Source organism: Klebsiella sp. BIGb0149 (assembly GCF_004362605.1).
Lineage (GTDB): Bacteria > Pseudomonadota > Gammaproteobacteria > Enterobacterales > Enterobacteriaceae > Klebsiella > Klebsiella terrigena.
Genome location: NZ_SNYG01000007.1, coordinates 170728 through 227518, shown reverse-complemented (window position 1 = coordinate 227518; position 56791 = coordinate 170728). Strand labels below are relative to the sequence as shown.

54 protein-coding genes, 1 tRNA gene, 1 pseudogene and 1 riboswitch (2 of these 57 running past the window's edge) are annotated in these 56791 nt (G+C 60.2%); of the genes and pseudogenes, 26 read left to right on the top strand and 30 right to left on the bottom strand.

Features of this window, described 5'->3' with window-relative positions; translation table 11 throughout:
• On the bottom strand, positions 1-704 hold the 5' end (the start) of the coding sequence (gene parC, locus EDF75_RS22370; protein WP_133600911.1) for a DNA topoisomerase IV subunit A. The gene continues 1555 nt to the left of window position 1, outside the view; the window shows 704 of its 2259 coding nt (coding positions 1-704); it begins with the start codon at positions 702-704; the stop codon falls past the left edge of the window.
• A gap of 147 nt (positions 705-851) precedes the next feature.
• Positions 852-1259, bottom strand: a complete 408-nt coding sequence (locus EDF75_RS22365; protein WP_041147267.1) for a YgiW/YdeI family stress tolerance OB fold protein — start codon at positions 1257-1259, stop codon at positions 852-854.
• A 151-nt stretch (positions 1260-1410) separates the two neighbouring features.
• Between EDF75_RS22365 and qseB the strand changes: the two genes are divergently transcribed.
• From qseB to EDF75_RS22345, 4 genes are all read left to right on the top strand, one after another.
• Positions 1411-2070, top strand: a complete 660-nt coding sequence (gene qseB / locus EDF75_RS22360) for a quorum sensing response regulator transcription factor QseB (RefSeq protein ID WP_133600910.1) — start codon at positions 1411-1413, stop codon at positions 2068-2070.
• Positions 2067-3416 (top strand): quorum sensing histidine kinase QseC, encoded by a 1350-nt coding sequence (qseC, locus tag EDF75_RS22355; protein ID WP_133600909.1) that lies wholly within the window; start codon positions 2067-2069, stop codon positions 3414-3416. The genes qseB and qseC overlap by 4 nt, the downstream gene beginning before the upstream one ends.
• A gap of 106 nt (positions 3417-3522) precedes the next feature.
• The gene (locus tag EDF75_RS22350; protein WP_133600908.1) at positions 3523-4104 is read left to right on the top strand and encodes an NAD(P)H-dependent oxidoreductase; all 582 of its coding nucleotides are present in this window, start codon (positions 3523-3525) and stop codon (positions 4102-4104) included.
• A 35-nt stretch (positions 4105-4139) separates the two neighbouring features.
• The gene (locus EDF75_RS22345) at positions 4140-4454 is read left to right on the top strand and encodes a putative quinol monooxygenase (protein ID WP_045856859.1); all 315 of its coding nucleotides are present in this window, start codon (positions 4140-4142) and stop codon (positions 4452-4454) included.
• Between the two features lie 101 nt (positions 4455-4555).
• On the opposite strand, the gene parE is transcribed toward EDF75_RS22345, so the two are convergent.
• The 5 genes from parE to nudF are packed head-to-tail and all read right to left on the bottom strand — an operon-like array spanning position 4556 to position 8960.
• On the bottom strand, positions 4556-6451 hold the full coding sequence (parE, locus tag EDF75_RS22340) for a DNA topoisomerase IV subunit B (protein ID WP_041147272.1): 1896 nt from the start codon (positions 6449-6451) through the stop codon (positions 4556-4558).
• 30 nt (positions 6452-6481) lie between these two features.
• Positions 6482-7057, bottom strand: a complete 576-nt coding sequence (yqiA, locus tag EDF75_RS22335) for an esterase YqiA (protein WP_045856855.1) — start codon at positions 7055-7057, stop codon at positions 6482-6484.
• Positions 7057-7884 carry a 3',5'-cyclic-AMP phosphodiesterase gene (gene cpdA, locus EDF75_RS22330; RefSeq protein ID WP_133600907.1) on the bottom strand — a complete coding sequence of 276 codons (828 nt, stop codon included), beginning with the start codon at positions 7882-7884 and terminating at the stop codon, positions 7057-7059. The genes yqiA and cpdA overlap by 1 nt, the downstream gene beginning before the upstream one ends.
• A gap of 24 nt (positions 7885-7908) precedes the next feature.
• Positions 7909-8331: a DUF1249 family protein gene (locus EDF75_RS22325; RefSeq protein WP_041147275.1), complete on the bottom strand. Its 423-nt coding sequence runs from the start codon at positions 8329-8331 to the stop codon at positions 7909-7911.
• Positions 8328-8960, bottom strand: a complete 633-nt coding sequence (gene nudF, locus EDF75_RS22320) for an ADP-ribose diphosphatase (RefSeq protein WP_045856852.1) — start codon at positions 8958-8960, stop codon at positions 8328-8330. Before nudF ends, EDF75_RS22325 begins: the two co-directional genes overlap by 4 nt.
• A gap of 195 nt (positions 8961-9155) precedes the next feature.
• On the opposite strand from nudF, the gene tolC reads away from it, so the two are divergent.
• From tolC to EDF75_RS22305, 3 genes are all read left to right on the top strand, one after another.
• The gene (gene tolC / locus EDF75_RS22315) at positions 9156-10616 is read left to right on the top strand and encodes an outer membrane channel protein TolC (RefSeq protein ID WP_133600906.1); all 1461 of its coding nucleotides are present in this window, start codon (positions 9156-9158) and stop codon (positions 10614-10616) included.
• 181 nt (positions 10617-10797) lie between these two features.
• Positions 10798-11469, top strand: coding sequence for a DUF1190 family protein (locus EDF75_RS22310; protein WP_133600905.1), 672 nt, complete (start codon positions 10798-10800; stop codon positions 11467-11469).
• Positions 11470-11474: 5 nt separating this feature from the next.
• Positions 11475-12635 carry a glutathionylspermidine synthase family protein gene (locus EDF75_RS22305; RefSeq protein ID WP_095099561.1) on the top strand — a complete coding sequence of 387 codons (1161 nt, stop codon included), beginning with the start codon at positions 11475-11477 and terminating at the stop codon, positions 12633-12635.
• Between the two features lie 49 nt (positions 12636-12684).
• Here EDF75_RS22305 and ygiD read toward each other — a convergent pair whose 3' ends face one another.
• Positions 12685-13476, bottom strand: a complete 792-nt coding sequence (ygiD, locus tag EDF75_RS22300; protein ID WP_133600904.1) for a 4,5-DOPA-extradiol-dioxygenase — start codon at positions 13474-13476, stop codon at positions 12685-12687.
• Between the two features lie 193 nt (positions 13477-13669).
• Between ygiD and zupT the strand changes: the two genes are divergently transcribed.
• Complete coding sequence (gene zupT / locus EDF75_RS22295) at positions 13670-14440, top strand: zinc transporter ZupT (protein ID WP_041147281.1); 771 nt, start codon at positions 13670-13672, stop codon at positions 14438-14440.
• 56 nt (positions 14441-14496) lie between these two features.
• On the opposite strand, the gene ribB is transcribed toward zupT, so the two are convergent.
• Positions 14497-15150, bottom strand: a complete 654-nt coding sequence (ribB, locus tag EDF75_RS22290; protein ID WP_045856843.1) for a 3,4-dihydroxy-2-butanone-4-phosphate synthase — start codon at positions 15148-15150, stop codon at positions 14497-14499.
• 107 nt (positions 15151-15257) lie between these two features.
• Positions 15258-15409: riboswitch (FMN riboswitch) on the bottom strand.
• Between the two features lie 120 nt (positions 15410-15529).
• On the opposite strand from ribB, the gene ubiK reads away from it, so the two are divergent.
• The gene (gene ubiK / locus EDF75_RS22285) at positions 15530-15799 is read left to right on the top strand and encodes a ubiquinone biosynthesis accessory factor UbiK (RefSeq protein WP_041147283.1); all 270 of its coding nucleotides are present in this window, start codon (positions 15530-15532) and stop codon (positions 15797-15799) included.
• Positions 15800-15828: 29 nt separating this feature from the next.
• On the opposite strand, the gene glgS is transcribed toward ubiK, so the two are convergent.
• The 4 genes from glgS to EDF75_RS22265 form a co-directional block, all read right to left on the bottom strand.
• Positions 15829-16038, bottom strand: coding sequence for a cell surface composition regulator GlgS (gene glgS, locus EDF75_RS22280; protein WP_115191857.1), 210 nt, complete (start codon positions 16036-16038; stop codon positions 15829-15831).
• A 263-nt stretch (positions 16039-16301) separates the two neighbouring features.
• Complete coding sequence (gene hldE, locus EDF75_RS22275) at positions 16302-17735, bottom strand: bifunctional D-glycero-beta-D-manno-heptose-7-phosphate kinase/D-glycero-beta-D-manno-heptose 1-phosphate adenylyltransferase HldE (protein WP_133600903.1); 1434 nt, start codon at positions 17733-17735, stop codon at positions 16302-16304.
• 58 nt (positions 17736-17793) lie between these two features.
• Positions 17794-20631, bottom strand: coding sequence for a bifunctional [glutamate--ammonia ligase]-adenylyl-L-tyrosine phosphorylase/[glutamate--ammonia-ligase] adenylyltransferase (gene glnE, locus EDF75_RS22270; RefSeq protein ID WP_166646230.1), 2838 nt, complete (start codon positions 20629-20631; stop codon positions 17794-17796).
• 21 nt (positions 20632-20652) lie between these two features.
• A complete protein-coding gene (locus tag EDF75_RS22265) occupies positions 20653-21951 on the bottom strand; it encodes a CYTH domain-containing protein (RefSeq protein ID WP_133600901.1) in 1299 nt (432 codons plus the stop codon).
• Between the two features lie 214 nt (positions 21952-22165).
• Between EDF75_RS22265 and EDF75_RS22260 the strand changes: the two genes are divergently transcribed.
• Together EDF75_RS22260 and EDF75_RS22255 are read left to right on the top strand one after the other, a co-directional pair.
• Positions 22166-22786, top strand: a complete 621-nt coding sequence (locus tag EDF75_RS22260; RefSeq protein WP_041147288.1) for a TIGR04211 family SH3 domain-containing protein — start codon at positions 22166-22168, stop codon at positions 22784-22786.
• A gap of 61 nt (positions 22787-22847) precedes the next feature.
• Positions 22848-24089: a multifunctional CCA addition/repair protein gene (locus EDF75_RS22255; protein ID WP_133600900.1), complete on the top strand. Its 1242-nt coding sequence runs from the start codon at positions 22848-22850 to the stop codon at positions 24087-24089.
• A gap of 11 nt (positions 24090-24100) precedes the next feature.
• Here EDF75_RS22255 and bacA read toward each other — a convergent pair whose 3' ends face one another.
• Complete coding sequence (bacA, locus tag EDF75_RS22250) at positions 24101-24922, bottom strand: undecaprenyl-diphosphate phosphatase (RefSeq protein WP_045856829.1); 822 nt, start codon at positions 24920-24922, stop codon at positions 24101-24103.
• 224 nt (positions 24923-25146) lie between these two features.
• Positions 25147-25515: a bifunctional dihydroneopterin aldolase/7,8-dihydroneopterin epimerase gene (gene folB, locus EDF75_RS22245; RefSeq protein ID WP_095099587.1), complete on the bottom strand. Its 369-nt coding sequence runs from the start codon at positions 25513-25515 to the stop codon at positions 25147-25149.
• Positions 25516-25745: 230 nt separating this feature from the next.
• Here folB and plsY point away from each other — a divergent pair, with 230 nt between their 5' ends.
• Entirely contained in the window at positions 25746-26366 is a 621-nt protein-coding gene (plsY, locus tag EDF75_RS22240) for a glycerol-3-phosphate 1-O-acyltransferase PlsY (protein ID WP_041147754.1), read from the top strand.
• A gap of 210 nt (positions 26367-26576) precedes the next feature.
• Positions 26577-28046, top strand: coding sequence for an MFS transporter (locus EDF75_RS22235; protein WP_133600899.1), 1470 nt, complete (start codon positions 26577-26579; stop codon positions 28044-28046).
• 151 nt (positions 28047-28197) lie between these two features.
• On the opposite strand, the pseudogene EDF75_RS27405 reads toward EDF75_RS22235, so the two are convergent.
• Positions 28198-28281: pseudogene (locus EDF75_RS27405) on the bottom strand (short-chain dehydrogenase); the annotation flags it as partial.
• On the opposite strand from EDF75_RS27405, the gene EDF75_RS22230 reads away from it, so the two are divergent.
• The 8 genes from EDF75_RS22230 (at position 28271) to EDF75_RS22195 (ending at position 34997) form a co-directional block, all read left to right on the top strand.
• Entirely contained in the window at positions 28271-29095 is an 825-nt protein-coding gene (locus EDF75_RS22230; RefSeq protein WP_045856824.1) for an urease accessory protein UreD, read from the top strand. The pseudogene EDF75_RS27405 and the gene EDF75_RS22230 overlap by 11 nt on opposite strands.
• Positions 29096-29104: 9 nt before the next feature.
• Positions 29105-29407: an urease subunit gamma gene (locus tag EDF75_RS22225; protein WP_041147294.1), complete on the top strand. Its 303-nt coding sequence runs from the start codon at positions 29105-29107 to the stop codon at positions 29405-29407.
• Positions 29408-29416: 9 nt separating this feature from the next.
• On the top strand, positions 29417-29737 hold the full coding sequence (locus EDF75_RS22220; RefSeq protein ID WP_133600898.1) for an urease subunit beta: 321 nt from the start codon (positions 29417-29419) through the stop codon (positions 29735-29737).
• Positions 29730-31433 carry an urease subunit alpha gene (gene ureC / locus EDF75_RS22215; RefSeq protein WP_133600897.1) on the top strand — a complete coding sequence of 568 codons (1704 nt, stop codon included), beginning with the start codon at positions 29730-29732 and terminating at the stop codon, positions 31431-31433. Before EDF75_RS22220 ends, ureC begins: the two co-directional genes overlap by 8 nt.
• Positions 31434-31442: 9 nt before the next feature.
• Entirely contained in the window at positions 31443-31937 is a 495-nt protein-coding gene (ureE, locus tag EDF75_RS22210) for an urease accessory protein UreE (RefSeq protein ID WP_133600896.1), read from the top strand.
• A complete protein-coding gene (locus EDF75_RS22205; RefSeq protein ID WP_133600895.1) occupies positions 31938-32612 on the top strand; it encodes an urease accessory protein UreF in 675 nt (224 codons plus the stop codon). It begins immediately after the preceding gene.
• Positions 32613-32620: 8 nt separating this feature from the next.
• On the top strand, positions 32621-33238 hold the full coding sequence (gene ureG / locus EDF75_RS22200; protein ID WP_041147299.1) for an urease accessory protein UreG: 618 nt from the start codon (positions 32621-32623) through the stop codon (positions 33236-33238).
• Between the two features lie 151 nt (positions 33239-33389).
• Positions 33390-34997, top strand: a complete 1608-nt coding sequence (locus EDF75_RS22195; RefSeq protein WP_133600894.1) for a purine-cytosine permease family protein — start codon at positions 33390-33392, stop codon at positions 34995-34997.
• A gap of 42 nt (positions 34998-35039) precedes the next feature.
• Here EDF75_RS22195 and tsaD read toward each other — a convergent pair whose 3' ends face one another.
• On the bottom strand, positions 35040-36053 hold the full coding sequence (gene tsaD, locus EDF75_RS22190; protein WP_133600893.1) for a tRNA (adenosine(37)-N6)-threonylcarbamoyltransferase complex transferase subunit TsaD: 1014 nt from the start codon (positions 36051-36053) through the stop codon (positions 35040-35042).
• A 349-nt stretch (positions 36054-36402) separates the two neighbouring features.
• Between tsaD and rpsU the strand changes: the two genes are divergently transcribed.
• From rpsU to rpoD, 3 genes are all read left to right on the top strand, one after another.
• The gene (gene rpsU, locus EDF75_RS22185; RefSeq protein WP_001144069.1) at positions 36403-36618 is read left to right on the top strand and encodes a 30S ribosomal protein S21; all 216 of its coding nucleotides are present in this window, start codon (positions 36403-36405) and stop codon (positions 36616-36618) included.
• A 228-nt stretch (positions 36619-36846) separates the two neighbouring features.
• The gene (gene dnaG, locus EDF75_RS22180; protein ID WP_041147302.1) at positions 36847-38592 is read left to right on the top strand and encodes a DNA primase; all 1746 of its coding nucleotides are present in this window, start codon (positions 36847-36849) and stop codon (positions 38590-38592) included.
• A 150-nt stretch (positions 38593-38742) separates the two neighbouring features.
• Positions 38743-40590: an RNA polymerase sigma factor RpoD gene (gene rpoD, locus EDF75_RS22175; RefSeq protein ID WP_133600892.1), complete on the top strand. Its 1848-nt coding sequence runs from the start codon at positions 38743-38745 to the stop codon at positions 40588-40590.
• 74 nt (positions 40591-40664) lie between these two features.
• Here the strand turns inward: rpoD and mug are convergent, their stop codons facing one another.
• Positions 40665-41171, bottom strand: coding sequence for a G/U mismatch-specific DNA glycosylase (gene mug / locus EDF75_RS22170; RefSeq protein WP_041147304.1), 507 nt, complete (start codon positions 41169-41171; stop codon positions 40665-40667).
• A 124-nt stretch (positions 41172-41295) separates the two neighbouring features.
• Here mug and EDF75_RS22165 point away from each other — a divergent pair.
• Positions 41296-41371 (top strand) — tRNA-Ile (locus EDF75_RS22165).
• A gap of 89 nt (positions 41372-41460) precedes the next feature.
• Here EDF75_RS22165 and EDF75_RS22160 read toward each other — a convergent pair.
• The 11 genes from EDF75_RS22160 to EDF75_RS22110 all read right to left on the bottom strand — a co-directional run bounded on the left by EDF75_RS22160 (position 41461) and on the right by EDF75_RS22110 (position 55237).
• Complete coding sequence (locus tag EDF75_RS22160) at positions 41461-42789, bottom strand: HlyD family type I secretion periplasmic adaptor subunit (protein WP_133600983.1); 1329 nt, start codon at positions 42787-42789, stop codon at positions 41461-41463.
• A complete protein-coding gene (locus EDF75_RS22155; RefSeq protein ID WP_133600891.1) occupies positions 42789-44588 on the bottom strand; it encodes a type I secretion system permease/ATPase in 1800 nt (599 codons plus the stop codon). Before EDF75_RS22155 ends, EDF75_RS22160 begins: the two co-directional genes overlap by 1 nt.
• 50 nt (positions 44589-44638) lie before the next feature.
• On the bottom strand, positions 44639-45202 hold the full coding sequence (locus EDF75_RS22150; RefSeq protein ID WP_045856780.1) for a heme acquisition protein HasA: 564 nt from the start codon (positions 45200-45202) through the stop codon (positions 44639-44641).
• 78 nt (positions 45203-45280) lie between these two features.
• A complete protein-coding gene (locus EDF75_RS22145; RefSeq protein ID WP_133600890.1) occupies positions 45281-47950 on the bottom strand; it encodes a TonB-dependent receptor in 2670 nt (889 codons plus the stop codon).
• 135 nt (positions 47951-48085) lie between these two features.
• Complete coding sequence (locus EDF75_RS22140) at positions 48086-49060, bottom strand: FecR family protein (RefSeq protein WP_133600889.1); 975 nt, start codon at positions 49058-49060, stop codon at positions 48086-48088.
• 73 nt (positions 49061-49133) lie between these two features.
• Positions 49134-49631 (bottom strand): RNA polymerase sigma factor, encoded by a 498-nt coding sequence (locus tag EDF75_RS22135; protein ID WP_045856774.1) that lies wholly within the window; start codon positions 49629-49631, stop codon positions 49134-49136.
• A gap of 293 nt (positions 49632-49924) precedes the next feature.
• Positions 49925-50482: a histidine phosphatase family protein gene (locus EDF75_RS22130; protein WP_133600888.1), complete on the bottom strand. Its 558-nt coding sequence runs from the start codon at positions 50480-50482 to the stop codon at positions 49925-49927.
• Positions 50473-51531, bottom strand: coding sequence for an MBL fold metallo-hydrolase (locus tag EDF75_RS22125; RefSeq protein ID WP_133600887.1), 1059 nt, complete (start codon positions 51529-51531; stop codon positions 50473-50475). Before EDF75_RS22125 ends, EDF75_RS22130 begins: the two co-directional genes overlap by 10 nt.
• Positions 51528-52556, bottom strand: coding sequence for an ABC transporter ATP-binding protein (locus tag EDF75_RS22120; RefSeq protein WP_133600886.1), 1029 nt, complete (start codon positions 52554-52556; stop codon positions 51528-51530). Before EDF75_RS22120 ends, EDF75_RS22125 begins: the two co-directional genes overlap by 4 nt.
• A complete protein-coding gene (locus EDF75_RS22115) occupies positions 52544-54247 on the bottom strand; it encodes an ABC transporter permease (protein WP_133600885.1) in 1704 nt (567 codons plus the stop codon). Before EDF75_RS22115 ends, EDF75_RS22120 begins: the two co-directional genes overlap by 13 nt.
• A 12-nt stretch (positions 54248-54259) precedes the next feature.
• A complete protein-coding gene (locus EDF75_RS22110) occupies positions 54260-55237 on the bottom strand; it encodes an ABC transporter substrate-binding protein (RefSeq protein WP_133600884.1) in 978 nt (325 codons plus the stop codon).
• Between the two features lie 134 nt (positions 55238-55371).
• Here EDF75_RS22110 and EDF75_RS22105 point away from each other — a divergent pair, with 134 nt between their 5' ends.
• On the top strand, positions 55372-56142 hold the full coding sequence (locus tag EDF75_RS22105; protein WP_133600883.1) for a DeoR/GlpR family DNA-binding transcription regulator: 771 nt from the start codon (positions 55372-55374) through the stop codon (positions 56140-56142).
• 4 nt (positions 56143-56146) lie between these two features.
• Here the strand turns inward: EDF75_RS22105 and dhaR are convergent, their stop codons facing one another.
• On the bottom strand, positions 56147-56791 hold the end of the coding sequence (dhaR, locus tag EDF75_RS22100) for a dihydroxyacetone kinase operon transcriptional regulator DhaR (RefSeq protein WP_133600882.1). The gene runs 1269 nt beyond the window's last position; the window shows 645 of its 1914 coding nt (coding positions 1270-1914); its start codon lies beyond the right edge, outside the window — the gene reads right to left on this strand; it ends in the stop codon at positions 56147-56149.

The window sequence follows — 56791 nt, the reverse complement described above, 5'->3', positions numbered from 1 at the left end:
CCGTTCTGATAGATTTTGCGGATCTCGGCGCGCGGGGTAATGATTTCAGCTTCGGTGGGGTAGTCCGGCCCGTGAACGATATCCAGCAGTTCGTCGAGCGAGGTCTGCGGCTTTTCAATCAGGGTGATGGCCGCTTTGGCCACTTCGCGCAGGTTGTGCGGCGGAATATCTGTGGCCATCCCCACGGCGATACCGGTGGTGCCGTTGAGCAGAATATTCGGCAAACGCGCAGGCAGCATTTTCGGCTCCTGCATCGTACCGTCAAAGTTAGGCACCCAGTCAACGGTTCCCTGACCCAGCTCGCCCAGCAGCAGCTCCGCATACTTTGACAGGCGGGATTCGGTATAACGCATCGCGGCGAAGGATTTGGGATCGTCCGGGGCGCCCCAGTTGCCCTGACCGTCCACCAGCGGGTAGCGGTAAGAGAACGGCTGCGCCATCAGCACCATCGCCTCATAGCAGGCGCTATCGCCGTGCGGGTGATATTTACCCAGCACGTCGCCGACGGTGCGCGCGGATTTTTTGAATTTAGCGGTGGCGTTCAGACCCAGTTCGGACATCGCATAAACGATGCGCCGCTGGACCGGTTTCAGGCCATCGCCAATGAACGGCAACGCCCTGTCCATGATGACGTACATGGAATAGTTCAGGTAGGCGTTTTCCGTAAATTCATGCAGCGCAAGGCGCTCTGCCATATCGCTCATTAATCGTGAATCCTCAATCTGGGTACCGACCGTTCGGACGGCAAAACTACCCGCGATAATACCCTATCTAACGCCCTGAGTCACAGGGCGTTAGACCGGTTGAGGATTCTGCTACGCGGAGCGGCGGCGGCGGCCCGCTCAGAGGCTTTACGGGGCGACTTTGCTTATCTGCTTCACGTCGATTTCCACCGAGTTCCAGTCCTTATCGACCTCACCCTGAATTTCCACCGTATCCTTCGGGGTCACGGTGACGCCATTCCAGCGCTTGTGGTCAATATCGACATTCACCGTCCCGGAGGCATCCTGGAATTTATAAAGATCGTCGGAGATGCGCTCAACAATTTTACCGCGCAGGGTCACCCAGGTGTCGTCACGCAGGGATTTGGCATTCTCCACCGTCGTCACGCTGCCGTTCGGGCCCACAAAGCCGCCTTTTTGCGCGGTTGTCTGGCTGGTTTGCGCGGCGCCAGGGCCGGAAAAACCACCCTGCTCGGCGGCCAGCACCGGCATAGAAACTAAAGCAACGATTGCGGTAATTGCGGCGATTTTCTTCATGATGTGTTCTCCCTTTGTGTTGATATCGTCACCATTAGGCCTGGCAAAACTTAACAACTTCTTAAGCGGAAAAAAGAAATTTTATTGCTGTACAGAGGGCGCCGCAACGCGTTTTACTGCGCGTACATCCGCGAGCCACAGGAGCAGGCCAATGCGTATTTTACTGGTGGAAGACGACAAACTCATCGGCGACGGCATCAAGGCCGGGCTGAGCAAAATGGGCTTCAGCATCGACTGGTTTACGCGTGGCGAAGAGGGAAAAGCCGCGCTCTACGCCGCTCCCTATGACGCGGTCATCCTCGATCTGACGCTGCCCGGCATCGACGGTCTCGATATCCTGCGCGAATGGCGCGATAAAGGTCACCACCAGCCGGTGCTGATCCTCACCGCGCGCGATGCGCTCAGCCAGCGGGTTGAGGGGCTTCGGCTCGGCGCCGATGACTATCTGTGTAAGCCTTTCGCCCTTATCGAAGTCGCCGCCCGTCTCGAAGCGCTTATCCGTCGCGCCCACGGCCAGAGCAGCAGCGAGCTGCGCCACGGAAACGTCACCCTCGACCCCGGCCGCCTGACGGCCACCCTGGCGGGGGAGCCGCTGGCGCTGAAGCCCAAAGAGTTCGCCCTGCTCGAACTGCTGATGCGTAACGCCGGGCGCGTGCTGCCGCGCAAGCTCATTGAGGAAAAGCTCTATAGCTGGGACGACGATGTCTCCAGCAACGCCGTGGAGGTCCACGTACACCATCTGCGCCGCAAGCTCGGCAGCGAGTTTATCCGCACCGTCCACGGCATTGGCTACACCCTGGGGGACGCATGAAGCGGCTGGGTCGGCTAAGCCTGCGCGTTCGCCTGACGCTGCTTTTCTTCCTGCTCACCAGCCTGGCATGGGGAATAGCCTCGCTTATTGCCTGGCAGCAGACCGCCCACAAGCTGGATAAGCTGTTTGATACCCAGCAGCTGCTGTTTGCCCGCCGTCTGAGCGCGATGAATTTCGCTGAGCTGCATACCTCTCCCCCGCAGGTGCGGGCGAAAAAGAAGGTCAGGCATGGCCACCTTGACGACGACGCGCTGGCATTCGCCATTTTCACCACCGACGGCAACATGGTGCTGCACGATAGCGAAAACGGGCAGGATATTCCGTGGGATAACCGACGAGAAGGCTTCAGCGACGGCTACCTGCGTAACGATGATGATGAGTGGCGCTTTCTTCAGCTCACCACCGCCGACGGCCGCTACCGCATTGTCGTCGGCCAGGAGTGGGACTATCGCCGGGAGATGGCGCTGGATATCGTCACCTCGCAGCTCACCCCCTGGCTGGTGGCGCTGCCGCTGATGTTCCTGCTGCTGATCGTCCTGCTCAGCCGGGAGCTGGCGCCGCTGAAGCGGCTCGCCCGCACCCTGCGCCTGCGCGCGCCGGATTCGGCGGAATCGCTTAACGTCGACAGCATCCCCAGCGAAGTCCGTCCGCTGGTCGATGCGCTGAATCAGCTGTTTGCCCGAACTCACGACGCCATGATCCGCGAGCGCCGCTTTACCTCCGACGCCGCCCACGAGCTGCGTAGCCCGCTGGCGGCGCTGAGGGTGCAAACCGAGGTCGCCCAGCTGTCGATGGACGACCCTCAGGGGCGTGAAAAGGCGCTGGCGCAGCTGCACGTCGGGATCGATCGCGCTACCCGGCTGGTCGATCAGCTCCTGACGCTGTCGCGCCTCGACTCCCTGGCCGCGCTCGAGGACGTGGATAGCGTCGCCATCGACGAGCTGCTGCAGTCGGCGGTGATGGAGATGTACCATCCGGCACAGCAGGCGGGCATCGAGCTGCGTCTGCATCCGCACGCCGCACGGGTGACGCGCGTGGGTCAGCCGCTGCTGCTTAGCCTGCTGGTGCGTAACCTGCTGGATAACGCCGTGCGCTATAGCCCGCGCGGAAGCCGGGTGGATATCATCCTCGACGCCCGCGGATTTCGCGTTTGCGATAACGGCCCAGGTATCAGCCCCGAAGCGCTGGCACGTCTCGGCGAGCGCTTTTATCGCCCTCCCGGCCAGGATGAGCCGGGCAGCGGGCTGGGGCTGTCTATCGTCCGGCGTATTGCCGCCCTGCACGGCATGACCGTCACCTTCGGTAATGCTGCCGACGGCGGCTTTGAAGCGCGGGTCGGCTGGTAGCGGGATTATTGCGAAAAAAGCAAAAGACTTTGCACATTTTGCTCATTTTACCGTCTCGCCCTGCGGGGTAAAATAATCGACAAAATTGAAACGCCAGGGATAAAAAATGAGCAACATTCTGATTATCAACGGAGCGAAGAAATTCGCTCACTCTAACGGCCAGCTGAACGACACCCTGACCGAGGTCGCGGATGGTTATCTGCGCGACGCCGGGCATGATGTTAAAATCGTCCGCGCCGAAAGCGAATACGACGTTAAAGCAGAAGTACAAAATTTCCTCTGGGCCGACGTCATCATCTGGCAAATGCCGGGCTGGTGGATGGGCGCGCCCTGGACCGTGAAAAAGTATATCGATGATGTCTTCACCGAAGGCCACGGCTCGCTATACGCCAGCGACGGCCGCACCCGCTCCGATGCCGGCAAAAAATATGGCTCAGGCGGTTTAATTCAGGGCAAGCGCTACATGCTCTCCCTGACCTGGAACGCCCCGATGGACGCCTTTACCGATGAAGAGCAGTTCTTCCACGGCGTCGGCGTTGACGGCGTTTACCTGCCGTTCCACAAAGCCAACCAGTTCCTCGGCATGACCGCCCTGCCGACGTTTATCGCCAACGACGTGATTAAAATGCCTGATGTTCCGCATTACATCGCAGAATATCGCAAGCATCTGGCGCAGATTTTTGGTTAACTAAAGATCTATAAACAGAAGGAGTTGAGTACATCATGTTGACAGTGATTGCAGAAATTCGCACCCGCCCGGGCCAGCACCATCGCCAGGCGGTGCTCGATCAGTTCGCCAAAACGATTCCGCTGGTTTTACAGGAAGAGGGCTGCCACGGCTATACGCCGATGATCGACCACGCCGCAGGCGTTAGCTTTCAGAGCACCTCGCCCGATTCCATCGTGATGGTGGAGCTGTGGGAAAGCGTGGCGCATCTCGAAGCGCACCTGCAAACCCCGCATATGAAAGCCCACGGCGAAGCGGTGAAGGGCGACGTGCTGGAAGTCAGCATTCGCATCCTGCAGCCGGGCGTTTAAGTCAATAAGTAAAACCGCTGGCCTGCGCTATGACGGCCAGCAAAAAGGGAGCCGCTGGCTCCCTTTTTTGTATGATTACCGCTGCCGGCCGGCCAGCCGAATCAGGCTTCAATATCCGCCATATCGCCTTTTTCCTGCAGCCAGTTGCGACGATCTTCCGAGCGCTTCTTGGCTAACAGCATATCCATCATCGCGTTGGTCTGCTGCTCGTCCTCATCGCTGATAATCAGCTGAACCAGACGGCGGGTATTGGGATCAAGCGTGGTTTCACGCAGCTGCATCGGGTTCATTTCGCCCAGCCCTTTAAAGCGCTGAACGTTCGGCTTACCCTTCTTGCGCTTGAGCTGCTCAAGTACCCCGGCTTTCTCTTCTTCCGTCAGCGCGTAGTAAACCTCTTTGCCGAGGTCGATACGGTACAGCGGCGGCAGCGCCACGTGGACGTGTCCGTGCTTGACCAGCGTGCGGAAGTGCTTAACGAACAGCGCGCAGAGCAGCGTGGCGATGTGCAGGCCGTCGGAGTCCGCATCCGCGAGGATACAGATCTTGCCGTAGCGCAGCTGGCTCAAATCATCGCTATCCGGATCGATACCGATCGCCACCGAAATATCGTGCACCTCCTGCGAGGCCAGCACTTCATCCGAAGAGACTTCCCAGGTATTGAGGATCTTGCCCTTCAGCGGCATGATCGCCTGATACTCGCGGTCGCGCGCCTGCTTGGCAGACCCGCCCGCAGAGTCCCCTTCCACGAGGAACAGCTCGGTACGGTTGAGGTCCTGAGCGGTACAGTCCGCCAGCTTGCCCGGCAGCGCAGGGCCGCTGGTCAGCTTCTTACGCACCACCTTCTTGGCCGCGCGCATCCGGCGCTGGGCGCTGGAAATCGCCATTTCGGCCAGCAGCTCCGCGGCCTGGACGTTCTGGTTCAGCCACAGGCTGAAGGCGTCTTTTACCACGCCGGAAACAAAGGCTGCGCACTGGCGCGAGGAGAGGCGCTCTTTGGTCTGGCCGGCGAACTGCGGATCCTGCATTTTTACCGACAGCACGTAGGCGCAGCGATCCCAGATATCCTCCGCCGAGAGCTTGACGCCGCGCGGCAGAATATTGCGATATTCGCAGAACTCGCGCATCGCCTCCAGCAGGCCCTGGCGCAGGCCGTTAACGTGCGTCCCGCCCTGCATGGTCGGGATCAGGTTGACGTAGCTTTCGGTTAACAGCTCGCCGCCTTCCGGCAGCCACAGCAGCGCCCAGTCGACCGCTTCGGTTTCACCGGAGAAGTTGCCGACGAACGGCTGTTCCGGCAGCAGCGGCAGGCCGTTCACCGCTTCGCGCAGATAGTCCGTCAGGCCATCTTCATAGCACCAGCGCTGCTCGCTGTTGTTCACCAGGTCACGGAAGACGATCTCCACGCCGGGGCACAGTACGGCTTTGGCTTTGAGCAAATGGGTCAGGCGCGATACGGAGAAGCGCGGGCTATCGAAGAAGCTTTCATCCGGCCAGAAGTGGACGCTGGTACCGGTATTACGTTTGCCGCAGGTGCCGGTGACGTGCAGCTCTTCAACCTTATCGCCGTTCTCAAACGCAATGCTGTAGACCTGGCCATCGCGGCGTACGTTAACCTCAACGCGCTTCGACAGGGCGTTGACCACCGAAATACCCACCCCGTGCAGGCCGCCGGAGAACTGGTAGTTCTTACCGGAAAATTTGCCGCCGGCGTGCAGCCGACACATGATCAGCTCAACCGCCGGAACCCCTTCTTCAGGATGGATATCGACCGGCATTCCTCGCCCGTCGTCGATAACTTCCAGCGATTGATCGGCATGAAGAATGACTTCCACGCGTTTGGCGTGGCCGCCCAGTGCTTCATCCACACTGTTATCAATAACTTCCTGACCAAGATGGTTAGGACGTGTCGTGTCGGTGTACATTCCCGGGCGGCGGCGAACCGGCTCTAGCCCGGTGAGTACCTCAATGGCATCAGCGTTGTATGAAGATTGCGTCATGGTGTGTATTCGTAGGTAGTCCAGGAATGCTTAGCGCAGGCCCAGAAAATCGATAATCTGAGTGAAATGATCTTCAAAGCCGACAAATGCATGATTGCCGCCCTCCTCTACCGTCTGCCGACATGAGGCGTAATAGCCAACGGCCTGGCGATAATCCAGCACTTCATCGCCCGTTTGCTGTAACAGCCAGAGTAAATCAGGCGATTCCAGCGGGTCGATTTGCATGACTTTGAGATCGTAAATATGGCGAGACTCTAGCACATATTGCTGCCCCGTGTACGGATTCTCATTGAGGCCGAGGAAATTGTTCAGCAGCTCAAACGGGCGTACGGCCGGGTTTACAACCACCGTTGGCAGCATAAAACACTGCGATAGCCAGGTTGCGTAGTAGCCTCCCAGCGAAGAGCCGACAACGCCCAGCGGTTCCCCGCCGTGCTCGAGTACGATCGCTTCCAGCAGCTCCGCCGCTTCAGCGGGGTAAACCGGCAGCTCCGGCACCACCATGTTAATTTCAGGATAATTTTGCGCCAGCCACGCCTTCAGCGCCGTCGCTTTAGCCGAGCGCGGCGAGCTGTTAAATCCGTGCAGATAGAGGAGCGTAGCCATCAGTATCCTTCTGAAGCGATATCCGGGTGAAATTTCACGCCGCTAAGGCGGCAAACTTCGGTCGTCAGGGTGCCGTCGGGATGCAGATCCAGCCAGCGCCAGCCGGGAGAAACGGTATCCAGCGTGAAGTTGTCGCAGTGCGGCTTAAACTGCACGCAGGTTGACGGCGTGGCCATCATGCGTCGCCCGCCCCAGTTGAGATCCAGCTCCTGATGAATATGACCGCACAGCAGATGCCTGACGCGAGGAAAGGCGGCCAGAGCGCGATCGAGCGCCGCGGCGTTGCGCAGGCTATGCTGATCCAGCCAGCTGCAGCCCGAGGCGAGAGGATGATGATGCAGCAGCAGCAGCGTATAGCGTTCCGGCTCTGCCGCGAGCTTGTGCTCAAGCCACTCCAGCTGAAAATCGCTTAATTCACCGTGGGGAACGCCGAATACCTGGCTGTCCAGCAGCAGTACTTGCCAGCGTTCGCCGAGCAGAACGCGCTTGGCGGAGGAAATGCCTGATTCCTGCAGCGTGCTGTACATTGCCGGCTGAAAGTCATGATTGCCCGGCAGCCAGACGCAGGGCGCAGCAAAACTCGCGATACCCTCAGCGAAGTGCTGATAGGCCGCGGCCGAGTGGTCCTGTGCCAGATCGCCTGTCGCGACAATCAGATCGCACTGGCGCTGTGAGGCGTGGATGGCATCCAGCACGGCCTGATAGCTTTCCCAGGTATTGATGCCTAACAGCGTTTCATGTTTTTCAGCAAACAGGTGAGTATCAGTAATTTGTAATATCCTGACTCTGGCCTCACCAGCCAAAGGAAGGTTTAACAGGCTTTCCAAATGGTGTCCTTAGGTTTCACGACGCTAACAAACCGGAATCGCCATCGCTCCATGTGCTAAACAGTATCTCAGCCAGTCGGCTAAGAACTGGTTAATTTGATGCTTTTCGTCGCGTTGATGCAACTTTTTATTAGGATAATCATACCGCGCTTTGAAGCGAAAAATCTGCTGACTCGAACACACTTCGGCCACCATCGCGTCATGATACAGTCGTACCGTCATGGACGGTAAACTCCAGTAGCTCACCGCCGGCGCCGTTTGCTCAATCGACACCAGTGTAGTGTAGCGGGTCGACTCAACGATCGTTAGCCGGTACTGCGCACTGCCCACCTGGTAGCCCGCCATATCGCCCACTGCGTCGGTTCGAGGCAGCAGGCGGCGCAACTGGGCAAAATTGGTTTCACACAGGCGCATCATTTCAGGGAAGTCAGGCGTATAACGCTTCATTTTGACCACTCATTACGTAAATTGTGATAGTGCAGCTGCAGCCATTGCAGCGCGATGACAGAAGCTGCGTTGTCGATCTTCCCTTCTTCTACCCACTGATAGGCCTGCTCCCTGCTGACCACATGAACCCGAATATCCTCATTTTCATCCGCCAGGCCGTGGATGCCTTTTGCCGTCGTCGCATCGACTTCCCCCACCAGAATCGACAGCCTCTCGCTGGTGCCGCCGGGGCTGGCCAGATAGCTCAGCATCGGCTTTATCCGTCCAACGTCAAGGCCCGCCTCTTCCACCGCTTCACGCCGGGCGACCTCCTCAGGCGTTTCGCCCTCTTCAATCATGCCGGCCACCATTTCGAGCAGCCACGGGCTCTCGCTGGTGTCATAGGCGGCAATGCGAATCTGCTCGACCAGCACAACTTCATCACGTATCGGGTCAAAGGGTAGCAAGACGGCGGCATGCCCGCGCTCAAAAATTTCGCGCGTCACTTCGCCGCTCATCCCGCCGTTGAACAGGCGGTGGCGAAAGCGGTATAAATCCAGCGAAAAAAAACCACGATAAAGCGTTTCGCGTGCAATAATTTCTACATCGTTTTTAGCGAAGGTAATTCCCTGCTTGTTGGGCTTGCTCATTGTCGGTGTCCTGCGAATTCGAAAGTAGGGATTTATAAGCCGTTTGGCTACCGTTTTACAGTCCGTATGTTAGATTGGTGCAAATTACCGCCGGATGGCACGTAACGCCAACTTTTTACGGCGGCAGACTCTATACAATCAGCAGATATATTTAGCTTTTGGGCAGCGCTTTATGCTTCACAACAAGGAATGCAAATGAAGAAATTTTTCCCCATCCTTATCGGCCTGGGCCTGACTGGCTTCAGCGCCATAAGCCAGGCAGAAAACCTGATGCAGGTTTATCAGCAGGCGCGCATCAGCAACCCTGACCTGCGTAAATCAGCAGCCGATCGTGATGCTGCATTCGAAAAGATCAACGAAGCACGTAGCCCGTTACTGCCTCAGCTCGGTCTGGGTGCAGATTATACTTATACCAACGGCTATCGCGACACCAATGGCCAGGACTCCAACGTCACCAGCGGCTCGCTGCAGCTTACGCAAACGCTGTTCGATATGTCAAAATGGCGCGCCCTGACGCTGCAGGAAAAAGCGGCCGGTATTCAGGACGTCACCTATCAGACCGATCAGCAGACGCTGATTCTGAACACCGCCACGGCCTACTTTAACGTGCTGAGCGCCATCGATACGCTCTCCTATACCGAAGCGCAGAAACAGGCGATCTATCGTCAGTTGGATCAGACCACCCAGCGTTTTAACGTCGGCCTGGTTGCCATTACCGACGTGCAGAACGCCCGTTCCCAGTACGACTCCGTGCTGGCCAACGAAGTCACCGCGCGTAACAACCTCGACAATGCGGTAGAAGCGCTGCGTCAGGTGACCGGCAACTACTATCCGCAGCTGTCGTCGCTGAACGTTGACGGCTTCAAAACCAACAAGCCGGAAACGGTGAACGCGCTGCTGAAGGAAGCGGAAAACCGCAACCTGTCGCTGCTGCAGGCTCGCCTGAACCAGGACCTGGCGCGCGAACAGATTCGCCAGGCGCAGGATGGCCATCTGCCGACGCTGGATTTAAATGCCTCTACCGGCGTATCCAACTCCAGATATAGCGGTTCCAATAATTCGACGCCAGACAACGATGCCGGGCAGAACAAAATCGGCCTGAGCTTCTCACTGCCGCTGTATCAGGGCGGGATGGTTAACTCGCAGGTGAAACAGGCGCAGTACAACTTCGTCGGTGCCAGCGAGCAGCTGGAAAGCTCGCACCGTACCGTGGTGCAGACCGTTCGCTCTTCCTTTAATAACATCAACGCCTCAATCAGCAGCATCAACGCCTACAAACAGGCCGTGGTCTCTGCCCAGAGCTCCCTTGACGCGATGGAAGCCGGCTATTCCGTTGGTACGCGTACCATCGTTGACGTGCTGGATGCGACAACTACGCTGTATAACGCCAAGCAGCAGCTCTCAAGCGCACGTTATAACTACCTGATTAACCAGCTGAACATCAAGTCCGCGCTCGGTACGCTGAACGAGCAGGATCTGGTTGCGTTGAACAATACGCTGGGCAAAGCTGTCGCGACCTCACCGGATAGCGTTGCGCCGGAAACCCCGCAGCAGGACGCCAGCGCCGACGGCTACGCCAGCAGCGCGGCGCCAGCGGCTAAACCGGCAGCCGTTCATACCACGAAAACCAGCGGCGCGAATCCTTTCCGCCAATAACCTTCGTTGCGTCACCGCGCCCCGCTTAGCAGATTCCGCTAAGCGGGGCGTTAAACGTAAGGCAACGTAAAGATCTCCTCCTTTCCGCTCCTTTCCGCCCCTGGTCGCTTCATTTTCCACCACTCATCCTCTATCCTGAGCGTTAACAAACCGCCATACCACTGGGTCCAGGAAGACAAACATGAAACGGACAAAAAATATTAATCATGCCTCGTTCCGCAAAAGCTGGAGCGCTCGCCATCTGACGCCGGTCGCGCTCGCCGTGACGGCCGTCTTTATGCTCGCCGGCTGCGAAAAAAGCGACGAGACGGTTTCTCTGTATCAAAATGCCGACGACTGCTCTGCGGCCAACCCTGGCAAAGGCGCAGAATGCACCACCGCCTTTAATAACGCGACCAAAGAAGCTGAACGTACCGCGCCAAAATACGCCACCCGTGAAGATTGCGTGGCGGAGTTCGGTGAAGGCCAGTGCCAGCAAACGCCGGCTCAGGCAGGCGTCGCGCCGGAAAACCAGGCTCAGGCACAAAGCAGCGGCAGCTTCTGGATGCCGCTGATGGCCGGCTACATGATGGGCCGCATGATGGGCGGCGGCATGGGCGCGCAGCAGCCGCTGTTCAGCTCGAAAAACCCGGCCAGCCCGGCCTATGGTCAGTACACCGATGCCGGCGGCAAGAGCTACGGCGCCGCGCAGCCGGGTCGTTCTATGAACGTACCTAAGACGGCCATGGCGCCGAAACCTGCGACCACCAGCACCGTGACCCGCGGCGGCTTCGGCGAGTCGGTGGCGAAACAGTCCGCCATGCAGCGTAGCGCCGCAGGGACCACCTCATCCAAACGCTCAATGGGCGGCTAACACTCATGGAAAGAATCAGCATCACGGAGCGCCCGGACTGGCGCGAAAAGGCGAATGAATATGGCTTTAGCTTTCATACCATGTACGGCGAGCCGTACTGGAGCGAAGAGGCCTATTACAAGCTGACCCTGGCGCAGGTTGAGAAACTGGAAGACGTTACCGCCGAACTGCATCAGATGTGCCTGCAGGCGGTAGAAACCGTGATCGGCAGCGATGAGCTGATGGCCAAATTCCGCATCCCCAAACACACCTGGGGCTTCGTGCGCCAGTCGTGGAAAACCAACCAGCCGTCGCTCTATTCGCGCCTCGACCTGGCGTGGGACGGCGTTGGCGAGCCCAAGCTGCTGGAGAACAACGCCGATACGCCAACCTCGCTGTATGAGGCGGCGTTCTTTCAGTGGATTTGGCTGGAAGATCAGCTCAACGCTGGCCAGCTGCCGGCAGGCAGCGACCAGTTCAACAGCCTGCAGGAAAAGCTGATTGAGCGCTTTACCGAGCTCCGGGAACAGTTTGGCTTCCAGCTGCTGCATATGGCGTGCTGCCGCGATACCGAAGAGGATCGCGGTACCGTACAGTATCTGCAGGACTGCGCGGCCGAAGCCGGTGTCGCCACCGAATTCCTCTATATCGAAGATATCGGCCTCGGCGAAAAGGGGCAGTTTACCGACGTTCAGGATCAGGTCATCGGCAATCTGTTCAAGCTTTATCCGTGGGAGTATATGCTGCGCGAGGTTTTCTCTACCAAGCTGGAAGACGCCGGCGTACGCTGGCTTGAGCCGGCATGGAAGAGCATTATCTCCAACAAAGCGCTGCTGCCGCTGCTGTGGAAGATGTTCCCGAACCACCCTAACCTGCTGGCATCCTGGTTCAGCGAAGACGCGCATCCCGAAATGGAGAAGTACGTCATCAAGCCGATTTTCTCCCGCGAAGGCGCAAACGTGTCGATCGTTGAAAACGGCAAGGTGGTGGAAGCGGTTGAAGGCCCGTACGGTGAAGAAGGTACCATCGTCCAGGAGTTCTATCCGCTGCCGAAGTTTGGCGATAGCTATACGCTGATCGGCAGCTGGCTGATCAACGATAAGCCAGCCGGGATCGGCGTTCGCGAAGATCGGGCGCTGATCACCCAGGATCTTTCACGCTTCTATCCGCACATTTTTGTCGAGTAGTCTCCTGCCCCGGCGGCATTACGCCTGCCGGGGCATCTCCATTTCCCCGCTACGCGCCGACCAGCACTGACAGCATGCTTAACGACCCCATTTCCATTCCTTCTACCGGCACGGAAATCGGCTCTTCACCGTCCCAGGCACCCAGCACGTACAGCAGCGGCAGGAAGTGTTCCGCCGTCGGGTTTGAGAGCGATCCGCCCTCGTGCGTCAGATAGTTCACCAGAGGATGCTGCTCCGTCGGCCCTTTCCAGGTCAGGTTCGTTTTCACATACTCGTTGAACGATTCCGCCCAGGGATACGGCGTGCTTTCGCCATGCCAGCGCGCCGTGCGCAGGTTATGCACCACGTTACCGCTCGCAATCAGCATAATGCCCTCATCGCGCAGCGCCGCCAGCCGGCGCCCCATCTCCAGATGCCAGGCCGCCGGCTTGCTGCTGTCGATGCTCAGCTGCACCATCGGAATATCGGCATCCGGATACATTTTGATGAGCACACCCCACGAGCCGTGGTCGAAGCCCCAGGCTTCTTTATCCAGCGTCACCGGCACGGGTGCCAGCAGCTCAACCAGGCGCTGCGCCAGCTCAGGAGAGCCCGGAGCCGGATAGTGCGTATCGTACAGCGCCTGCGGGAAGCCGCCAAAATCGTGGATCGTTTTCGGAGCTTCCATCGCCGTGACGCCGGTACCGCGCGTAAACCAGTGTGCGGAGACCACCACAATCGCCCGCGGACGCGGTAGCGTTTCGCCCAGATGCCGCCAGGCGCGAGTATAGATGTTATCTTCCAGCACGTTCATCGGGCTGCCGTGGCCTAAAAACAACGCTGGCATTCGGGTAAGGGACATGATGATATCCTTGAGTAGAGGAGATTTGATGCCTTCACATTACGCGTTTTTGCATCAGGATAAACTCAGATAAGCATGATGATCATCATCAGAAAATTTGAATGTAAGCCGCGGTAAAGACGTCATTTCCCTCTCGCTGCCATCGGGTAAGATGGATATTATAAATGATAATCATTATCAAAGGAGCTGAGTGATGTCATCCCCCCTCATATTGACCCTGCTGGCCGGTAGCGCGACCTTTATCGGCGCGATTTTCGGCGTACTGGGCCAAAAACCGTCCAACCGTCTGCTGGGTTTTTCTCTCGGTTTCGCCGCCGGGATCATGCTGCTTATTTCGCTGATGGAGATGCTGCCCGCCGCGCTGAACGCCGAGGGGATGTCGGCGCTGCTCGGTTACGGCATGTTTGTTATCGGCCTGCTGGGCTACTTTGCGCTGGACCGTATGCTGCCGCACGCTCATCCGCAGGATCTGATGTCGCCCGGCGTCCCGCGCCCGCGCAATCTGCGCCGCGCCGCCATTCTGCTAACCCTCGGTATTAGCCTGCACAACTTCCCGGAGGGCATCGCCACCTTTGTGACGGCCAGCAATAACCTGGAGCTGGGTATGGGCGTCGCGCTGGCGGTCGCACTGCATAACATTCCGGAAGGGCTGGCGGTTGCCGGCCCGGTGTATGCTGCAACGGGCTCGCGCCGCAAGGCGGTTTTCTGGGCTGGACTCTCCGGAATGGCCGAGATCCTCGGCGGCCTGCTGGCCTGGCTGATCCTCGGCAGTCTGGTGTCGCCGGTGGTGATGGGCGCCATTATGGCCGCCGTCGCCGGGATTATGGTGGCGCTGTCGGTTGATGAGCTCATGCCGCTGGCAAAAGAGATCGATCCGCAAAGCAACCCAAGCTATGGCGTGCTGTGCGGTATGTCGGTGATGGGATTTAGCCTCGTGGCCCTGCAGGCGATGGGCATTGGCTAGCGCCAAAAACAACAAAGCCCACGGTTAAGTGGGCTTTAGAGTACAGCGAAGCCGGATTAGCTGGCTTTACGCTCGTGCTCGCGGCGATAGGCCACCAGATCTTCAATGGTGACCACGGCCATATTGTGCTGCTGAGCAAATTCGATGCACTGCGGCGCGCGGGCCATCGAGCCATCGTCGTTAGTCAGCTCACACAGAACCCCCGCCGGCTTGAAGCCTGCGAGAGTTACCAGATCGATAGTGGCTTCGGTGTGGCCGCCGCGGGTCAACACGCCGCCCGCCTGCGCGCGCAGCGGGAATACGTGGCCTGGACGATTCAGGTCAGAAGGTTTTGCGCCATCGGCAATCGCGGCGCGCACGGTGGTGACGCGGTCGGCAGCTGATACGCCGGTCGTGACGCCTTCTGCGGCTTCGATGGTCACGGTGAAGCCGGTACCGTAGGCGCTGGTGTTATTTTCCACCATCATCGGCAGGTCGAGCTGCTTGCGGCGTTCATCGGTCAGGCACAGGCAAACAATACCGCTGCCGTGGCGAATGGTCAGCGCCATCTGCTCAACGGTCATGGTTTCGGCGGCGAAAATCATATCGCCTTCATTTTCACGGTCTTCATCGTCAAGTACCATCACACCGCGGCCTTCGCGCAGTGCATTTAGCGCGTGTTCTACACGTTCAAAAGCGGTACCAAAAGAGGAAAGGAGCGTCTGATTCATGGTAAAAAAACCTCATTAAAATTATGGTTACCAGAATCAGGGCAGTCTTAGGAGTGCCGGTTAAGCGGCAAAAAAGTCAACGCAAGCGGATCGCAATCCGACTGAGCCGTTACTCTCTCCCATCCGGACTCTAACCGTCGGCCCCGGAATTACACCGGATCTGCTGACCTTTTTGCTTTCGCAAAAAGCGCTCGCGGGCTTTCAACGCTATGGTTGATTTACCGCCGGTGGGGAATTTCGCCCCGCCCTGAGAATAAGCGAGATAACTATAACGCTATTGATTATCCTCGGCAATGCATAAGCTTCAAACATTTCTGGTTTATAGGCGGCGCCGATCGCACTACAATGGACGGTAAATCGACCAGAGCAGGAAACCACCATGATTGACCCGAAAAAAATTGAACAAATCGCCCGCCAGGTCCATGAATCGATGCCGAAAGGCCTTCGTGACCTTGGGGAAGACGTGGAGAAAAAAATCCGTCAGGTGCTCCAGTCGCAGCTGACCCGCCTCGATCTGGTCAGCCGTGAAGAGTTTGACGTGCAGACTCAGGTGCTGCTGCGCACGCGCGAAAAGCTGGCGTTACTCGAACAGCGCATCAGCGATCTGGAAAGCCGAACGGCCGCGCCGAGCGTCGAAGAGAAGCAGTAAAAAAACGGGCCATCAGGCCCGTTGTTGTATCAGTGTTCCAGCTCTGTCGCCGGCGTCTCTGGCTGGCTAACCTGACGACAGTAGAGCGCATACCGCTGGCAAAACCATTCACGATGATCCTCATCCATATTGCCGACAATGGCCTCGAGATCGACAACGTGGCCCTGCGCGTGCATCCTGGCAAAGCTCAGCGCCAGAAAGTCAAAATTCTTCATTGAATACAGTTCGTTATGGTTCATCCGCATACTCCTTCAGCCGTGGGTGTTCTGAGTGGTCATATGCTTTACTGACTTCAGTATTTATCCTTACGTTAACTTTTTTTGCGCGAAAAATGCGCAAAACAAGAACAATTATTGCGCTGAATCATTTACGCCATCAATTAAATAAAAAAGGCCCGCGATCGGACGATCGCAGGCCTCTTTAAGTACGGCTTTCTCACTACCCTCCCGGCCGCACGATGCTTACCGGGACGATGGTCGAGCCGCCGCTCGGCGGGGAAATATTACTTCCCGCTATCTTTCTGGATCTTTTTGATAATGTTGGTGGTCGAACAGCCATCTTCAAAATTCAGCACCAGCACCTCGCCGCCGTTTGCCCAGACCTCTTCGCTCCCGGCAATCTGCTCTGGCTTATAGTCACCGCCTTTCACCAGCAGATCCGGCAGGATCCCGGCGATCAGGCGCTGCGGCGTGTCCTCTTCGAAAGAGACCACCCAGTCAACGGCCTCCAGCGCGCCCAGGACGATCATCCGCTGCTCCAGCGGGTTCACCGGACGGGACTCCCCTTTCAGACGTTTTGTCGACGCATCGCTGTTGACCGCCACAATCAGGCGATCGCCCAGCTTGCGCGCGTTTGCCAGATACGAAACGTGGCCCGCGTGCAGGATGTCAAACACGCCGTTGGTCATCACCACTTTCTCGCCGCGCTTGCGCGCCGCGGCCACCGCCTGCCTGAGCTCTTCTTCATTCATCACGCCAAAACCGGTCTCAGCGCGCCCGCGTACCGCGTTTTCCAGCTCGATCGGTGAAACGGTTGAGGTGCCCAGCTTGCCGACGACCACGCCGGCCGCCGCGTTGGCGAAATAGCACGCCTCTTCCAGCGTATTGCCTGAGGCGAGGGTCGCCGCCAGTACGCCAATCACCGTATCGCCGGCGCCGGTGACGTCATACACTTCCTGCGCCTGGGTTGGCATATGCAGCGGCGGTTTGCCCGGCTGCAGCAGCGTCATGCCCTGCTCGGAGCGGGTCACCAGCAGCGCGGAGAGTTCAAAATCAGCAATAATCTTCAGGCCGCGCTCAACGATTTCCGCTTCGTCCTTACATTTCCCCGCCACCGCTTCAAACTCAGAGAGGTTCGGGGTCAGCAGGGTGGCGCCGCGATAGCGCTCGAATTCGGTGCCTTTCGGATCGATCAGCACCGGGACGCCCGCATCCCGCGCCAGCTTAATCATCGTCTGCACGCTGGCCAGAGCGCCTTTTGCATAGTCAGAGAGGACCAGCGCCCCGATAGAACCCAGCGCCTGCTGAATACGTTCGTGCATGGGCTGCGGATCGACGCCGGAGAAGCCCTCTTCAAAATCGAGGCGGATCAGCTGCTGGTTGCGCGACAGCACGCGCAGCTTGGTGATGGTCGGGTGGGTCGGCACCGAAACGAAGTCGCACTTCACGTTGACGTCGGCCAGCGCTTTACTCAGCGCGCGGGCGGCATCGTCAATCCCGGTCAGGCCCACCAGCCGCGAGGTCGCACCGAGCGACGCGATATTCATCGCGACGTTTGCCGCGCCGCCGGGACGCTCTTCGATATTTTCCACTTTCACCACCGGCACCGGGGCTTCAGGGGAAATACGGCTGGTGGGACCATACCAGTAGCGGTCCAGCATCACATCGCCAACCACCAACACTCCTGCTCGTTCAAACTCCGGCAGCGTTACTTTCATTACTCACTCCTGCGAGATGCAAACTTTGCGCGCGATAATAGCACACCCGGTTTTTTAGTTAAGCTATCAACCACTTCTGCCAGCTGGCGCTAACCTGCTCACGTTCATGAGCAAAAGCCTCCGGCGCGACGTTGCCCGGCTGCTCCTGCAGCGCCAGATGGTGCAGCGCATCGCGCAGCGTGGTGTAGGCATGGGTCAACGCCCGAGCCTCTTCTTCATCCATAATGTCGTTCTGCGCCAGTAGCTCCAGAATGCGCACATTATCGGACCAGCGCGTCAGCTTCGGCTTGTCGTGGGCATAGCGTAAGACCAGATACTGGGTGATAAATTCAATATCGGTGATCCCGCCGGCATCAGCTTTGATATCAAAGCGATCGCGCTGCTTATTGCCAAGATGGGCGCGCATTTTTTCACGCATTTCCCGTACCTCGGTCTGCAGCGTCGCCCCCTCGCGCTGGCGGGTGAGGATAGCGCGACGAATCTCATCAAAGCGGATCTGCAGCTCGGGATCGCCGTAAACCACCCGCGCGCGGACCAGCGCCTGATGTTCCCAGGTCCAGGCTTCATTTTGCTGATAGTCGGCGAAGGAATCGGTGGTGGTGACCAGCATGCCCGCGGCGCCTGACGGACGCAGGCGGGCATCCACTTCATAGAGGATCCCTGAAGAGGTGCGGGTGCTGAAGAGATGCATAATGCGCTGCGCCAGCCGCAGATAGAACTGGCGGCCGTCAATCTCGCGTTCGCCGTCGGTCATGGCCTCCGGCGGGCAGTCGTGGAGGAATACCAGATCCAAATCGGAGCTGTAGCCCAGCTCCCAGCCGCCCAGCTTGCCGTAGCCGACGACGGCAAAGCCGCGCCCCTGACGGTCGCGCAGGTGCGTCGGCTGGCCATAGCGCGCCACCATCTGCATCCACGCCTGCTGGACAACCGCATCGATCATCGCCTCGGCCAGCCAGGTTAAGTGATCGCTCACTCTCATCACCGGCAGCGTACCGGCGATATCCGCAGCGGCAATGTGCAGCAGCTGCGCCTGCTTAAATTGACGCAGTGCCTCCAGCTGCTGCTCTTCGTCCTCTTCCGGTACGCGCAGTAAATACTGGCGCAGCTCATCGCGATAGGCGTCGGTCGCCGTCGGCTGATAGAGCGTATTCGGGTCCAGCAGCTCGTCCAGCAGCAGCGGGTGGCGCGCCAGCTGGCTGGCGACCATCGGCGAGGCGGCGCACAGGGAGATCAGGTGCTTGAGCGCACCGGGGTACTCGCTGAGCAGCTCAAGATAGGTCGTGCGGGTCACGATACCGGTCAGCAGCGGCGTAATGCGCGCCAGCGGCACCGGCGCGTCCGCTCGCGAGCACACTTCGCTGAGCAGATGCGGCATCAGCTGATCCAGCACCTGCCGTCCGCGCGGGCCAATGGTGCGCCTGTCGAGCTCTTTGCGGAAATCGGCGATCAGCGCCAGCACGCTGCGCCGGTCGGTATCATCGAGGTGCGCCAGCGCCGGGCTGGTGTCATCCTCCTCCAGCGCGTCCTGCCACAGCTCGCGCCAGTACTCGGCAAGCTGTTCATCAGGCGACTGCGCTTCGTCATCGCCAATCAGATCGTTGAATACCCGCCTGACGCTGGCCATTTTCTCTTCCAGCTGCGCGCTGAGCGTCGCCCAGTCGGCAACGTGCATTCCCCACGCCAGGCGAGCGCGGTTGAGCTCATCCTGCGGCAGGGTTTGCGTCTGCTCATCGTTGATGCTTTGCAGCAGGTTTTCGAGACGACGTAAAAACAGGTAGGCCTCGCGCAGCCGGGAAGCATCGCCTTCCGGCAGCAGATGCAGCTCCTCAATAGCCGCCAGGGTTGGCAGCAGCGCCCGCAGCTGCAGCGCGGGCTCGCGGCCGCCGCGGATCAGCTGAAAGACCTGGACGATAAATTCAATTTCGCGGATCCCGCCGGCGCCGAGCTTGATATTGTCCTTCAGCCCGCGGCGGCGAACCTCGCGGGCAATCATCCCTTTCATATTACGCAGCGACTGGATCACGCTGAAGTCAATATAGCGGCGGAATACGAACGGCCGCAGCATGGCGCGCAGCTCGCTGGCATAGATGCCTTCGTTATCGCCCATGATCCGCGCCTTAACCATCGCATAGCGCTCCCAGTCTCGCCCCTGCTCCTGGTAGTAATCCTCCAGCGCGGCGAAGCTCAGCACCAGCGGGCCGCTGTCGCCAAACGGGCGCAGGCGCATATCCACGCGGTAGACAAAGCCGTCCTGGGTGGCCTGATCGAGGGCCTTAATTAAACGCTGGCCGAGGCGGGTAAAGAACTGGGCGTTATCCAGCTCGCGACGCCCGCCGCGGGTTGCGCCGTGCTCCGGCCAGGCAAAAATCAGGTCGATATCGGAGGAAAAGTTAAGCTCTCCTCCGCCAAGTTTACCCATCCCGAGGATCAGCAGCGGCTGCGGCTTACCTTCGGCGCTGCAGGGCGTGCCCCACTCCCGGCAGCAGGCGGCGTATAGCCAGTCCCTGGCGGCGACAATCAGCGTCTCCGCCAGCGCGCTAAGCTGCTGCAAACTACTCTCTTCGCTGACCAGCGACAGCGCCTGCGCCCAGGCGATGCGCACCATAATCCGGCGGCGGAACAGGCGCAGCTCGCGCATCAGCGCCGCTTCGTCATTCACCTCCGCCAGCGCCGCCTGCAGCCAGTCGGCATAGTGACGCCACTCATCCGCTTCCGGCGGCGAGCTCTCCAGCTCAGCCAGCCACTGCGGCTGGGCGATCAGGCTCTGCTCGACGAAATCGCTGAACGCCATAACCGACTGCGCCTGCGGACTTAACGTGGATAATGGAAAATCCGCTGGTAGTCGGTCTACAACCGTCTGCCAGTGCTGCTGTAACTGCGAAGAAAGCGGCATTATAGGGGTCTCCCTGGCCTGAAATTATCGTTTTCCACTATGCAGCCAGAACGGTTCCGCGGCCAGCGCCTGGCGACGGAAATATTCAATGACGCTGCTGTCCCGGTGCTCAACGGCCCGGCGAAGCTCTTTCCAGTTTTCCAGCCACGGCGATGCGGCGTCGGCGTAAGCGCCGGCTAACAGCTGAACAGTGTCGATCTCGCGCGCCAGCCGCGGAAGCTGACCTTCATACTCGTCGCCCAGCGACTGCAGGAAGGCATTCTTTAATTCTGCCGCCGCACGCGAAAGCTGAATATCGGCAAAGCGTTTAAAAGATCCGGCAATTTTCTTCTGCCCATTTTCGTTGAGGAACTCGCGCCAGCCGCGGTTTACCAGCCATTCCGTCAGCGTCAGCCTGGCGCTGACTGCGGCGATGCTGAACAGCGCCGCCTGCGCATTTTCGGCCTCAGACAGCGCCGCTTCCGCTGCGCTCAGCTGCTCGCGCAGCGCCGCGCTGGCTTTACGCGGCACGATACCGCCAAACAGCGCCAGCGTATGGCGCAGGCGGGCAATCGCGCGCAGAATTTCGCCTTTTGCCGCCGGGTTGCCGCGGCTCAAGACTTCATCATGATAGAGCCAGTGGGCCAGGGCATTTTCCAGCGCCGCCTCCATTCCCTGCTCGACGCTGGCCTTCGCGACTGTCGGCAGGATATCCAGCGCGATCGGCGACCGTTCGCCGTTGCCCTGGGCCAGATGGTAGCCTCGCGCCGCCTTGCTCAGGCTTCCCTGACGCAGCGCGCCGGTATCCAGCAGACGACGGGCGAGGGTCAGGACATCGGCGGTATTGCCGGACAAAAGCTCCAGCTCCAGTTCACAAATCGCTTCCTGATGCTCACCGGCCTTTACCTCGCCGCGATCGAGGGCGATCTCAATCTGGCTATCGCCTTCGCTGACGACCCATTTTTCACGTTCAAAATCAGTGCTGAAGAGCGGCTGTACGCTGTTCTCCAGCTCGGCAGGCAGTTCGCCCTGCGGCCAGACTTCCGCCGGCAGCAGGCTCAGGGCCAGCTCCGGTTTCTCCAGCGGGATGTTGTACTCCGGGCGCTGATGCAGCCCACCCACCACTCGTCCGGCAATTTTCAGGGTCATTTCGTAGCGACCGCGATCGCCGCGAATACGCAGACCCATATCGTGACGGCGCAGCCAGTTATCCGCCGTTTCATAGTAAATATTGAGCAGCTTTCCTGCGGGCGTATGCTGCGCATTGAGCGTATTAAGGTGCTGACGCAGTGTTTCCACACCGCTGTCGGAGACGATAAATTTTAATTCGATTTCTTGCGCCATAACTGAATTCTTCCGCTTCTGTGCTCTGCAGGGAAAATACGGCGAACTAACGCCGATATTTCTTGTCAGTAGATAATATTTTGCGGCGAATCGCCATGCAATGCGCAATTTGCCGGGCCACCTCCTGGATGTTTCCGATTGTGGCGGAAAACTTTGCGTCGCTATGGTGATGCCACTACTATCGTTCAACTTTTTATGACCAAACGATGACCTGATGCCTAAATTACGCCTGATTACGATAACTTTGCTGGCGCTTAGCGCCGCTACGGCGGTTCATGCAGAAGAAAAACGCTATGTTTCTGATGAACTGAACACCTGGGTCCGCACCGGTCCTGGCGATAATTATCGCCTCCAGGGAACCATTAATGCCGGGGAGCAGGTCTCTCTGCTGCAAACCAACGACAGCACCAATTATGCCCAGATCCGCGACGGCAACGGCCGCACCGCCTGGATCCCGCTGAAAGAGCTGAGCAACGAGCCCAGCCTGCGCACCCGCGTACCGGATCTCGAAAATCAGGTTAAGACCCTGACCGACAAGCTAAATAACATCGACACCACCTGGAACCAGCGCACGGCGGACATGCAGAAAAAGGTCGCCGGGAGCGATAACGCCATTAACGCCCTGAAAGATGAGAACCAGAAGTTGAAAAATGAGCTGGTTGTCGCGCAGAAAAAGGTCAATGCCGCCAATCTGCAGCTTGATGATAAGCAGCGCACCATCATCATGCAGTGGTTTATGTACGGCGGCGGCGTGCTGGGCGTCGGCCTGCTGCTTGGTCTGGTGCTGCCGCACCTGATCCCGAGCCGCAAGCGTAAAGACCGGTGGATGAACTAATTCGTCTTCTCTGCCAGACTTACGTATCATCCAGCGCAAAGTGGATACGGGAGAAGCAGGCGTGAAGATTTATTTGGTCGGCGGTGCCGTCCGGGATGCATTACTCGGACTACCGGTCAAAGACAGAGATTGGGTGGTGGTGGGCGCCGCGCCCTCAGAGCTGCTTGACGCGGGCTACCAGCAGGTAGGCCGCGATTTTCCCGTGTTCCTGCACCCGCAAAGCCGGGAAGAGTACGCCCTGGCGCGAACCGAGCGTAAGTCAGGCGCCGGCTACACCGGCTTCACCTGCTACGCCGCGCCCGACGTCACCCTCGAACAGGATTTGCTCCGCCGCGACCTGACGGTTAACGCCCTCGCCCAGGACTCGGACGGCCAGATTATCGACCCCTACGGCGGCCAGTCCGATCTGCGCCAGCGCCTGCTGCGCCACGTTTCACCGGCCTTTAGCGAAGATCCGCTGCGCGTTCTGCGCGTCGCGCGCTTTGCCGCCCGCTACGCCCATCTCGGGTTCCGCATTGCGGACGACACCATGGCGCTGATGCGCGCGATGGCCGATGCCGGCGAGCTGGCGCATCTGACCCCGGAGCGGGTATGGAAAGAGACCGAGGGCGCGCTGGGCACCCGCAATCCGCAGGTCTTTTTCCAGACCCTGCGCGACTGCCGCGCGCTCGGCGTGCTGTTCCCGGAAATCGAGGCGCTGTACGGCGTACCCGCGCCGGCCAAATGGCACCCGGAAATCGACACCGGCCTGCATACCCTCATGACCCTGAGCATGGCGGCGATGCTGTCGCCGGAAATCGACGTGCGTTTCGCGACCCTGTGTCACGATCTGGGCAAGGGGCTGACGCCGAAAGCGCTCTGGCCTCGTCATCACGGCCACGGGCCGGCCGGCGTCAAGCTGGTCGAGCAGCTTTGCGCCCGCCTGCGCGTCCCGAATGAGATCCGCGACCTGGCGAAGCTGGTCGCCGAGTTCCACGATCTGATTCATACCCTGCCGATTCTGCAGCCCAAAACCCTGGTCAAGCTGTTCGACAGCATCGACGCCTGGCGCAAGCCGCAGCGGGTGGAGAAAATTGCCCTCACCAGCGAAGCCGACGTCCGCGGCCGAACCGGCTTCGAGGCCTGCGACTATCCCCAGGGGCGCCTGCTGCTTGAAGCGTGGCATGTCGCCCGGTCGGTATCGACGAAAGAGGTGGTCGCACAAGGATTTAAAGGGCCGGAGATTCGCGAGGAGCTGACGCGTCGGCGTATTGCGGCCATCGCGCAGTGGAAGGAAGAACGCTGCCCTCAGCCAAAAGACTGAGGGCCAGGGTCTTAGAAGAAGACCACGTAAACAACTGCCGCCACGATAAAGCGGTAGATTGCGAACGGGATAAACGAAATACGTTTAATCAGCTGCAGGAAGGTTTTAATCGCAATCAGCGCCACGATAAACGCCATAATAAAGCCGACGGCAAACATCGGAATATCGCTGGCGTTCAGGAAGCCGATGCTTTTATAAACGTCCAGCACGGTGGCGCCCATCATCATCGGTACTGCCAGCAGGAACGAGAACTCAGAGGCCGCATAGCGGCTCACGCCCATCAGCATACCGCCGGAAATCGTCGCGCCGGAGCGAGAAAAGCCCGGCCACAGCGCCAGGCACTGGAAGCAGCCAATCACGAACGCCTGACGATAGGTCATATCGTCAACGCCTACCGCGCGCGGCTCCTTCGGCTTCAGCACCTCAGCGGCAATCAGCAGCACGCCGCCGACAATCAGCGCGTACATCACGTTTATCGGGTTGAACAGCGACTTAATGGTGTCGTGGAATATCAGGCCCAGCACCACCGCCGGGATCATCCCCAGCAGAATATGGATAAGCGACAGGCGACCGCTGCCCTGCCCTTCATGCGCAGGTGGTTTACCGAAATGGATACCGATCAGGCCAAACAAACGACGCCAGAACATCACGACAACGGCAAGAATAGAACCTAACTGAATGACCACCTCAAATGTATTTGCAGTATCACCTTCAAACCCCAGCAGATGGCCAACAATAATCATATGGCCAGTACTGGAAACAGGTAAAAACTCTGTCAAACCCTCAACCACACCCAATATTGCCGCCACCAGCAGCGAGTGTATATCGCTCATCCAATAAACCCTTTAAAAGTAAAATGAAAAAACCAGGCACTACGAGCCATGCCATCAGGCGTCATTGGGGCAGCCAGCTAGGCCTCGGACGGCGCGTCAATTCCGGAGCGTACACGGAGTACGCGAGGAATTCGAGCCCCGTTCGAGGAGAAGATGGCAAATAAAATAACCTGATGACCGGCACTAAGACCTGTATAAGCCCAAATTGTTTAATCAATATGACCTTAAAAGTTTTGTTTCAGATTAAGGCCACGCTCAATGATGACGCCGACGTTGGCCGCGCGGGCAACCGCTCCCGGCTTGCTGACTTTAATTCGCACCCACGGCGAGGAAAATTTTGCCAGCAGCAGATCGGCAATCTCTTCAGCGACGCGCTCCACCAGCGCAAAGCGGCCCCCTTCAACGTGGTTGATAACCAGTTCGCTAATATCGGCATAGCTAAGGCAATCGCTCACATCATCGCTGGACGCCGCTTTGCGGTTATCCCACGCCATTTCGATATCGAACACCAGCTTCTGTTCAATGGTTTGTTCCCAGTCATAAACACCAATAGTGGTGATTACCGAAAGTTGCTCTATAAATACAATATCCATCACGACCTGCCTGCTTTTTGGCTAAACCGGATACCACTTCCGGCGAATTATGCGTATTATCCACAGATGCAAAGACATCCCCTAAATAATTTGCGTTGCAGCAAGGCGGCGGCGCAGCGAGCTTCCGGGAGCATAGCATCACTATGTATCCGGGCGCGCGAGGAGAGCCAACGCACCGGCCGCGCCAAGGATGACGGGGATAAAACGACACTTTCAAAATGGAACAGCTGATGAGTGCAATCGCGCCTGGACTCGTTATCCTTGCCTACCTCTGCGGCTCAATTTCCAGCGCCATTCTGGTTTGCCGCCTCGCCGGCCTGCCCGACCCTCGCGATAGCGGCTCGGGCAACCCCGGGGCGACCAACGTCCTGCGGATTGGCGGCAAGGGAGCGGCCGTAACGGTGCTTATCTTCGACGTGCTCAAAGGCATGCTGCCGGTCTGGGGCGCATGGGCACTCGGACTGACCCCTTTCTGGCTGGGCCTGGTGGCGATCGCCGCCTGCATTGGTCATATCTGGCCGGTGTTCTTCAATTTTCGCGGCGGCAAGGGCGTTGCGACCGCCTTCGGCGCCATTGCGCCCATCGGCTGGGATTTAACCGGCGTCATGGCCGGAACCTGGCTACTGACCATTCTCCTCAGCGGCTACTCTTCGCTCGGCGCCATCGTCAGCGCGCTTATTGCGCCGTTCTACGTCTGGTGGTTCAAGCCGCAGTACACCTTTCCGGTATCGATGCTCTCCTGCCTGATCCTCCTGCGCCATCATGACAATATCCAGCGCCTGTGGCGCCGTCAGGAAACCAAAATCTGGGCCCGGCTGAAGAAGAACAGGAAAAAACCGCAGCAGAAATAACCGCCGCGCCCGGCGCCGCCGGGCACGATTTTCCCCGACAATATCTTTTGATTCCCCGTCCTGACAGCCAATCATTCCACCACGCTGTCGATTCAAAGATAAACCTTTCGCAACAATCACTTAGTTATGTCTTATAACCAAAAATGATTTATTGGCCCGCCCGGCGATGTTTACTCTGAATCTCCTGATAAGACACAACAGAACAATAATATGACAGACGTAATCAATTCGGCGCCGATTGCAGCGGCAGGGGCGCCCGACGGCGAAGTTAAATGGATACGCGGCGCGGCGGACGTTTCGCGCCTGATTAACGAGGGCAGCAGCGGGCGCAACAACGCGCGCATCGTCATGGGCATCGCGCTGGGCGGCATTTTTCTCGATGCCTACGATCTCGGCTCCCTGGCCTTTGGCCTGAAGGACATTACCCGTGAATTCAACCTGACGCCCGCCGGCACCGGCATGGTGGCCTCAGCCATCACCTTCGGCGCCATCGTCGGCGCGCTGCTGGGCGGCTATCTGACGGATAAAATCGGCCGCTACCGCGTCTTTATGGCGGATATGCTGTTCTTCGTGGTTGCCGCAATCGCCTGCGCGCTGGCGCCCAACGAATACGTCCTCACCGGCGCCCGATTTGTCATGGGGCTCGGGGTGGGTATTGACCTGCCGGTGGCGATGGCCTTCCTGAGCGAATTTTCTAAACTCAAAGGGCCAGGCAACAAAGCCGCCAGCGTGGCCATGTGGTGCCCGACCTGGTACGCCGCCATCAGCGTTTCGTACCTGCTGGTGCTGTTTTTCTACGCCGCGCTGCCGGAAAGCCACAGCGACTGGCTGTGGCGGCTGATCCTCGGCTTCGGCGCAATCCCCGCGCTGGTGATTATCGCCATTCGCAGCCGCTATATGAGCGAGTCGCCGGTTTGGGCCGCCAATCAGGGCAACCTGCGTGAAGCGGCCTCGATTCTGCGCCAGGCGTACAATATCAACGCCCACGTGGCGCAGGACGCGCTGGATAAACCGGCGCCGGTGGTGAAAAAAGCGCAGTGGAGCAACTATTTACGCCTGTTCCAGGGGGTTTACCTGCGGCGTACGACCCTGGCGACGCTGCTCTCGGTGGTCTCGTCATTCGCCTATAACGCCGTCGCCTTCGGCCTGCCGGTGATTATCTCCAGCTTCTTCGTGCAGTCGATGCTAACCACAATCCTGATCTCGCTGGCGCTGAACCTGCTCTTCGCCTTCGTCGGCGGGCTGCTGGCGGTACGCCTGGTGCCGCGCCTTGGGGCATGGAAAATGTCGCTGGCGGGATACGGCTGCCAGCTGGCGGCGCTGCTGGGGCTGGCGCTGATTGGCCGCCCGGAAGGCGCCGCCGAAGGGATCGCCGCGGTCGCCATGCTGGCGCTGTTCCTCTTCGGCCAGGGCTTTGGCCCCGGCGCGCATACCATGACCTTTGCCTCGCTGAGCTACCCAACGTCGCTGCGCGGCGTTGGCGTCGGCCTCAACCAAACCCTGATGCGCAGCAGCTCAACGCTGTCGCTGTTCCTCTTCCCGCTGCTGGTCGCGGCGCTGGATACGCGCGTCTTTTGGGTTATCGCCGCGGCGCCGCTCATTGGCCTGCTGTCGCTGCTGGCCATCCGCTGGGAACCGTCGGGCTACGATATCGACGCCGAGGATTATCAGGATAAATAGCGTTACCCCCGGGCGCTCGCGCTGAGCGCCTTTTACCCACCGCCCCTCAACCGTTCAACATGTAGCTATCCCGCCTGCGGGGGAAGGTCCAGGGATGGAGCCTATCCGCAGCCGGCGGCGGTTTACAGGGATAATAAGCATAAGCTTTTCATATGATCGGGATGCTTTGCGGCCGATCAATACTCATCGCTGCTGTTTTTTCTTGAGTTTGCAGGGGCGCAACATTGCACAGCACCGTGTTACCACAGACAAAAAAAGGCTGGCAGGCTACGCTGGATCTCCGCTTTCAATCTATCGGCGATAAAACGGTCCTGACCTCTTCCCGTCACGTTGGCCCGTTAACCGTCCAGCGCCCTTTTTATCCCGAAGAAGAAACCTGCCACCTCTATTTATTGCATCCGCCTGGCGGCATCGTTGGCGGCGATGAGCTGACGATTACCGCCGCCCTCGACGGCGGCAGCCACGCGCTGATGACCATGCCCGGTGCCAGCAAGTTTTACCGCAGCAGCGGCGCGCAGGCGCATCTGCACCAGCGCTTCACCGTCGCGCCGCAGGCTATTCTTGAATGGCTGCCGCAGGACGCCATTTTTTTCCCCGGCGCGCGGGCTAATCTGCAGACCACCTTCCATCTTTGCGCCACCAGCACCCTTTTAGCCTGGGATCTGCTGTGCCTCGGCCGCCCGGTGATGGGCGAAACCTTTAGCCACGGCACCCTCGCGAACCGGCTGGAGGTGTGGGTTGATGAGACGCCGCTGCTGGTAGAACGCCTGCGTCTCGCCGACGGCCAGCTGGCCTGCATCGCCCAGCGGCCGTGGATAGGAACGCTGCTGTTCTATCCGGCCAACGAGACCCTGCTCGACGGCGTACGCGAACGGCTCGCCGGGCTTGCCAGCTACGCCGGCGCCAGCCTGACCGACGGCCTGCTGACGGTCCGATTTTTAAGTGATGATAATTTGCTGTGCCAGCGGGCGATGCGCGATATCTGGCAGTTTATGCGCCCGCATCTGACCGGGAAACCCCCGGTTCCTCCCCGAATCTGGCTGACCTGAGAGAACGCTATGGAACTGACCCCCAGAGAGAAAGATAAGCTGCTGCTGTTTACCGCCGCGCTGGTGGCGGAGCGCCGCCTGGCCCGTGGGCTGAAGCTGAACTACCCGGAAGCGGTGGCGTTAATTAGCGCCTTTATTATGGAGGGCGCCCGCGACGGCAATAGCGTGGCGGCGCTGATGGAAGAGGGCCGCCACGTCCTGAGCCGCAGCCAGGTGATGGAGGGCGTGCCCGAAATGATCCCCGATATCCAGGTCGAAGCCACCTTCCCGGACGGCTCGAAGCTGGTCACCGTCCACAATCCGATAATCTGAGGTTTCGCGATGATCCCAGGTGAGTACCAAGTGAAGCCCGGCCAGATAGCCCTTAACGTTGGCCGCATGACCCGCAGCATAATCGTTGAAAACCACGGTGACCGGCCGATCCAGGTGGGATCGCACTATCACTTCGCCGAAGTGAATCCGGCGCTGAAGTTCGACCGCGAGCAGGCGACGGGCTATCGCCTGAATATCGCCGCCGGTACCGCGGTCCGTTTTGAACCCGGGCAAAAGCGAGAAGTGGAGCTGGTTGCTCTTGCCGGCTCCCGCGCGGTGTACGGCTTTCGCGGCGCGGTGATGGGAAAACTGGAGGCAAACGATGAGTGAAATTTCACGCCAGGCCTATGCCGATATGTTTGGCCCCACCACCGGCGATAAGGTCCGCCTTGCGGACACCGAGCTGTGGATCGAGGTCGAAGACGATCTCACCACCTACGGCGAAGAGGTGAAGTTCGGCGGCGGAAAGGTGATTCGCGACGGCATGGGCCAGGGACAAATGCTCTCAGCGGAGTGCGTCGATCTGGTGCTGACCAACGCGCTGATCGTCGATCACTGGGGGATCGTGAAGGCGGATATCGGCGTCAAAGAGGGGCGCATCTTCGCCGTTGGCAAAGCGGGCAACCCGGATATCCAGCCTGACGTCACCATCCCTATCGGCGCGGCGACGGAAATCATTGCCGCCGAAGGTAAGATAGTCACCGCCGGCGGCGTCGATACGCACATCCACTGGATCTGCCCGCAGCAGGCGGAAGAGGCGCTGGTCTCCGGCGTCACCACCATGGTCGGCGGTGGCACCGGACCGGCGGCGGGCACCCACGCCACCACCTGCACCCCCGGGCCGTGGTATATCTCGCGGATGCTGCAGGCCGCGGATAGCCTGCCGGTCAACATCGGCCTGCTGGGTAAAGGCAACGGCTCCAACCCGGACGCGCTGCGCGAGCAGGTGGCGGCAGGGGTGATTGGCCTAAAAATCCACGAGGACTGGGGCGCGACGCCCGCGGCTATCAACTGCGCGCTGACCGTCGCCGATGAGATGGACGTTCAGGTCGCGCTGCATAGCGATACCCTCAACGAGTCCGGCTTTGTCGAAGATACCCTGGCGGCGATTGGCGGTCGTACCATCCACACTTTCCATACAGAAGGCGCCGGCGGCGGCCACGCGCCGGATATTATTACCGCCTGCGCGCACCCCAATATTCTGCCCTCTTCGACTAACCCGACGCTGCCCTACACCGTCAATACCATCGATGAGCATCTCGATATGCTGATGGTTTGCCATCACCTCGACCCGGACATCGCGGAGGACGTGGCGTTTGCCGAATCGCGCATTCGCCGGGAAACCATCGCCGCCGAGGACGTCCTGCACGATATCGGCGCCTTCTCGCTGACCTCTTCCGATTCGCAGGCCATGGGCCGCGTCGGCGAGGTAGTGCTGCGCACCTGGCAGGTCGCCCACCGCATGAAGGTTCAGCGCGGCCCGCTGGCGGAAGAGCGCGGCGACAACGATAACTTTCGCGTTAAGCGCTATATCGCTAAATACACCATTAACCCGGCGCTGACCCACGGTATCGCCCACGAGGTCGGCTCGATTGAGGCCGGCAAGATGGCGGACCTGGTGCTGTGGTCCCCGGCGTTCTTCGGCGTGAAGCCGGCGTGCGTGGTGAAGGGCGGGATGATTGCCATCGCGCCTATGGGCGATATTAACGCTTCGATTCCCACCCCGCAGCCGGTGCACTATCGGCCGATGTTCGGGGCGCTGGGCAGCGCCCGCCATCGCTGTCGGCTGACCTTCCTGTCGCAGGCGGCGGTAGAGAGCGGCGTGGCGCAGCGCCTCAATCTGCACAGCGCCACGGCCACGGTGAAGGGCTGCCGAACGCTGCAGAAGGCCGACATGATCCATAACGGCCTGCAGCCCAATATTACCGTCGATGCGCAAACCTACGAGGTGCGCATTGACGGGGAGTTAATCACCAGCGAACCGGCAGAAGTGCTGCCGATGGCGCAACGTTACTTTCTGTTTTAAGGAGTCCGGATGCTGTATCTGACCCAACGCGTGGAGACGCCGGCGCAGGCAACGGCCAGCGTCACGCTGCCGATTGATGTGCGGGTAAAAAGCCGAATCAAAGTCACCCTTAACGACGGGCGCGAAGCGGGCCTGCTGCTGCCGCGCGGCCTGCTGCTACGGGGCGGTGACGTCCTGAGTAATGAAGAGGGCAGCGAGTTTGTCGCGGTCATTGCCGCCGATGAGGGCGTCTCCGTCGTGCGCTGCGAAGACCCGTTTACGCTGGCGAAAGCCTGCTATCACCTCGGTAACCGCCACGTTCCGCTGCAGATTATGCCCGGCGAGCTGCGCTACCACCACGACCACGTGCTGGACGATATGCTGCGCCAGTTCGGCCTGCAGGTGAGCTTCGCCCACCTGCCGTTCGAACCGGAAGCCGGCGCCTACGCCAGCGAGAGCCACGGGCACGCCCACGGCCATCATCACGATAGCGGCCACGACCACCATCACGGGCACGGTCACTAAATGCCGTCGCCGGAAAAACGCCTGCGGCTGATGCAGCTGGCCAGCAGCAACCTGCCGGTCGGCGGCTATAGCTGGTCGCAGGGGCTGGAGTGGGCGGTAGAAGCGGGCTGGGTGGCCGATACTCCGGCCTTCGAGCGCTGGCAGCTGCAGCAGATGGAGCAGAGCTTTTTTACCGTCGACCTGCCGCTGTTCGCCCGCCTCTATCGCGCCTGCGAAGATAACAACCTGGCCGAGGCTCAGCGCTGGGCGGCGTACCTTCTCGCCTGCAGGGAAACCCGCGAGCTGCGCGAAGAGGAGCGTAATCGCGGGGCGGCGTTCACCCGACTGCTTGCCGACTGGCAGCCGGAGTGTCCCAAAGAGTGGCGGATGCTGTGCCAGCAAAGCCAGCTTGCCGGGATGGCCTGGCTTGGCGTGCGCTGGCAAATTAGCCTCCCCGACCTGGCGCTGAGCCTCGGCTACAGCTGGATTGAGGGCGCGGTGATGGCCGGCGTTAAGCTGGTGCCCTTTGGGCAACAGGCGGCGCAGCAGCTGATCATCCGCCTGTGCGATCGCTATGCGGCGGATATGGCCAGCGCGCTTGCCGCCCCGGACGAGGCGATCGGCTCCTCCACGCCGCTGACCGCCATCGCCTCCGCCCGACATGAAACGCAGTATTCCCGATTATTCCGTTCTTAGGAGAAAGCATGAACAACTACAAACATCCGCTGCGCGTGGGCGTCGGCGGCCCGGTCGGTTCCGGGAAAACCGCGCTGCTGGAAGCGCTGTGTAAAGCCATGCGCAATACCTATCAGCTGGCCGTCGTCACCAACGATATCTACACCAAAGAAGATCAGCGCATCCTCACCGAAGCCGGCGCGCTTGAGCCGGAACGGATCGTCGGCGTCGAAACCGGCGGCTGTCCGCATACCGCCATCCGCGAAGACGCGTCCATGAACCTGGCGGCGGTGGAAGCACTGAGCGAAAAATTCGGTAACCTCGAACTTATCTTCGTCGAAAGCGGCGGCGATAACCTCAGCGCGACCTTTAGCCCCGAGCTGGCCGATCTGACCATCTACGTTATCGACGTGGCGGAAGGGGAGAAAATCCCGCGTAAAGGCGGCCCGGGGATCACCAAATCGGACTTCCTGGTGATCAACAAAACCGACCTTGCACCGTATGTGGGCGCCTCGCTGGAAGTGATGGAGCGCGACACCATGCGGATGCGCGGCGAGCGTCCGTGGGCCTTTACTAACCTGAAAAGCGGCGACGGCCTGCAGAGCATCATTGACTTCCTCGAAGACAAAGGCATGCTGCGCCGCTAGGCCGTGCACCATCCGGACGCGCCCGCGCCCGGATGGTGCATTCGACGCCCTCTTTTTATCCTCCCCTCCCTCACGGCCCCTGCGGCGCCTGCTCTACGAAGTGGCATAAGGTTTGCTAATTACAGTCATACCTGACCATTAAGGAATGACTATGTCGTCACTGGATATAAAAACTGAGCTACCTGCGCAAACCGGCACAGCCGGCTCCCGTGAAACATTAGAAGATTACACCCTGCGCTACGCTCCGCTGAGCTTTCGTCGCTGGGGGCCAGGCGTCGTCGCCGTCACCGCGCTGGGCGGCATTGCCTATCTGGCCGACTTTTCTATCGGCGCCAGCATCGGCATGGCGTGGGGCACCACCAACGCCATTTACTCAATTCTGCTGGCCGCGCTGGTGATTTTCCTGACCGGCATTCCGCTGGCGATCACCGCCGCCCGCTATAACATCGACCTCGATTTAATCACCCGCAGCGCCGGGTTCGGCTATTTTGGTTCGGTCATTACCAGCATCATTTTTGCCGGATTTACCTTTATCTTCTTCGCCCTTGAGGGCTCGATTATGGCGCAGGGGCTGCTGGTTGGCCTCGGGATCCCGCTGTGGATGGGCTACCTCATCGCCACCCTGATGGTGCTGCCGCTGGTCGTTTACGGCATGAAGGCTCTGACCCGTCTGCAGGTCTGGACCACGCCGCTGTGGCTGGTGCTGATGGTCGTGCCGGTGGCCTGGCTTATCGCCAAAGACCCGGAGCTGGTGGATGGCTTTATGAACTTTGCCGGCAAGAACGACGCCTCGCGCGTGGATTTAACCGCCATTATGCTGGGCGCCGGGGTCTGCCTGTCGCTGATCATGCAGATCGGCGAGCAGATTGACTATCTGCGCTTTATGCCGCCGAAAACGGCGGAGAATAGCAAAAGCTGGTGGCTGGCGGTCTTTTCCGCCGGTCCGGGCTGGGTGGTGCTGGGGGCGATCAAGCAGATTATTGGCGCCTTCCTCGGCTTCTACCTGCTGACCCGCTTCCCGGCGGTACATAACACCGAGCCGGTTCAGCAGTTCGTCAGCGTCTTTGATAACATGGTGCCCGGCTGGCTGGCGCTGACCCTGGCCGTGGTGCTGGTGGTTATCTCGCAGATTAAAATTAACGTTACCAACGCCTACTCCGGCTCGCTGGCCTGGACCAGCGCCTGGACGCGCACCACCCGCAGCTATCCGGGGCGGATCGTCTTTGTTGTCGTCAACCTCGCCATTGCGCTGGCGCTGATGGAGGGCGATATGTTCAGCGCCCTGTCGTGGATCCTCGGCTTTTACTCCAACTTCGCCATTGCCTGGGTTGTGGTGGTCGCCACCGATATTACCGTCAATAAAGGCCTGCTGAAGCTGGCGCCGGCCCAGCCGGAGTATCGTCGGGGGATGATCCATAACGTTAACCCGGTGGGGGTGGTTTCCTTTGCTCTCGCCGCCGGGCTCTCTATCTGCGCGTTCTTCGGCCTGCTCGGCGCCACCCTGGCCCCGTTCTCGCCGCTGATTGCGCTGGTTATAGCGCTGGTGATGACGCCGCTGATGGGTATCCTGACCCGCGGGCGCTACTACATCAAACGGTACGATGACGGCATTGCCGAACCGCGCTACGACGCGCAGGGGAACGCCTCCACCACCGTGTATCGCTGCGTGACCTGCCGGGAAGAGTACGAGCGTCCGGACGTGATGCACTCGGCAAAACATCAGGGGGCGATTTGCTCGCTGTGTAAGAGTATGGAATAGCGCAAAAAGTCAGGCCGACGCGAGGTCGGCCGGTGAGCAGGATCAGGCCGCCGGCAGCTCGGCGAGCGGCCAACGCGGACGCACGGTGACGCCGAGGTCGGGCTTCGCGCCGGTCCGCAGGCGCACCATTCCGGCATAGGCGATCATCGCGCCGTTATCGGTACAGAACTCGGGGCGAGCGTAGAACACTTCCCCGCCGCGCTTTTGCATCATCTCGGCCAGCTTCGCGCGCAGCGTGCGGTTGGCGCTCACGCCGCCCGCCATCACCAGGCGCTTAAAGCCGGTCTGCTCCAGTGCCCGACGGCACTTAATCATCAGCGTATCCACCACCGCATCTTCAAACGCCCGCGCAATATCCGCCCGGGTCTGCTCGTCATTTTCATTATTGCGGATGGTGTTGGCGGCAAAGGTCTTCAGGCCGGAGAAGCTAAAATCCAGCCCCGGGCGATCGGTCATCGGCCGCGGGAAGACAAAACGGCCTTCGCTCCCCTGGGCGGCCATTTTAGAGAGCATCGGGCCGCCGGGATAATCGAGCCCCAGCAGCTTCGCGGTCTTATCGAACGCTTCCCCTGCCGCATCGTCTATCGATTCACCCAGCAGCTCATACTGGCCAATGCCGGTCACGCTAATCAGCTGGGTATGACCACCGGAAACCAGAAGCGCTACAAAAGGATAGTCCGGCGGATTATCTTCCAGCATCGGCGCCAGCAGATGCCCTTCCATATGGTGTACCGGGATCGCCGGGACGTTCCAGGCGAACGCCAGCGAACGGCCCACCGTGGCGCCAACCAGCAGCGCGCCGACCAGCCCCGGTCCGGCGGTGTAGGCAACCGCATCGATATCTTTCGCCGTCAGCCCGGCCTCTTTCAGCGCCGCCTGGATCAGCGGCACCGTTTTACGCACGTGATCGCGCGAAGCCAGCTCAGGCACCACGCCGCCGTAGTCAGCGTGAAGTTTCACCTGACTATACAATTGGTTGGCCAGCAGGCCTTGCTTATCGTCGTAAATGGCGATGCCGGTTTCATCGCAGGATGTTTCAATACCCAGTACACGCATGTCTTGTTTTACCTCGCTCTAATACCGCGCAGTTTAGGACCAATGCGGGTTGATGTATACCCTAAGAATTGCAGGCAGCAGCGCGACGAGGGCAGGGGCCCGCAAGGGATACGCGGCCAGGGCCGGCGGTAAAAGCCTGGCGCGGGACGCTCGCCGAGGCGGCGGACATAAAACTTTGTTCGCCCCGGCAAGAACCCTCGTGTATACTCCTCACCCTTATAAAAGTCCTTTCAAAAAGGGCGCAGGTGCTTTACAAAGCAGCAGTAGTTGCAGTAAAATTCCGCACCATTTTGAAATAAGCTGGCGCTGATGCCAGCAGCAAACCGAATTAATCAAAGGTGAGAGGCACATGCCGGTAATTAAAGTACGTGAAAACGAGCCGTTCGACGTAGCTCTGCGTCGCTTCAAGCGTTCCTGTGAAAAAGCAGGTGTTCTGGCGGAAGTTCGTCGTCGTGAGTTCTATGAAAAACCGACTACCGAACGTAAGCGCGCTAAAGCTTCTGCAGTGAAACGTCACGCGAAGAAACTGGCTCGCGAAAACGCACGCCGCACTCGTCTGTACTAATCTGTTGAGGGCTACAGCCCTCAATTCAGGCTGAGTTGTAAGTTGTAAGGCCGTGCTTCCGGAAGGAATGCGCGGCTTATTTTCGTTTATGCATTAGCATATACACTCACCCCTTCAGGATGCACCAAAGCAGCATAAGAGCGAATCCCGGGAGCTGACTGACGTCGGCGGCAGGGGCGCATCGGCGCTGAAGCAGCTTGTTGGATAAGGTGTATAATTACGGGGCCTATGGCTGGACGAATCCCACGCGTATTTATCAATGACCTGCTGGCGCGAACCGACATCGTCGATCTTATCGACGCGCGGGTAAAGCTCAAAAAGCAGGGCAAGAACTACCACGCGTGCTGTCCATTTCATAACGAAAAAACCCCCTCTTTTACCGTCAACGGTGAAAAACAGTTTTACCACTGCTTCGGCTGCGGTGCGCACGGCAACGCCGTCGACTTCCTGATGAACTACGACAAGCTCGAGTTCGTGGAGACGGTCGAAGAGCTGGCCGCCATGCACAACCTTGAAGTGCCGTACGAAGCGGGCAACGGACCCAGTCAGATTGAGCGCCATCAACGGCAAAGCCTCTATCAGCTGATGGATGGTCTGAATGCGTTTTATCAGCAGTCTTTGCAGCAACCCGCCGCCGACCCCGCGCGCCAGTATCTGGATAAGCGTGGTTTAAGCAGCGAGGTCATTGCGCGCTTTGCGATTGGCTACGCGCCACCCGGTTGGGACAACGTTTTAAAACGTTTTGGCGGCAATCAAGAAAACCGCCAGTCGCTTATCGACGCCGGCATGCTGGTGACTAACGATAAGGGACGCAGTTACGACCGCTTCCGCGAACGGGTGATGTTCCCGATCCGCGATAAGCGAGGCCGGGTAATTGGTTTTGGTGGTCGCGTGCTGGGTGATGCCCTGCCGAAGTACCTTAACTCCCCGGAAACCGATATTTTCCATAAAGGTCGTCAGCTGTACGGCCTGTATGAAGCGCAGCAGAACAACGCCGAACCGCCGCGCCTGTTAGTTGTCGAAGGCTATATGGACGTCGTAGCGCTGGCGCAGTACGACATTAACTATGCCGTCGCGTCCCTTGGCACCTCGACGACAGCCGACCATATTCAGCTGCTGTTCCGGGCGACCAATCAGGTCATCTGCTGTTACGACGGCGACCGGGCGGGCCGCGAGGCAGCATGGCGAGCGCTGGAGACGGCGCTGCCGTATATGACCGACGGCCGCCAGCTGCGCTTTATGTTTCTACCCGACGGCGAAGACCCGGATACGCTGGTGCGTAAAGAGGGTAAGGCCGCGTTTGAAGCGCGGATGGAGCAGGCTCAGCCGCTCTCCACGTTTTTATTTAACAGCCTGCTGCCGCAGGTTGATTTGAGCACCCCGGACGGGCGCGCGCAGCTCAGCACGCTGGCGCTGCCGCTGATCACGCAGGTTCCGGGTGAGACGCTGCGCATCTATCTGCGCCAGGAGTTGGGTAACAAGCTGGGGATTTTAGATGACGCCCAGCTTGAACGTTTAATGCCAAAGCTGACAGAAAATGGCGCACCGCGCCCTGCTCCACAGCTAAAACGCACGACCATGCGTATACTGATAGGACTGCTGGTGCAAAATCCGGATCTGGCACCGCTGGTACCGCCTTTAGCGGGCCTGGATCAGCGTAGAATGCCGGGACTGGGCTTATTCAGCGAACTGGTTAACACCTGTCTGTCTCAGCCAGGTCTGACCACCGGACAACTTTTAGAGCAGTATCGCGGCACAAATGAGGCCGCCACCCTTGAAAAACTGTCGATGTGGGACGATATAGCAGATAAAGATATCGCGGAAAAAACCTTCACCGACTCGCTCAACCATATGTTTGATTCACTGCTTGAACTGCGACAGGAAGAGTTGATAGCTCGCGATCGCACGCACGGCTTAAGCAGTGAGGAACGCCGGGAGCTCTGGACTATCAGCCAGGAGCTGGCAAAAAAATGAATTGCACGGCTTAAGTGCCGAATATCGTTCGGGAAGCCCCCGACAGCCGCGCTGAGGCGCAGCGGCAATAATATAAGTACGCCCTCGCTTTAAATGCTGGCAGTTTGTCTGCCAACACCAATCAAACGAATTAAGTGTGGATACCGTCTTATGGAGCAAAACCCGCAGTCACAGCTGAAGCTTCTTGTCCAACGTGGTAAGGAGCAAGGCTATCTGACCTATGCCGAGGTCAATGACCATCTGCCGGAAGATATCGTCGACTCCGATCAGATCGAAGACATCATCCAAATGATCAATGATATGGGCATTCAGGTGATGGAAGAAGCACCGGATGCCGACGATCTGCTGCTGGCCGAAAACAGCAACAACACCGACGAAGATGCAGAAGAAGCTGCTGCACAGGTTCTGTCCAGTGTTGAATCAGAGATCGGACGCACGACCGACCCGGTGCGCATGTATATGCGCGAAATGGGTACCGTGGAACTGCTGACCCGCGAAGGCGAAATTGACATCGCTAAGCGCATCGAAGACGGGATCAACCAGGTCCAGTGCTCCGTTGCCGAATATCCGGAAGCCATTACCTACCTGCTGGAACAGTACGATCGCGTTGAAGCTGAAGAAGCGCGTCTGTCTGACCTGATCACCGGATTCGTCGATCCGAACGCCGAAGAAGACATGGCGCCAACCGCCACGCACGTCGGCTCCGAACTGTCTCAGGAAGAGATGGATGACGACGAAGAAGATGAAGAAGAAGAAGAAGACGACGACAGCAGCGATGACGACAACAGCATCGACCCAGAGCTGGCGCGCGAGAAATTCGGTGAGCTGCGTACGCAATACGAACTGACCCGCGATACCATCAAAGCAAAAGGCCGTAGCCACGCCGCAGCACAGGAAGAAATTCTCAAGCTGTCTGAAGTCTTTAAACAGTTCCGCCTGGTACCGAAACAGTTCGATTACCTGGTCGGCAGCATGCGTAGCATGATGGACAGAGTGCGTACTCAGGAACGCATCATCATGAAGCTGTGCGTCGAACAGTGCAAAATGCCGAAGAAAAACTTCATCACGCTGTTCACGGGCAATGAAACCAGCGAAACCTGGTTCAACGCGGCTGTCGCCATGAACAAACCGTGGTCTGAAAAGCTGCACGACGTCAAAGAAGACGTTCAGCGCGGCCTGATGAAGCTGCAGCAGATTGAAGAAGAAACCGGCCTGACCATCGAGCAGGTTAAGGATATCAACCGTCGTATGTCCATCGGTGAAGCGAAAGCCCGCCGTGCGAAGAAAGAGATGGTTGAAGCAAACTTGCGTCTGGTTATTTCTATCGCCAAGAAATACACCAACCGCGGCCTGCAGTTCCTCGATCTGATTCAGGAAGGTAACATCGGCCTGATGAAGGCGGTAGATAAGTTCGAGTACCGTCGCGGCTACAAGTTCTCCACCTATGCAACCTGGTGGATCCGTCAGGCGATCACCCGCTCCATCGCGGATCAGGCGCGCACCATCCGTATTCCGGTGCATATGATTGAGACCATCAACAAGCTCAACCGTATTTCTCGCCAGATGCTGCAGGAAATGGGCCGCGAGCCGACGCCGGAAGAGCTGGCCGAGCGCATGCTGATGCCGGAAGATAAAATTCGTAAGGTGCTGAAAATCGCCAAAGAGCCGATCTCCATGGAAACGCCGATCGGCGACGATGAAGATTCGCATCTGGGTGATTTCATCGAGGATACCACCCTCGAGCTGCCGCTGGATTCCGCCACCACGGAAAGCCTGCGCGCTGCCACCCACGACGTTCTGGCTGGCCTGACCGCTCGTGAAGCGAAGGTCCTGCGTATGCGTTTCGGTATCGACATGAATACCGACCACACGCTGGAAGAAGTGGGTAAACAGTTCGACGTTACCCGCGAACGTATTCGTCAGATCGAAGCGAAAGCGCTGCGCAAGCTGCGCCATCCGAGCCGCTCTGAGGTTCTGCGTAGCTTCCTCGACGATTAATCGTCAGGCAGTAAATGCAAAAAGCTCCCCGCGGGGAGCTTTTTTTTGCCCGGCGTTTACCCCCAGGCGCGAGGCTATAGCCCGCGCGTCGCCAGCGCATCGTCAAGCTCGCGATACGCCTCCACCAGCTTATCGAGCGTCGCCCGATTCAGTCCGCTGGGATTCGGCAGCACCCACAGCTCGGTCGCCCCGATGGTCGCCTGCTGCCTGCCCCACTTCACGCTGCGCGCCTGAAACGCCTTCTCAAAGGCCTGCTTGCCGAGAACCGCCAGCGCCCGCGGCTGATACTCCTCTATTTTCCGCACCAGCTCTCGCCCCCCGCTGCGCAGCTCCTGCAGCGCTACTTCGCTGGCCTGCACCGTCGGACGCTCCACCAGCATGGTGATCCCGCAGCGGGTGTCGAGCAGCTGGAGCTCCTCTTCCGGCTTCAGCAGCCGGTCGGTGAAGCCCGCCTGGTGAATCACCTTCCAGAAGCGGTTTCCCGCGTGCGCGAAGTGAAAGCCGGTATGGGCGGAGGATTTTCCCGGATTGATCCCGCAGAACACCACCCGCAGGTTCGGTGCCAGAATATCGTTAATCATCTTATCCCCTGCTCAATAGCTAAAAGGTAATTATAAAGGATTGAAAATGCGTTGTTTATAAAAACAGCAGCCGCGCGTTTTAGGCTGGATTGCATCTGCCAGTTACTTTATAATCCCTCGCCACGGCCCCTTAGCTCAGTGGTTAGAGCAGGCGACTCATAATCGCTTGGTCGCTGGTTCAAGTCCAGCAGGGGCCACCAGACAAGAAAAGGACTTAACCATGAAAATGGCTAAGTCCTTTTTATTTGCCCGCTCGCCTGCAACCCGTTCGGCCAGCGGCTGGCGCTCGTCAGGATTCGGTCAGCGCCAGATGCAGGCGGTCGGTCAGCGGCTTCAGCAGATAGTTCATCAGCGAACGCTCGCCGGTGCGGATAAACCCTTCAACCGGCATGCCGGGCCGAATCGTTAATCCCTGCAGCTTGTCCATCCCCTCCCGCGTGACCTTAACGCGGAGCGCGTAATAGGGCTTCCCGGTTTGTTCATCGACTAAGCGGTCCGCGCCGACCATCGTGACCTCCCCCGCCACGCGCGGCGTGGTGCTCTGATCGAAGGCCGAAAATAGCAGCTCCACCGGCAGGGCCTGATGCACCTTATCGATCAGCTCGACCGGCACGCGGGCTTCGACCTCCATCGGCGAATCCTCCGGCACGATCTCCATCAGCTGCTGCCCGGCCTGAATAACGCCGCCCTCGGTAAATACCGCCATGCCGACCACCGTTCCCGCCACCGGGGCCCGAATCTGCGTATCCTGCAGATCGGCCTGCGCTTTCTCCAGCTGGTTTTTCAGCGCGGCGATCTGCGCCTGGCCGTCCGCCAGTTGGGTATTGACCTCTTTAGCGTACTCATCCCGACGCTGCTGCGCCTGCAGCCGCAGCTCGATCGCCTGCCGCTGCAGACGTCCGATGCTGCCGTGGGTTTGCGAAATATCCCCTTCCACGCTGGCAAGCTCCCCCTCCATCGACAGCAGCTGATTGCGCGCCACGTAGCCCTTCGCGGCCAGCCCGCGTATGCCGGAGAGCTGCTCGTTGAGCAGGCGCTTTTGCTGCTGCTTGCTGCTCAGTAAAGACTGCATCCCGCTGAGCAGCGCCTGGGTACCGGCCACCCCTTCATCAATGGCCGCCAGCTCGCTGCGCAGGGCCGCGCGGCGGTTAACCAGGAGCTGACGCTGAAGCGCCAGCTGCTCCACCACCTCCGGTTCCTCCCTGACCGCCGCCAGCTCGGGCAGCAGCACGATCTCGCTCTCCCCCGTTCGCTCCGCCGCCCAGCGCGCCATCTGCAGCTGCAGGCTGCGCAGCTGGCTTTGCAGCGCGTCGCGTCGGGTTTGCGTGGTCACGGTATTCATCACCACCAGCACCTGGCCTGCCTGCACCTTCTCGCCGTCGTGGACGCGCAGCTGCGCAATCACCCCGCCGCCGGGATGCTGCACCGCTTTGCGATTTCCCGTCACCACCACGCTGCCGGAAACCGGCACGCCGCGATCGAGCGGCGCGAAGCTGGCCCAGCAGAGAAACCCGCCGAATCCGACGATCACCAGCCATAATCCCCAGCGTAAATAGGCGCGTTCGCTGAACGATCCCTCATACCAGGCCAGCTGCTCGGACTGCGTCAGCGCTCTCATCATTTCCCCTCAGCGCGTACCAGCGGCGACACCGCGGTATAGCCCACGTTAAAACCGCCGTGCCGGCCCGCGCCGATCGGCGTTACCGCGCCGGAGGTCGGCGCGCCGGCCATGCCCGGCAGCTTTTTCAACACCTCGGCGCTCGGGCCCTCGTGCTGCATTCTGCCGCCGGAGAGCACCAGCAGGCGATCGGTAATCGCCAGAATCGCCGGTTTATGCGTCACCAGTACCACGCTTTTTCCTTTCTCTTTCAGAGTCAAAATGGCCTGCTGCAGCGCCGCCTCGCCCTCTTTATCGAGGTTGGCGTTCGGCTCATCCAGCACCACCAGGGCCGGTAGGCCGTAAAGCGCGCGGGCCAGCGCCACCCGCTGGCGCTGGCCGCCAGACAGGCCGCTGCCGCCTTCGCCCAACACCGTGTCATAGCCCTGCGGCAGGCGTAAAATCAGCGCGTGGATGCCGGCCATCTGCGCGGCCAGCACCACGCTATCGGCATCCACCTCGCCAAAACGGGCGATGTTTTCCGCCAGCGTTCCGGCAAACAGCTGGATATCCTGCGGCAGATAGCCGATATGCGGACCCAGCGCCGTTTTATCCCACTGATGGATTTCAGCATCGTCCAGCCGCACGCTGCCGGATAGCGGTTTCTGCACGCCGACCAGCTGCTTCATCAGCTGCGTTTTACCCGAACCGGATGCGCCAATCACCCCCAGAACGGTGCCGGCAGCCAGCGAAAACTGCAGCTGCATCAATATCGGCTGACGGCCTCCCGGCGCCGTAATCGTCAGCTGCTCAACGCGTAAATGTCCCTGCGGCGCGGGCAGCGGTAAACGCTCGGGCTGCGGCGGATTCGCGGCCAGCAGCACCTGCAGCCGCTGCCAGGCTTCGCGGGCCGCCAGCCACTGCTTCCAGCTGCCGATCAGCTGATCGATAGGCCCCAGCACGCGGCCAATCAGGATAGAGCCGGCAATCATCATGCCGGAGGTGATATCGCCGTTGACCGCCAGCAGCGCGCCGCAGCCGAGCATCAGCGACTGCAGGGCCAGGCGCAGCGTGCGCGTCAGGGAGGTGATCAGCGCCATTCTCTCGCTGCCGCGGCTTTGCAAATGTAAAAACTCGGCGTGCCGGCAGCGCCAGCGCTGACGCAGCGTTTGCAGCATCCCCATCGCTTCTATCGCTTCGGCCTGCCGCAGCTGGCCGTTGGCCCGCTGGCTGGCGTGGAGCGCTACCTTTCCCGCCCGCTCCAGCAGCGGCTGGCTTAAGCGCAGATTGAGCCAGGCCAGCGCCAGCAGCAGCGCCGCGCCGAGGGTCGCCAGAACGCCAAGCCACGGATGCAGCAGATAAACCACCAGCAGATAGAGGGGAAACCAGGGGGCGTCAAAAAAGGCGAACAGCGCGCTGCCGGTCGCGAACTGGCGTAAACTGGTGAGATCGTTTAACGCCTGGCCTGCCAGGACGTTGCCGGTTTTTAGGTTGGTGCCAAACGCGGCGTCAAAAACCCGCGCGTTGAGACGCATATCCAGCTGCGCGCCGAGGCGGATGACCAGCCCGCTGCGCACCCATTCCATCAGGCCAAGAAACAGCAGCAGCCCGACGATCATTAAGGTCAGCATCGTCAGCGTCATAAGGTTGCCGGACGGCAGTACGCGATCGTAGACCTGCAGCATATACAGCGCCGGCGAGAGCATCAGAATATTGATCGCCGCGGTAAACAGCGCCACGCACCAGAAGCCGCGCCGGCAGGTCGCGAGCGCCGCCAGGATCTCCTGCCGTCCCGCCTGAGGCACCTGAGTTTCGCTCATTCTTTCTCCTGCCTGAACCGTTTCCCCGCCGCAGCGGGGAAACGGAAGGGTTAAGCCGCCAGCAGGTCCGTATGGTCTGCGGTTGCCGATGTGCCCACGACCGCCGCGATCTGATCGAAGGTCGAGTCGATGCTCAGGTTGTACTGGTCAAGGATGCCGTTCAGCGCCGTTTCCAGCGCGCTGGTATCGCCGGACATCAGGCCATACACCACCTCATGCACGATGCCGTCATGACCTTCGGACTGCGCGCTGCTCAGGCCGAGCCCGCTGAAGCTAACGTCCAGCGCCTGGATGTTGTACGGCGAAGAGCTGCCGCCCTGCAGGCCATCGCCGAACGACAGGCCGTCAAGGGAGCCGTACAGCGTGTGCGCCGGGTCGGCAAACAGGGTATAGGTTAGGTTTCCTTCCGCCACGAATGAGGTGATGTTGTTCGCGGTGCTGGTGATAGCGTACTGGCTTCCGGACAGCGAACCGCCGTAGAAGCCGCCGGAGTTGCTATCGTCCACGTTACCGTTGGTATGGTTAACGTCACCAAACGTGGCTGACCATTCAGCCAGATAATCATGAATGCTATAGCTGCCTACAGAGCTGTCGTAATCCACTGAAAATGCCATATTGGTCTCCTGATATTACAGATATCGCGGCCTTTTTACGTGCAGAGCACGCCCGAACTGCGCCGCGTCATACGGGGGTTAAAAGCGGTATTCGATGCCACCCTGCACGGTGCGTCCGCGGCCTAAGGTGTTGCCCAGGGTTTCGCCGTAGCTGACCACGTAGGCGCGGTTGGAGACGTTCTCCACGGAGCCGCGCAGCGTCAGGTTGTCGGTCACGCGATAGCTGGCGTAAAGGTCAAACAGGGTGTAGCGCGGCCAGTCGGCCAGATAGGGGTAGTTGGTCGGCACGCTGTGATCCTGATAGCCCGGCGCAAAGCGCACCGTGACGCCGGCGTCGAGCTTGCGGTCAAAGGCGCGACCGCCGAGGGTAAACGAGCCGCGATCGCCGGGGAGAAACGCGGCGGAGCTAAACTGGCTGCCGCCGTCGCAGGTCACGAAGTTGTTCGCCTCATCATTATCTTCCCAGTACCAGTTATTGGCGCTGCCGGCGCCCTGCTGCTTCCCGCCCAGCCACGCTTTCCGCGAGCAAAATTCGTTTTTGCCGATCATGTGCGTGTAGGTGAAATCGGTATAAACAAAGCCCGCATCGTAGTTCAGCTGATACTCGATCCCGCGGAAACGGGTGGTGTTGAGGTTATTGACGTACGCGGTGTTGCCCAGCCCCGGCTGGGTGATGCCCGGCTTTTCGCGGTTAATCGCCATGCTGATATAGTTCGACACCTTGGTATCGAAGTAGGCCACCTTGACCGCCAGGCGATCCTCCTCCTGCAGCAGACCGCCTTTCAGCAGGTTCACCCCCACTTCCCAGGCGCGGGAGCGTTCCGCCTGCAGGAACGGGTTGGGATACTGCGTGGAGTCGCCGTGGGCGCTGCCGCTGGTCAGGGTTTCGGTAATCGCCGGCGGACGCCAGGAGCGGCCGTAGGTGGTATACAGCTCCAGCCAGTCGACGCCCGGCTTCACCGCCAGCGCCAGCGTCGGCGACACCCGGGACTCTTCGCGATCCACCGCCCATTCGTGGTAAGAGCTGGAGATGAGACAGCCGCTCAGACGACGCGAGGTGCAGGGGTTATCGATGGTGTAGGTCGCTTCGGGATAGTTCATGCCGGTGGTGCCGCGCAGGCGATAGCGGTCATAGCGCAGCCCGCCCTCCACCGTCAGCCAGTCGTCGTACTCGTAGGTCAGCGTCGAGAACAGGCTGAATATCGACCGGTTTCCGCCGGGCGTCACGCCCTCCATATCCTCAGACGTTGAGCGGCTGGTGGCTTTGTCATAGTAAAACTCGGCGCCGTAGTTCGCCTTCAGCCCGTGCGCCGGGGCCAGCGAGAAGTGCGAGGTGTTTTGCAGCTGGGCGCCGTAGGTGCGCAGGCGGGTTTGCGTCCAGTAATCCGCCGTCGTCCCGCTGCCGTAAGTATCGCTGTTCGAGTCGGTATCGACGTAGTAGAGCTTGGCGTGCAGATCGAGCCAGTCGCGATCGTAGGGCGCGAGGCTGTAGTCGAGGGCGACGTTGCGCGCCATCACCACGTCGTAGCCACTCTGCTTCCAGCCCAGCGTCCGGTCATCGCCTTCGCCGACGGCGGTCAGGGTGCTGGCCGTCGGCGAGCTCACCTGGGTTTGCAGATAGCTTAGCTGCAGGCGCTGGTTAGAGGGCAGATTCCAGCCTACCTTCGCCATCCGCGACAGCATCTTGTAGCGACTGTCGGTAATCTGATTGTTTTTTAAGGCGCTGGCATAGCGATCGTAGTTGCCGGTGTCGTTGTTGACGCGGATGTCGCCGATATCGCCTTTATTGCCCGGCCAGTAGTCGCCCAGGTGGCGCTCGCTGGCGGCCAGCAGAATATCTCCCGTTTCATTGCCCCACGCCAGCGCGCCGCTGCCGATAAAGCGGGTACCGTTATCGCCGGTGCTGGCGTGCAGCTTGCCGCCCAGCTCTTTGCCGTCATAGATAAAGTCGCTGGCGTTGAGGGTGTTAAAAGTGGCGATGCCGCCCAGCGTGCCGGCGCTGCCCATGCCGCCGGTGGTGCCTTTTTCGACGGTGACCCCGCTCAGCAGCTCCGGATCGATGTACATGGTGCCGTTACGCTGACCGTGGCCGCTTTTCTGGAAATTCTGCCGCATCCCGTCGATGTTCATGTTGACGCGGCCGTAGTCCTGCATCCCGCGAATATTCACCGACAGGGCCGGATCCTGCTGGCTCACGCTGGAGTAAACGCCGGCGGTCTGTTCGAGGATATCCGCCGCGTGCCGCGCCGGCCGGTCGTCCATCTTCTTGCGGTCGATAACGCTGACGGAGCGGGGCTGTTCATAGACCCAGTCATCCGCAGAATAATTTAAGGTGGCGGTAACGGTTAAGGTATCGTCGCTTACCGGCCCGCCGATGCGCGATTCATCGGCGCGCCGCGCGCGGAGAATAATCTGCCCGCCGGCGGTAAATTCCGGCGCCACGGCGTTGTTGCCAATCAGCTGGCGCAGCGCGGCGGCGATCGGCATCGTGCCGTTCAGCGGCTGCGACTTCATCCCCTGCACCGTACTGTCTTCAAAAAAAATCTGCACGCCGGACTGCTCGCCAAATCGCAGAAGCGCGCTTTGCAGGGATTGAGGGGGAATGGCGAAGGTTTTGTTCTGTTTTACCGCTTCCGTTGCCGCCGCTGCGGCCTGGCTCAGCGCCGGCGCGGTCAGCGCTAACGTCAGCGATATGGCAAAAGCAAGGCGACGGCGGCTTTTGCAAAATTGGGGCTGTAATGGGTGCATGTGTGTACTCGATTATCGTTGATAATGGTAATCAATCTCATTCAACAATAAAGACGAACGACGTACACAAACCCGTAAAAATTTTTTAGAAAAAGTAAAAATATAAAAATGGGCCCACAAAAACGCCCGCACAATCTAGTACAGAAGGGTCATTCCCGGCAGCGTCATCTGCTTCGCCCCCAGCGTCTGGCGCAGGGTTTCAACGGCGCGTTCAGGCTCCTTGAGCGCGAAGGCGCCGCTGACGGTCCGCTTTCTCAGCGCCGGATTGACGACGATAACCCGCTGGCTCTGGTAGCGATTTATCCGCGCCACCGCCTCGCCTACCGGCAGCCCGTCGATAATCAGCCAGCCGCGCCGCCAGGCGAACTGCGCCGGCGAAACCGGCCGCCGCGTCAGGCGATTATCGGCATAGCGCGCGCCCTGCTGCTCATCCAGCACCAGCGATTGCCCTTTATAGCTGACCCGCACGCTGTGCTCATGCACCGCCACGTCCGCCCCGCTGCCGTCAAGATCGACGCTGAACTGCGTCCCTAGCGCCTGCGTGACGCCGCCGTTCGCCTCTACGCGAAAGGGCCGCGTCTCGCGGCTGCTCAGCGGGGCGACGGTAAACCAGGCGTTGCCTGACAGCAGCGTAACGCGCCGCTCCCCGGCGTTGAAATGCAGCTCGATGGCGCTGCGGCTATCGAGATCGACCCGGCTGCCGTCCGGCAGCGTCACCTGGCGAATTTCGCCGGCGGCGGTGTAATAATCGGCCTGCCAGCGCAGCCAGGCGTCGGGAAGCATCAACAGTACCGGCAGGGACGCCAGCACCACGACGGCGGCCGTCGCCCAGGAGCGCCAGCGGGGACGAACGCTCGCCGCCGGCGGGACGGGCAAAGGTACCACCGTGGCAGAGGGCCCATCCGCTTCGCGGGCGGTCGGCGTCGCTCGCGGCAGCGTCCCGAGCATAAGCCACAGCTGCTGCGCCTGAATCAGCGCGTCGGCGTGCTGCGGATCCGCCTCCCGCCACGCGGCCATCGCCCGCTCCTCATCGTCGGTCAGCGACCGCTCGGCCATTTTCACAGCCCATAGCGCGGCCTGCTGACGTATTGCCTCACTCAACTGACTCATTTCACTGCTTCCTGACTATCCGGGTTAATCATTAAGACGTTTGAACCAGGTAAAACCCGTAAAAAAAATGCCATTATTTCTGTATTCCGCACATCAGGGTTGCCAGCGCCTGCGCCAGATGTTTTTCTACGGTGCTGAGCGATACGCCCAGCCGCGTCGCAATCTCCGCCTGCGGCACTCCTTCGAGCCGGCTGAGGCGAAAAATAGCCTGCGTCCGTTCCGGCAGGCTCAGCAGCTGGCCGACAATCCGCTCAACCTGCTGCTGGTCAATCGCGCGCTGTTCAGCGCCCGGATCGTCGCTGGGAAAGTGGGCCATCTCATCATCGCTGAATGCCATGGTTTGCCGCCGCTGCAGCTGACGGTAATGATCGAACAGCAGATTCCTCGCCGTACGGAACAGATAGGATTCGCTGTCCTGAATTTTTCCCTGTGGATAGTGTTCGAAGAGGCGGGCAAAACTCTCCTGCATCAAATCGTCGGCCAGCTGCGCATCGTGCAGCTGGCTTTTCAGATACGCCAACAGCGGCTGGGCATGACGCTCAAACAGCACCTGCAGCTCAATATTGGACATTAACTTTTCCCTGAAGAGCCTGCATCAAAGCCACTATAAATCACATAAATGATTCTCATTTTCAATAAGCTTTTTAGCCGCCGCTGCGCCGGAAGCGTTCAAAGGGAGGCTGGCGCCGGCCGCCTGCGCCTGGACAGGCTGGTGCGAGAGGCCGCCATCATGGCCTGTTGTTCAGCGCTGCTGCGGGTCTGCTGGGCGGATAAAGCGGTGGGTTCCGTTTTCAGGCGGCGCTGGCGGGACGGAGGTTCCGGCGGGTTTGCTGGCGATCCCGCCAGCAAACCCGCCGCGCGGGCTTAGCGCTCGTCGGCTTCCTCCAGCGGGACGATGCGCCACTCGTTAGGCTGCTGTCCGGGGGAAATCCACATCGGCACCACGTTACCGAGCCGGATGCCGTAGGGCGTACCGAGCGCATAGCGGCGCAGCACCCGAAACACGCCGGAATGGGCGATAATTAACGGACGCTCGTACTGCGTCAGGATCGTATTTAGCGCGCCGGTCACCCGGTGGCAAAACGCTTCCCAGCTTTCGCCGCCCGGCGGCGTCTCCTCATACGGCGGCTGCTCCGTCCACGGCCGGCGCTCTAACTCCCCCCAGTCCCGCTCGCGCAGATCGTCGAACACCGTATAGGGCACGTCGGGGAGCGCCAGCTCGGCCGTTTGTCGCGCACGCAGCAGCGGGCTGACGGCGACGCCGTTCCAGCGATAGCGCCCCAGCAGCGGACGAACCTCCTGCGCCTGCAGCTCGCCCTCTTCGGTGAGCGGTGCGTCCGCGCTTCCGCCGATTAATTTATCCCGATTAAGGGCCGTTTCGCCGTGGCGAACGAAGACAAAAGGCTTACAGATTATTGGCATAGTTCCATCTCGATCGTCGGATGAGTCATGATTTGGCAGCCCAGCGCCTGCTGCCACAGAAGCGGGCTCTCAATGGCGGTAAACAGCGGCATAAAGTAGCGGCAGGAGAGCTGAGAGATCAGCGTTTGCAGGCAACTGACGGTGGGGTGCACGTTCCAGCGGCAAAAATCAACGTCGCCTGCCAGCCGCTGCTGGCGCGCAAGCTGGTTGAGGTGGCCGGTAAACAGGGTTCGATGTTGAAAATCCTCCCGCGCCCGCAGCGCGCCCGCCATGCCGCTCATGCCGTCGGGGTCGGCGGCCAATACCAGCGGCGCGTGGGGCGAAAACACCGGAAGCGCCGCGGCCAGCGCCCGCAGCTCCGCGGCAACGCCATGCTGCAGGCTGCCATCGTCATGCTCCGCCATCTGCACCAGCATGCTCAGGCAGGCGGCGTCCATGGCAACGTTCGGCCGCCGCTCGCGGGCCATAAACAGCGCCAGCTCGGCGGCGCGTCCGGAAGGCGGCACCGGGCAGAGGGTCGGCTGCGACAGGTACGCGCGCAGCTTTTCCCGCTGCCGGCTTTGCGGCACATCGTATAAACCGTAGGAGGCATCCACCAGCGCCAGGCGCGCGGGCGGCGGAACGTCAAAGCGGAACAGCAGGGATTCCAGACTAATATCGCCGCTGTAAAACAGGCCGCCCGCCACGTTCAGATGGAACCACATCCCGCCCCAGGCGTGGCCGCAGCTGCCGGTAGTGACGGTTATCTCGCCGAGGGAGAACTGACCGCGCACCGCCACCGGGCGGACGTTGCGCCCCGCGGGCAGCGCCTGGGCGGTGACGGCGCTGCAGTAGATGGGAATTTCCGCCGGCAGACGGCTCAGCCCGGCAATATGATCCACATGATCGTGGCTGAGCAGAATCGCGTCGATATCCGCCGGAACCGGCCACGGCGCCTCATCCGGCTCCAGGGCGCCGCCGGCATCCAGCAGGATGCGCTGGCGCGGCGTGCTCAGCAAAATGGCCGCCGGAGCCTTGCGGCCCAGGCCGCTAATCACGTCTATCTTCACGCCGCCTCCAGACGCCAGCCCTGGATCAGGCGAACGCGGACGCTCTGCTGCGCCCGCAGCGGCGAGTGGTGGAAGGCGCTCAGCGGCTGCCCGTCCGCCAGACGCAAATCAACTAAATAACGCTCTCCCTGATAGATACAGCTTTCCACCTCCGCGCTCAGTCCGCTCTCCGCGAGCTGCACGTGTTCCGGGCGCACCAGCACCGGCTGCGCCGCCGCATGCTGACCCGCGGAAAATCCCTCATGCAGCAGGGCGCAGTCCAGCTGGCGCTGCTGGCCGGGTATCGCCAGCGACAGCACCTGCCCCTTACCGATAAAGCGCGCCACCCAGGCGTTTTGCGGCTGCTGATAAAGCTCCTGCGGCGCGCCCCACTGCATGAGCGCGCCCTGATGCATCACCGCGATGTGGCTGGCCAGCGCCATCGCCTCCGCCTGGTCGTGGGTCACGTAGACAAAGGTGGCGCCGGTACGGCGGTGAAATTCCCGGAACGTCTGCTCCATCGTCGCGCGCAGGTGGCGATCGAGGTTCGCCAGCGGCTCATCCAGCAGCACCACCTGCGGTTCGGAGACCAGACAGCGCGCCAGCGCCACCCGCTGACGCTGGCCGCCGCTCAGCTCCTGCGGCGAACGCCCGGCATAGGCCCCGAGCTCAACCACCTCCAGCGCCTCCATCACCCGCTTCTGCCGGGCGGCGCCGTTAACTTTACGCAGCCTGAGCGGATAGCCGACGTTCTCCGCCACGGTCATGTGCGGCCACAGGGCGTAGGACTGAAACACCATCCCCATATCGCGCTGCTCCGGCGGCAGGTGGACGGCGCTATCCGCCAGCAGGCGATCGCCCAGCAGCAGACGCCCGTCGCTCAGCTGCTCGAGGCCGGCAAGAATGCGCAGCGTGGTGGTTTTGCCGCAGCCGCTCGGTCCCAGCAGCGCGGTAAAGGCGCCCTGCGGGATGGTCAGATTGAGTTCCCGCACCACGGTCTGGTTGCCAAATACTTTGCTGAGCCGCTCCAGCCTCAGTTCTGCCATGGAATCACTCCTTTGGGTAAATATCGTCCGAGCGCGCTGAGCAGCAGCATCACCACCGCCACCAGCGCTACCACCAGTACCGACACCGCCGATGCCAGCACCTTATCCCCGCTCTCATCAAGATTGAAAATCATCACCCCCAGCGTCTCTTTCCCGGCGCTCCACAGCAGCGCCGATACCGTCAGCTCGTTGACGGCGGAGAGGAACACCAGCAGCGCGCCGGCAAACGCCGCCGGCGCCATCAGCGGCAGCACGATGTGGCGCAGGCGCTGCGAAACGTTCGCTCCGGCGAGGCTGGCGGCCTCCTCCATCGCCGGGTCCAGCTGCAGCATGCTGTTGTGTACCGGCTTCAGGCAGACGGTGAGAAAACGGGCAAGATAGGCGAAAAAGATAATCGTCAGCGTCCCGATGAGGCTGATATTCAGCAGCGGCAGCGGGCGGGCAAACAGCAGAATGCAGGCAATCGCCAGTACCACGCCGGGCAGGGTGTAGGGAATATCGATAAGGTTGTGCAGCCAGCACAGCGGCCGGGAAGGATGGCGCACCAGCAGCCACGCCAGCGGCAGGCTGAGCAGCATCAGCACCGCCGCGGCGCTAATAGAGAGCAGCATGCTATTGCTCAGCGCCCGCCAGGTGGCGCTCTGCGCATCAACGACGCCGCGCCAGGCGGCAAAGGTCAGGGTCTCGCCGTTGAGCGGCACGCCGAGCGTCGGCACCAGCGAGGTGGCGATCAGCGCCAGCAGCGGCGCCACCAGAATAGCGAACAGCACGACGCCCAGCAGCGCCTCCGTCGCCAGCCGCCATTTCCCCAGCGAGAACCCCAGCCCACGCCCCGCCATGCCGATCAGCGGCAGCGCGTAGCGCCGCTGCATGTGGCCCTGGACGATAACGATCCCGATCGCCAGCACGCCCATCAGCACCGACAGCGCCGCCACCTCGTTGAGCATCGACGGGCCGAAGCTGGAGAGCGTCTGGTAGATATAGACCGGCAGCACAAATAAAGAGATCGGGATCCCCAGCATCGCCGGAATGCCGAAGTTGCCGAGCGCGGAAACAAAAGCAATCGCCGCCCCGCCCCATAGCGCCGTGCGGCACAGCGGCAGCACAATATCGAAAAAGACCCGCCACAGCGAGGCGCCGTTGAGCCTGGCCGCTTCGATATGCTCTTTCGGCAGGCACTGCAGCTGCGTGCGCAGGGCCAGAAACACCAGCGGCGCATGCTGAATGCCGAGCAGCAGGGCGATGCCCTCGGCGGAATAGAGCGGATTAGCGCTGCCAAATCCCGGCGCCAGACCGATGCTGTTGAGCAGAATGCTGCTCGGCCCGAAGAGCTGCAGCCAGCTCAGGGCGGTGACCTGCGGCGGGATCATCATCGGCAGCATAAACAGGAACACCCACACCGGCTTAAAGCGGATATTGGTCAACGCCAGGCAAAAGGCGAACAGGCTGCCAAGCAGCAGCGAGATCAGCGTGCCCAGCCCGCTGGTATACAGGCTGTTATACAGCGCGCTCCAGGTCGCGGGGTTGCTCAGCACGCGCCACAGGCTGCTGTCGCTGCCCTGCCGCCAGTCGAGCAGCGCCGCAATGAGCAGGCGCAGGCTGGGCAGCAGGCTGACCAGCGCCACGAGGCATAATAATAGCCACAGCAGCCCCTTCAGGGAGCTGCCGCCGGCGTTTTGCCTCAGGGTCATATCGCTCATCAATTAACGGCTGCCGAACAGGTCGGCAAAGCGCTTTTTGTTCGCCTCGGTATCGGCCAGCGCTTTGGCGGCGTCGAACGGCATCAGCTTAATGCTGTCGCGCGGCGGGAAGCCCTTCGGCACCGGCAGAGAAGCATCGGCCGGCAGATAGCCCTGCTGCAGCACCAGCCTCTGCCCCTCCGTCGAGAGTAAGAAGTCGATAAACGCCTTCGCGGCCTGCGGGTTTTTGGCGTTCTTCAGCATCGCTACCGGCTCGGTCACAATGCTGACCCCCTCTTTCGGGAAGGTAAACTCGATGGGCGCGCCCTTGGCCTTTTCGCGAATGGCCATGTAGTCCACCAGCACGCCGTAGGCCTTGCTGCCGGAAGCGATGGCGTTCATCACCGCGCCGTTGCCGCTTTGCGGCATCGCGCCGTTCGCTTTTAGCTTCTCGTAGTATTGCCAGCCGAGGTCGGGTGCATTCATCAGCGTCGCCTGATGGATCTGCGCCGCGCCGGAGTAAAGCGGGCTGGGCAGCGTGGTCATGTTCTTCAGCTCCGGCTTGAGGAGATCCAGCCAGGAGGTGGGTTTAACCGGCGCTTTAGTATTCCAGGCGATGCCGGTGGTGATCAGCTTAGTGCCGTAGTAGTAGCCGTCTTTATCGTACAGCTGAGCGTCAAAGCGGGCGGCCTGCGGCGAGCGATAGCCGGCCAGTAAGTTCTGCTGCTTCAGGGCTTCCATAGTGACGCTATCGGCGATCAGCAGCACGTCCGGCGCGGCGGCGCCGGCGGCGAGCTCGGCCTGCAGGCGGGCGGTCAGCTTGGTGGTTCCGTCACGGATCCATTTCACTTCAATATCGGGATGCGCTTTTTCAAAGGCGCTGACGGTGGTCTGCGCGTCTTCGTTGGGCTGGCTGGTATAGAGCGTCAGCGTCGATTTGGCAAAAGCCGATGCGCTCATGATGGTTAGCAGCATCGCCGCCAGCGCGTTTTTTTTATTCATCGTTCCGTCCCCGGTGTTTTCGTTGCGACGATTAAAACAGGGGAATCTGACAAAAATATGACCACCTTCTTTCGTAGTCATAGCTTCACATTGCCGCGCTAGCATGGCCGAAAATAGCGTGGCAGGAAGGGAATATGACACCGGAAACCCGTCGCAGCGCCATTGTCGCGCTGGTGACAGAACGCGGCGAAATCAGCATTGAAGCGCTCTCCAGGCACTTTGGCGTCTCGCTGCAGACCATACGCAGCGATCTGCGTGACTTAACGGCGCAGGGGCTGCTGCTGCGCCGCCACGGCCTGGTCGCGCCTTTCGCGCGCGAAAACATCGCTTATCAACAGCGGGAGATCGTCAATATCAACGGCAAACGCTGGATTGGCGAGCAGGTTGCGCGGCTGCTCTGCGGGGCGCAAAGCTGCTTCCTCGGCACCGGCACCACGGTGGAGATGGTGGCGCGCGCCCTGCCGAAGAGCGTTTCTCTCGCCGTCTTCACCAATAACCTGCACGCCACGCAGCCGCTCAGCCAGCTTCCCGACTGCGCGCTGACGATAGCCGGCGGGCGTATCCGCAAGCGCGATCTGGATATTATCGGCGGCGACGCCATGGCGTTCTTTAGCCGCTATCGGGTGGATATTGGCGTGGTCTCCGTCGGCGGCATCGGCGACGCCGGCGAGCTGTACGATTTTAACGATGATGAAGTGGTGGCGCGGCGGGCGTTAACCGCCGGCGCGGACGTCACGGTGCTGGCGATCGACAGCACCAAGTTTGGCCGCACGGCGCTGTGCCGCAACGGCCACGTCGGTGATTTTGACTACGTCGTCAGCGAGCGCCCCCCGACGGCGCAGCAGCGGACGGGGCTGGCCCAGCGCCGGACGCAGTGGCTGTGCCGTGACGCCGCCGGCGGATAGGCGCCTACTCCAGACGTTTACGCTTAAACTGGCCGGCGTCGATGTCATACTGCTTCATCTTGCGCCACAGCGTGGTGCGCCCGATATTCAGCAGCTGCGACATCTCCTGGACCCGGCCGCTGGTCACGCGGGCGGCGTGGATAATCGCCTCTTTTTCAATGGCGCTAAACGTCAGGCTGGCGGGGAGCAGCGAAGAGGAGGTGTCGGTGCCGGTACGTTCGGTAAACAGGTACTCCGGCAGATTGCTCAGGCGAACGTGCCCGTTGTCGCTGCTGATCGCGACGTTTTCAATAATGCTGTTCAGTTCAAAATCATTCCCCGGCCAGGAGTAGTTCACCAGCTGCGCCAGGGCGTCATCGTCCACCTTCAGGCGCGACGAGAAGCGCTTTTCCAGGCTCCGCAGACGGTTATGCACCAGCGAGGTGATGCTGTTGCGCCGCGCCCGCAGCGGGGGAATCACGATCTCAAACGAGTGCAGCGCGTAGTACAGCTGGCGGCTAAAGCGGTTCTGCTCCACCAGGTTGGCGAGGTCGACGGTGGTGGTGGCGATCACCTTGACGTCCACCGGGATCAGGCGCCGGGCGTCGAGGCGGGTTAATACGCCCTGCTTAATGACCTGCAGCAGCGCGGACTGCAGCTCCGGCGCCAG

Coding starts and splice junctions, on each gene's coding strand:
- tolC (WP_133600906.1), top strand. CDS start 9,156: ATGAAGAAATTTTTCCCCATCCTTATCGGCCTGGGCCTGACTGGCTTC.
- ygiD (WP_133600904.1), bottom strand. CDS start 13,476: ATGTCCCTTACCCGAATGCCAGCGTTGTTTTTAGGCCACGGCAGCCCG.
- qseC (WP_133600909.1), top strand. CDS start 2,067: ATGAAGCGGCTGGGTCGGCTAAGCCTGCGCGTTCGCCTGACGCTGCTT.
- mug (WP_041147304.1), bottom strand. CDS start 41,171: ATGATTAACGATATTCTGGCACCGAACCTGCGGGTGGTGTTCTGCGGG.
- nudF (WP_045856852.1), bottom strand. CDS start 8,960: ATGAGCAAGCCCAACAAGCAGGGAATTACCTTCGCTAAAAACGATGTA.
- EDF75_RS22305 (WP_095099561.1), top strand. CDS start 11,475: ATGGAAAGAATCAGCATCACGGAGCGCCCGGACTGGCGCGAAAAGGCG.
- EDF75_RS22310 (WP_133600905.1), top strand. CDS start 10,798: ATGAAACGGACAAAAAATATTAATCATGCCTCGTTCCGCAAAAGCTGG.
- EDF75_RS22205 (WP_133600895.1), top strand. CDS start 31,938: ATGCCGTCGCCGGAAAAACGCCTGCGGCTGATGCAGCTGGCCAGCAGC.
- rpsU (WP_001144069.1), top strand. CDS start 36,403: ATGCCGGTAATTAAAGTACGTGAAAACGAGCCGTTCGACGTAGCTCTG.
- EDF75_RS22115 (WP_133600885.1), bottom strand. CDS start 54,247: ATGACCCTGAGGCAAAACGCCGGCGGCAGCTCCCTGAAGGGGCTGCTG.
- ureG (WP_041147299.1), top strand. CDS start 32,621: ATGAACAACTACAAACATCCGCTGCGCGTGGGCGTCGGCGGCCCGGTC.
- EDF75_RS22135 (WP_045856774.1), bottom strand. CDS start 49,631: ATGTCCAATATTGAGCTGCAGGTGCTGTTTGAGCGTCATGCCCAGCCG.
- ubiK (WP_041147283.1), top strand. CDS start 15,530: ATGATTGACCCGAAAAAAATTGAACAAATCGCCCGCCAGGTCCATGAA.
- hldE (WP_133600903.1), bottom strand. CDS start 17,735: ATGAAAGTAACGCTGCCGGAGTTTGAACGAGCAGGAGTGTTGGTGGTT.
- EDF75_RS22120 (WP_133600886.1), bottom strand. CDS start 52,556: ATGGCAGAACTGAGGCTGGAGCGGCTCAGCAAAGTATTTGGCAACCAG.
- EDF75_RS22150 (WP_045856780.1), bottom strand. CDS start 45,202: ATGGCATTTTCAGTGGATTACGACAGCTCTGTAGGCAGCTATAGCATT.
- yqiA (WP_045856855.1), bottom strand. CDS start 7,057: ATGGCTACGCTCCTCTATCTGCACGGATTTAACAGCTCGCCGCGCTCG.
- EDF75_RS22130 (WP_133600888.1), bottom strand. CDS start 50,482: ATGCCAATAATCTGTAAGCCTTTTGTCTTCGTTCGCCACGGCGAAACG.
- bacA (WP_045856829.1), bottom strand. CDS start 24,922: ATGAGCGATATACACTCGCTGCTGGTGGCGGCAATATTGGGTGTGGTT.
- EDF75_RS22325 (WP_041147275.1), bottom strand. CDS start 8,331: ATGAAGCGTTATACGCCTGACTTCCCTGAAATGATGCGCCTGTGTGAA.
- EDF75_RS22105 (WP_133600883.1), top strand. CDS start 55,372: ATGACACCGGAAACCCGTCGCAGCGCCATTGTCGCGCTGGTGACAGAA.
- EDF75_RS22365 (WP_041147267.1), bottom strand. CDS start 1,259: ATGAAGAAAATCGCCGCAATTACCGCAATCGTTGCTTTAGTTTCTATG.
- EDF75_RS22195 (WP_133600894.1), top strand. CDS start 33,390: ATGTCGTCACTGGATATAAAAACTGAGCTACCTGCGCAAACCGGCACA.
- EDF75_RS22145 (WP_133600890.1), bottom strand. CDS start 47,950: ATGCACCCATTACAGCCCCAATTTTGCAAAAGCCGCCGTCGCCTTGCT.
- tsaD (WP_133600893.1), bottom strand. CDS start 36,053: ATGCGTGTACTGGGTATTGAAACATCCTGCGATGAAACCGGCATCGCC.
- parE (WP_041147272.1), bottom strand. CDS start 6,451: ATGACGCAATCTTCATACAACGCTGATGCCATTGAGGTACTCACCGGG.
- glgS (WP_115191857.1), bottom strand. CDS start 16,038: ATGAACCATAACGAACTGTATTCAATGAAGAATTTTGACTTTCTGGCG.
- qseB (WP_133600910.1), top strand. CDS start 1,411: ATGCGTATTTTACTGGTGGAAGACGACAAACTCATCGGCGACGGCATC.
- dnaG (WP_041147302.1), top strand. CDS start 36,847: ATGGCTGGACGAATCCCACGCGTATTTATCAATGACCTGCTGGCGCGA.
- zupT (WP_041147281.1), top strand. CDS start 13,670: ATGTCATCCCCCCTCATATTGACCCTGCTGGCCGGTAGCGCGACCTTT.
- ribB (WP_045856843.1), bottom strand. CDS start 15,150: ATGAATCAGACGCTCCTTTCCTCTTTTGGTACCGCTTTTGAACGTGTA.
- rpoD (WP_133600892.1), top strand. CDS start 38,743: ATGGAGCAAAACCCGCAGTCACAGCTGAAGCTTCTTGTCCAACGTGGT.
- EDF75_RS22225 (WP_041147294.1), top strand. CDS start 29,105: ATGGAACTGACCCCCAGAGAGAAAGATAAGCTGCTGCTGTTTACCGCC.
- EDF75_RS22235 (WP_133600899.1), top strand. CDS start 26,577: ATGACAGACGTAATCAATTCGGCGCCGATTGCAGCGGCAGGGGCGCCC.
- folB (WP_095099587.1), bottom strand. CDS start 25,515: ATGGATATTGTATTTATAGAGCAACTTTCGGTAATCACCACTATTGGT.
- EDF75_RS22350 (WP_133600908.1), top strand. CDS start 3,523: ATGAGCAACATTCTGATTATCAACGGAGCGAAGAAATTCGCTCACTCT.
- EDF75_RS22110 (WP_133600884.1), bottom strand. CDS start 55,237: ATGAATAAAAAAAACGCGCTGGCGGCGATGCTGCTAACCATCATGAGC.
- ureE (WP_133600896.1), top strand. CDS start 31,443: ATGCTGTATCTGACCCAACGCGTGGAGACGCCGGCGCAGGCAACGGCC.
- EDF75_RS22140 (WP_133600889.1), bottom strand. CDS start 49,060: ATGAGTCAGTTGAGTGAGGCAATACGTCAGCAGGCCGCGCTATGGGCT.
- ureC (WP_133600897.1), top strand. CDS start 29,730: ATGAGTGAAATTTCACGCCAGGCCTATGCCGATATGTTTGGCCCCACC.
- EDF75_RS22155 (WP_133600891.1), bottom strand. CDS start 44,588: ATGAGCGAAACTCAGGTGCCTCAGGCGGGACGGCAGGAGATCCTGGCG.
- EDF75_RS22160 (WP_133600983.1), bottom strand. CDS start 42,789: ATGAGAGCGCTGACGCAGTCCGAGCAGCTGGCCTGGTATGAGGGATCG.
- plsY (WP_041147754.1), top strand. CDS start 25,746: ATGAGTGCAATCGCGCCTGGACTCGTTATCCTTGCCTACCTCTGCGGC.
- EDF75_RS22260 (WP_041147288.1), top strand. CDS start 22,166: ATGCCTAAATTACGCCTGATTACGATAACTTTGCTGGCGCTTAGCGCC.
- EDF75_RS22220 (WP_133600898.1), top strand. CDS start 29,417: ATGATCCCAGGTGAGTACCAAGTGAAGCCCGGCCAGATAGCCCTTAAC.
- EDF75_RS22345 (WP_045856859.1), top strand. CDS start 4,140: ATGTTGACAGTGATTGCAGAAATTCGCACCCGCCCGGGCCAGCACCAT.
- EDF75_RS22265 (WP_133600901.1), bottom strand. CDS start 21,951: ATGGCGCAAGAAATCGAATTAAAATTTATCGTCTCCGACAGCGGTGTG.